This is a genomic window from Streptomyces sp. NPDC002574 (assembly GCF_042889545.1).
Classification (GTDB): Bacteria; Actinomycetota; Actinomycetes; order Streptomycetales; family Streptomycetaceae; genus Actinacidiphila.
This window is the reverse complement of record NZ_JBIARB010000007.1, coordinates 503,828-546,403: the sequence shown is the minus strand read 5'-3', so window position 1 is coordinate 546,403 and position 42,576 is coordinate 503,828. Positions and strand designations below refer to the sequence as shown.

Genomic DNA, 42,576 nt, shown 5'->3' with positions numbered 1-42,576 from the left:
GATGCTCCGAGACGGAACCTTCTACGAACCGCGCCTCTCCTAAACAACCGTCGCATGACCAGCTCAGGCTTGCCGAAGGACATAGAGGCACCCCCCCGGCCCATAGCTGCTGAACGACGAGACCAGACGGCGAGCGCGTCATCGTCGTCGGTCTGCGAGGCATCTCCGCCCTCGGATCGGGCAGGACCGCGCCGCCTGAAACGTCTGCTCGACGGGATGGGTGAGTGGTTCACGAGTCGAGAGCGGTACGCAGGCTCGGATTCTGGGCGCGCTCACGGGGCGGCCGTCGCGGTTCATGCAGCGCGTGAGCCGGCCTCTGGGAAACGATCTTGATGTACGCGGGAAACGATCTTCGCTGGTGGGATGAAAACCCCTGATCAGCGCATTTCGTCGGTACCCCACAGATGAAGCGGGCCTCCCCGGTGACGGAAGTCACCGGGGAGGCCCGCTTCTTTGCGTCGATCGCGAGTGGGCGGATCGGATCGGCCGGTCGTTGCCTCTCTCACACCTCGGAGCCCCCTCGATGGCCGGTGCCGGTCGGCGAGGGGGCTTTCTCGTGAAGGCGATCTTCGTGTGTGATGCATCACTCAGGTGGCGGGCGTCAGGTGGCCGATCGGCGTCCACGTGCCGGACGGGTCGCACCAGGTGCCTTCGACGAGGTCGAAGTCGTTGCGGGCGCGGTCCCTCCGCGGGGCAGCCGGGCCTCCGACCCCGCTCCGGAGCCGGGAGATCGTTTTCAGACCGTTGTATCCGGTCCGCTCTCCGGCTTGTCGAAGCAGAGGCCGAGGACGGGTGCGGGCGGGACTTCGGGGCCGGGCGTGCCGTCGTCCCGGCATTGCGGTGACCGGGAGTTCGGGCCCGGATCGGGTGGTGTCATCATGATGCCGACGTCGGACGTGGCCGTCGTGACGGCGTAGAGGGCGGGTCGGATCAGGTGTCGTGTTCGGTGGCCCGGTGCACGGGCAGGCGACCGCGGTTCAGCGCTGCGCGTGCCGACGGGGATCACGTGGTCCCGGCGTCCTTGTTCATCGGCTTATGACGGGTTGCTGCGCCGCCGTACTTCACGGCCGGGCGTGAACCCCCAGGGCGGTGCCCGATCGAACACCCGCTGGTCGATCGCGGGTGAGGCCGCTTCTTCTTCTCATTCCAAGGTCGCAAGCGTTGCCGGGCGTCACGAATGCCCGTCCGAAACAGGAGCCGTCGTGGCACTGAACATACGCAGATCCAGAGCCGCCGTTGTGGCGCTCACCGCGGCGATGGCCGTGGTCTCGCTGGGTCCGGCTTTCCCCGCGGTCGCTGCCGGGTACACGGCCACGGCCGGCCCGTGGAGCACGCCGGTCGCGTTGACCGGGGCGGGCGGCCGGCAGAGTCTCATCGACGTCAAGGTGGCCGGCGACGGTACTGCGTTCGCCCTGTGGCGCGACCAGGCCGCCGACGCCGCCACCTGGGAATTGCGGGTCGCCGTCAAGCCGGCCGAGAGCGGCACGTGGACCCCTGCGCACACGCTGCTGACCGACACCGGAAAGAACGCCGAGGCGCTTCTGGCCGTTACCGCCGACGGGCATGGCGTGGTGACCTGGCGGACCGGCGATGGCACAGACGTCGTCGCTGTTGCCGCCACGTGGGACCCGGCGGCCGGCCAGTGGTCGGACCCGGCGACGCTGGCGACCTGGCACGGGCTGGACATGTCCACACCCCGCCTGGCCGCGGCCGCCGACGGCACTCTCACCGCCGTGTGGGATCAGGGCGACGGTTTGCGGAACTACCAGCTGATGGCTTCCACCCGGGCACCGGGCGCCCAGGCGTGGTCCGCACCCAAGCCGCTGGGCTCCGTCTCCACGGCCTCTGTCCAGGACATCGCGCTCGCGGTGGCCCCCGACGGGGCGGCGACCGCGGGCTGGGAGGAGTACGACCAGTTCACCGGCGAACGCATCATTCGCACCAGTACCCGCCCCTCGGCCAACGGCACTTGGAGCGGTGCCGCGGTCCTGCCCGGTTCCGGCAGCCCGTCCGGCGACGTGCAGGTGACGATGGACGCCAAGGACAGCACCACCGTCATGTGGGGGAACGGCGGGGACCTGAAGTCCACCACCAGGACCTCCCCGACGGGGAGTTGGAGCGCCCCCCAGATCGCGGTGGCCGACATCGAGGACGGCGACAACAGCGGCCCGCTGACCGCCCCCAACGGTGACATCACCTATGTGTGGACCCACTGGAGCGCCGGCGCCGGCACACCGATCGTGCAGGCCGTCACCCGCACCGCCGGCACCCGCACCTGGTCCGCGCCCAAGACGCTGTCCACCGGCTACGTCGAAGGGCAGGTCTCCGCTTCCATAGGCGCCGACGGGACCGTGCACGTCGTGTGGCCGCAGACGCCGAGCATCAACAACGGCAACGACCACTACCTGCAGTGGGCGGTCCGCGTCAACGGCACGTGGAGCAAGGCCGCCACCCTCGACAGCACCCCGGTCGCCGACGTCCCCGACGACGACGCCCTCACCGGCGAGGTGGCGGCCGGCCCCGATGGCCGGGCCACGGTGGTGTGGCGCAAGGCGACGTACGAGTCTTCCGGCAGGACCTCTCAGATGTGGGCCCAGTCGCAGACCCTGCTGGCAAAGCCGCAGATCACCGCGAAGGCCGCCGTGAGCGGGACGGCCCGTGCCGGCTCCAGGCTGACCTGCTCCGCTGCCTGGAGCGGGTACCACGCGACCGCCGCCTGGTCCTGGCTGCGTGACGGCAAGGTCGTCTCCGGTGCCACCGGAAAGACCTGGACTCTGACCTCCGCCGACTACCAGCACAAGGTGGCGTGCCGGATCACGGTCGGCAACGGCGCCGGCTCGGTCAACTCGACCTCCCCCGCCCTCGCCGTCACGGTCGGCCCTGCCCTGAAGGCCACGGCCGTCCCGTCCGTCAGGGGCACGGCCAAGGTCGGCTACAAGCTGACTGCGGTCCACGGCACTTGGTCACCGGCCGCCACTTCCTACTCCTACCGGTGGAAGCGCAACGGCGCGTCCATCAGCGGCGCGACCAAGTCCACCTACGTCGCGGCGAAGGCCGACAGGGGCAAGAAGATCACCGTGACGGTCATCGCGCACCGCACCGGCTGGACCAGCGGTTCGGCCACCACGAGGCCCGTCACCGTGCGTTGATCACCGGCCGGCGGGCCGGTCCTGGCGGCCGGGGAGCATGGCCAGGGCCTTGGAGCGCTGGGCGACGAGGTCGTCGTAGGTGCCGTCGCGCTCGGACCAGCGGTGCATGAGGACGCCCTTCACGAGGATTTCGCGGGGGGTGGGCTCTTGCGAGAGCAGTTGCATGACCTCGGTGGCGAATTCTCCGAGCGGCAGCGCGTGCGGGTTCACCTCTTCCTGGCCCGCCGTGGCGACGGCCGGGGGAACGAGCTCCACGACGCCGACGCCTGTGCCGTCGAGCTGCGCGCGCAGTGCCTCGGAGTAGGCGTGCACGGCGGCCTTCGAGGCGGCGTAGCTCGGCATGGGCGGGAACGGCAGGAAGGCGATGCCGGAGGTGACGGTGACGAAGGTGCCGGCGCCCCGCCGGAGCAGGTGCGGGGTGAAGGCGTCGACGACCCGGACGGTCCCGAGCAGGTTGGTGTCGATCGTCGTCTCCGCCGCCTCGAAGTGGGCGGGGTCGCGCAGGTCCTCCAGGAGCATGACGCCCGACATCGTCACCACGGTGTCCAGCCCGGGGTGGCGGGCGAGTGCCGCGTCACGGAGGGACGCGACGGAGGAACTGTCGGTGACGTCGACACCGAACGTGCCGAAGCCTTCTCCGGCGAGTTCCGCGAGGGCCTGCGGGCTGCGGCCGGCGACGGCCACGGTGCTGCCCGCGGCGGCGAATCGGCGGGCCAGCTCCCGCCCGATTCCCGAGGTGCCGCCGACGACGAGGACGGTGCGGTCGGAGAGATCCATGGCTTCTTCCCTTCAGGTCGGAGCGCCGTCGGCGTGCGAACCCGCGGCGCGGACGGTGCCACCGAAGTCTCGGCGGCGTCCGCGCGATGCGGGAGGGCCCCCGTCTTCCCTGGTCCTGCCAGGGCCCCCGCTGCGGCGGGTGCACCGCATTACGGTGGCGGTATGGGCCGTATGAGGGACGAGGAATCCAACCGGCTGGGCGGCTACCTCCGGGCCCGGCGTGAGCTGGTCTCCCCGGCGCAGGCGGGAATCCCGCCGGGCGGCAACCGCCGCGTGCCGGGCCTGCGCCGCGAGGAGGTCGCGCTGCTCGCCGGCATCAGCCCCGACTACTACCTGCGCCTGGAACGCGGCCGGGACAAGAACCCCTCGCCGCAGGTCCTCGAAGCACTCGCGCGCGTCCTGCAGCTGGACGACATCGAGCGGACGTACCTGCTCGGCCTCTCGGCGGCACGCCCGAAGGCGCCGCGCCGCCGGCGGCCCGAGCACGTGCCGCAGAGGGTGCACGAGCTGCTGGCGCACCTGCAGATCCCCGCGTTCGTCGAAGGGCGCGCGTTCGACGTCCTGGCCTCCAACCCCATGGCGGTCGCGCTCTCCCCGCGCCTGCGGCCCGGCGAGAACCGGCTGCGGTCCCTCCTCCTCGACCCCGAGGAGCAGGCCTTCCAGCAGGACTGGACAAGAGCCACCGCCGATTTCGTGGCCGCCCTGCGCACCACCATCGGGGACGACACCGACGACCCCCGGTTCGTCGAACTCGTCGGAGAGCTCGCCCTGTCCAGTCAGCGGTTCCGCACGCTGTGGGCCCGTCACGACGTCCGCGGCCTGGACGGCGGCACGACCACGGTGAACCACCCCGTCGTCGGTGAACTCCGCCTCCACCGCGACAAACTCGCCATCGACGACGTCATCCTCGTCGTCTACTACCCCGACAAGGGCAGCGACAGCGACGAGAGACTGCGGCTCCTCGCCGCGCTCCCACCCGCCGAGTCGGCCGACTCCGCCGGCACGTCACCCGACAGCGACGTGCCGGGTACCGGACAGCGGGCGGACGCCGCGCTCAGGCCACCACCCCGTCGATCGCCACCCGCAGGTGGCGGGGGCCGCGCAGGACCGGGTTGAAGCGGTAGGGGGGCGGGTCCTCCAGCAGGCGGGGGTTGCGGACGCGGCGGAACAGCTCGGTGAGGGCGATCTGGGCCTCCATGCGGGCCAGCGGGGCGCCGAAGCAGTAGTGGATGCCCGTGTAGAAGCCGAGGTGCTCGTTGTCCTCGCGGTCGGGGACGAAGCGGTCGGGGTCCTCGAAGCGCCGCGGGTCGCGGTTGGCCGCGGCGAGCATCAACCACACCGGGGCGCCCTTGGGGATCGTGGTGCCGGCGATGTCGATGTCGTCGAGGGCGGTGGCGATCGGGGCGAACTGGACGGGGGGCTCGTACCGCAGCACCTCCTCGACCAGCGGGACGATCAGGTCCGGTTCGTTGCGCAGACGTTCGAGCGCGTCGGGATGGCGCAGCAGGGTGAGCGTGGCGTTGCTGATCAGGTTGACCGTGGTCTCGTGGCCGGCGATCAGCAGCAGGACGGCGGTGGACACCAGGTCCGCCGGTGACATGGCGCCGCCGGGGCCGATGTCACGGGCCATGGAGGAGAGCATGGCGCCGTCGGGGTGGCGGCGCTTCTCCTCGATGAGCTGCCCCAGGTAGGCGCCGAGTTCGGCGCGAGCCTGCTGGGCGGCCCGCCGGCGCTCGGCGGCGTCCTCGCCGGGCCGCGGGTCGAGACCGGAGGCCGTGGTGTCGGCCCAGCCGTGGAAGCGGGGTTCGTCCTCGCGCGGTACGCCGAGGATCCGGCAGATGGCGGTGACGGGCAGGGGGTAGGAGAACTCGTCGACGACGTCGATCTCCTCCTTGCCCTCCAGGTCGTCGAGCAGACCGCTGACGATGCGGGTGAGTTCGCCGCGCATGTCGTACAGGAACCGGGGGTTGTGCGGGGGGCCGAACGGCTTCATCGCCGCGGAGCGCAGCCGGTCGTGCCGGGGCGGGTCGAGGTGGAGGAAGCTCGGCGGGAGCGCGGTGCCCTCCTCCTCGTCGGGCAGGCCGCCGCCGGCTCCCGGGGCGCGGTTGCGCCCGTCGTTGCTCAGCCGGGGGTCGTTGGCCAGGCTCCGTACCTCGTGGTACGTGCTGACCAGGTAACTTCCGTCGTCCTGGGCGGCGACGGGGGTCGCGCGCAGCTCCTCGTAGAGGGGGTACGGGTCGGCGCGGTTGGCGTAGTCGGTGATCTGCAGGGACATGGTGCCGAGCGGCATGGCGTTCTCCTGGGGTCCGGACGGTCCGGGGCCGGTGCTCAGGCCCGCGGGGCGACGAACTCGACACGCCGCTCGTCGGGCGAGTGGCCGGTCAGGGTGACCGTGGCGCTGTGGCTGGGCAGGCCGGGCGGCGGGAAGCCGGGATCGACGGGCTCCTGTCCCTCCGTGCGGCGGTCGACCGAGCGGTACGGCGGGGGGAAGGGCGCGGCGGCCTCGATCTGCTCCTCGTAGAAGCCGAGCCAGCGACCGCCGTTGAAGGAGACGGCGGCGATGACCCGGCCGCGGTAGCCGTACACGGCGACGAACCGGTCGTCGGCGAGGGCCCCCTGGGCGATGACCATCCGGTCGCCGAGCGTCGGCACGCCCGCGGACTTGATGTTGACGCCGAACGCGCAGGACCAGAACCTGGGCAGCCACAGGTGGGGGCGGCGGTCGGGTCCGGCGGAGACCATGTTGTGCGCCGCGATCCCGGCCTGCTCCACGGCGTTGCCCCAGTGCTCCAGCGACAGGAACTGGTAGCCGAAGAGCGGGTGCGGGCTGCGCGCCACGTCGCCGGCGGCGTAGATGTCGTCGATGACGATGCCGTTGACGTCGAAGACCCTGCATCCCGCGTCGCAGGCGATGCCGCGAGGTCCCGCGGCGACCCCGGAGCCGGCGAGCCATTCGGTGTTGCGGGTGGCGCCGAGGGAGATCAACGCGACGTCCACGTCCACCGACGAGCCGTCGGACAGATGGGCCCGCCGCAGCCGGCCCGCCAGGTCGCCCTCCAGGCCGGTGACGGTGACACCGCAGCGCAGGTCGACCCCGTTCCGCCGGTGCAACCGGGTCGCGACCGAGGCGACCACCCCGCCGAGCGCGCCCACCAAGGGGGCCGGGCCGCGCTCGGCGACCGTGACCTCCAGCCCCAGTTCCCGGCAGGCGGAGGCGACTTCGGAGCCCGCGAAGCCGGCGCCGACCACGAGGACGCGCCGGGGACGTGCGGCGAGCTTGCGGTACAGCCGCGCGGCGTCGTCCCGGGTGCGCAGCAGGAACACCCCGTCGAGGGCGGCCTGGTCCGGGTGGAACCAGGGCCGCGACCGGGCCCCGGTGGCGATCAGCAGCCGGTCGTACGCGAGGTCCTCCCCGCTGTCGAGGCGCACCCGCCCGGCCTCCCGGTCCAGGCCGGCGGCGGTGACGCCCAGCCGCCACGTGGCGTCGACGTCGCGGCGCCGGGGCAGCGCGGTCCCCTCGGCGCGCACGCGGCCGAGCAGCACCTGCTTGGACAGCGGCGGCCGGTCGTAGGGCTCGTACCGCTCGTCGCCCACGATCGTCAGCGACCCGGTGAAGCCCTCGGCGCGCAGCGTCTCGGCCGCGCGCAGTCCCGCCAGGGAGGCGCCGACGACGACGATGCGGCCCTTGCGGCGCAGCGCGGCGGTCTCCGTCTCAGCCGACACGGACCTCGACCCCCTTCGTCGGCTCGTCGGAGTAGTCGGTGAGGATCGCCTGGACGGGGCAGGCGGCCGCGGCCCGTTCGACCTGCTCGCGTTGCGTGGCGTCGAACTCCGGGGTGGACAGCAGGGCTTCCTCGCCGTGCAGGACGAAGACGTCGGGGGCGAGGAACGCGCACTGCGCGAATCCCTGGCAGCGGTTGAGATCGACGACGAGCCTCATCTGGACATCCACTCCTCGCGTGGGCCGCGTGGGCCGCGTGGACCCCGCTGTCGCGGGGGCCACCGGTCGTGGGTCCAGGATTTCCCCGGGTCCGGGCACCGGCAACGCGGGAGGGGCCGTCGGCGGGACGCGGACCGGCCGCCCGGCGGCCGCGCCGTCGCCGGCGGACAGGGTCAGATCATGGAGAGGTACTGCTCCACCGCGGCCACCTTGAACGGGCCCTTCACGTCGACGAGGCCGCCGGGGACGCCGTCCTGCGGCTTCAGGATGTAGCTCTGGGTGGCGCTCGGCCGCCACGGGTCGGAGAAGTCCAGCGCCGGGCCCATGCCGGGGTCGAACCCGGTCAGCTTGCGGTGCGCGGCGATGATGCCCTCCCGGCTGAGGTCCTTGTCGGCGCAGGCCTCCTTCAGGTCCTGGACGGCGACCGCCATGGTGTTGTGGCCGTTCTCCACGCCCTGGTCCAGCGGCTGGCCGGGGTACTGCTTCTGGTAGTCCTCGACCAGCTTCTCGATCTGGGGGGCGTGGTCGGTCAGCGCGGGGGTCGGGGCGACCAGGTGCAGCATGCTGAGCACCGCCGGCGCCGCGGGGCTCTTGAGCATCTGCGGGTGGAAACCTGCGGCACTGGACAGGAACGGGACCAGCAGGCCCTGCGCGGCGGCGCTCCCGACCGCCGAGGCGGTCTGCTCGGGGCTCGCGGTGATCAGGACGGCCTTGACGCCCGCGTCGGCCAGGTCGTGCACCTGCGCGCTCACGTCGTCCTGCTCTTCGGAGATCTCGCGGGAGACGAGCTTCAGCCGCTTCTCGTGGGCGACGAACTTCGCCCCGCGCAGGGCGTTGTGCCCGTAGTCGCCCTTCAGGTAGATGTAGCCGACCTTGTCCCCGTGCTTCAGGTCGTACGTGCTCGTCGCCCAGTCCAGGCCGTTGATCATGTCGATGTCGTAGGTGGCGCTGATGGTCTGCAGGGTGGGCTGGCCCAGGAGCGTCGAGGAGTAGCCCAGCGCCATCGTCATGATCTCGTCCGTCCCGATGTCGGACATCAGGGCGTTGATGATGGACGAGCCGAGCAGTCCGGGCATCGCCGCGATGGACGGCTCCATGTTCATGTACTGCACGACGGCCTTGTCCACGCTGTAGCCGTGGTCGCGGACGAGCAGCTTGAGCCTGCGGCCGCACACGCCGCCCGAGGCGTTCACCTGGTCCACGTACAGCCGCTCGGCCTGCAGCACCGAGCGGCCCAGCGGGGCGTACGGGCCGGACAGGTCGGTGAGGACGCCGAGCTGGATGGCATTCGGGGTGATACCGGGACCGATGGTCATCCCGGCCTTGTCGACCGGACCGTCGTCGGGTTTCGACGCGGCCTCCAGGCTGCCGCAGCCGGCCAGCAGGGTGACGAGTGCTGCCGCGAGGGCAACGGCGGAACCGAGGGGTTTCCGGGTCACGGGAGGTGCTCCTTGAGGGGGACGGGCGTCGGCGCCGACGCCGCCGGGAGAGCTCGGGACGAGCCGCTCGACCGGAGCCTCCATGGGAAGAGATCCCCGGCGGCCGGGCGAGGGTCGGGACCGTTTCTGGTCGCGGTTCCCAACCGCGGGGGTGCCGCACTGTGCAGCGCCACCGCGGAGACCGGTCACCGGCGGGCCGGGCGCGGTGCGCCGGCCGGGCCGCCCGGGGTCGACAGCGTGTTCGGAGACCTGCGGAGATCCCTGGTGACCTGCGGAGATCCCCGTCGGAATGGGTAAGGGTTGCGTCGGTTGCCTTCCGGGCCCGGTCGTGTGACGGGTAGAAACGCGTGAGGCCCCCGGACTGCCGCTCCCAGGGCACCGGGAGGAGGACCGGATGACCGCCCCTGCGCCGACGCGCCCCGTCCCGGCCGCGGACGGGCACGAGCACGCCGACCTGCTGCGGGTGGCGGCGCGCGAGGTCCGCAAACGCGTTGTGCCGCTGGCGGACCGGATCGTGGACCGGATACGCGAGCGGCACCCGGCCTACCGGGAGGCGGGGCTCGTACCGCCCGGGTTCCGGGAGGAGGCGGGCGGCGCCGTCGCCGCGGTGCTGGACTCCCTCGCCGATCCGGGGCACTCCACGGTGTCCGCCGAGTACCAGTCGTGGGTGGGCGAGCGCAGGGCCTGGCAGGACTTCCCGCTGCGGTCGATGATCGGCGCCTACCGCACCGGCGGCGACGAGCTGTGGCTGTCCCTGGTGCGTGCCGGTGAGGACCGCCGGCCGGACGGCACGAAGCTGATGGCCCGCGCCGCGGCGGAGGTCTGGGACCTGTTCGAACGGGACAGCCGGCTGATGGCGGACGCCTACGGGCGGGCCCGCGCCGAGGCGACCCATCACCGCCAGCGCGGGCGCCGGGCGCTGGAGGCGCTCCTGGCCGGCCGGGTGGGCCCGCAGGACGTCGCGGAGACCGCGCGGGCGCTGGACCTCCCGGAGACCGGCCGTTTCGCGGTCGCCGTCGTGCGCAACACCTCGCGCCGCCCGCGGCCGGGACCGGCGCGCAGCGGCACCCCCGCCGGGGTCCGGGTGCGCCGCACCTTCCCGCTGGGCGGCGAGGTGCTCCTGGCCGAGCTGGGCGACCTGCCGATCGGCGACTTCGCGACGGCGCTCGGCGTGCCGGACGGGGCGCGGGCCGGCCTGAGCCCCCAGGTGGCGCGGCTCGCCGACGCCGGGCACGCCCGGGACCTCGCCGAACTGGCCCTGCGCACCTGCACCCGTGACGGGGAGGTGGCGCTCCTCGACCGGCGCTGGCCCGCGGCACTGCTCGCCCGCCGTCCCGAGGTGGCGGCCGAGGTCGCCTCCGGCGTGCTGGGCGGGCTGCGGGCGGTGGACCCCGGCGAGCGGACCCTCCTGCTGGAGACCCTGGAGACCTGGCTGGACTCCGACGGCTCCGTGGAGCGGGCCGCGGCCGCCCTGTTCTGCCACGCGAACACCCTGCGGCGGCGGTTGCACCGGCTGGAGCAGCTCACCGGCCGCTCGCCGTCCCGGCCGCACGACGTCGTCCACCTGGCGCTCGCCCTGGACGCCGAGCGCATCGCCCCGGCCTCCGGGCGGCAGGCCCGATGAGCGTCCGCACCGAGGACGCGGCCACCGCCCGGGACGAGGCCGCCGCCAGCGCACTGCTGCGGGAGGCGGCGCAGCGCATGCGGGGACGGGTGGACGAGCTGGCGGCCAGAGTCACGGAGCGGCTGCGCACCGAGGTCCCCGGGTTCATGGACCACGCCGACAATCCCGACTGCTCGCCCGAGGGCTTCGCGACGATCATCAGGATGCACCTGGACCGGCTGGTCGACCCGGGCTGCGACGTCGCCGCCGCCCTGCACATGGGCATGGTGGGCCGTCGGCAGGCCGCGCTGGGGATGCCGCCGGAACTGCTGCAGCACGTCCTGTCCGTGGGCGGCGCGGTGCTGTGGCAGGAGCTCGTGGACACCGTCGCCGCGCACGACCCCGGCCGGCTGACCCTCATGGTCCGCGTCGCCCCGCGGATGTGGGGGTTCCGGGAACGCAATGCCGCGATCCTGGCCGAGGCCTATCGCGAGACGCCGGACGACGACACGGTCGCCGGCGGTCCGCCGGCCGCGACGCTGCTGGTGGCGCTCCTGGACGGCCGGTCGGACGCCATGGCCGTGCGCGCCGCGGCGCAGGCCCTCGGTGTCCCCGCGGACGGCCGCTTCGCGGTCGCCGCGACCACGGCCAGGACCGCGGTCCGCGCGGCGGTTCCCGCGGCCGTGTCCGGCACCGGCAGCCGGCTGCTGCGGGTGCCGCGGGACGGGGCGGGCGAGTTCCTCGTCGTGCTGCTGGGGGACCGGCCGCCGGAGGCGTTCGCGTCGTACCTGCGGACGGTGCCGGGGCTGCGGGCGGGGGTCGGGCCGGTGGTGGCGGGGCTGTCGGAGCTGCACCGCTCCCGGGTGCTGGCCGAACTGGCCCTGCCCGCCTGCGCGGCCGACGGGGAGGTGGCGCTCTGGGAGGAGCGCATCCCGGACGCACTGGTCGCCTCGGACCGGCTGTTCGCCGGGGAACTGGCCGGCCGGGTGCTCGGGCCGCTGCGGGACCTGCCGGAGGAGGAACGGGACTCCCTGCTGGGCACGTTCGCGGCCTGGATGGACTGCGACGGATCGCCGCGCGCCGCCGCGGAGCGCATGGACTGCCACCGCAACACCGTCCTCAACCGGCTGCGCCGCCTGGAACTGCTCACGGGCCGGCGGCTCACCCACCCCCGGGACCTGGTGGACCTGACGCTGGCCCTGGACGTCCTGCGCACGGACGCCGCCTGAGCGGCGCCCGGTGGGTGATAGGTTCTCACTTCGCTGTGCGGGTATAGCTCACGAGTGGCCCCGGTGACGTGACGGACGGAAGGCGGCGGACCATGGCGGACCCGAGAACGACGACCCCGCGGGAGCGGTACCGCAGCCAGGTCCGCGCGGAGATCAAGGAACGCGCCTGGGAGCAGATCGCCGCGGCGGGGGCCTCGGCGCTCTCCCTCAACGCGATCGCCAAGCAGATGGGCATGAGCGGCCCGGCCCTCTACCGCTACTTCGCCGGCCGCGACGACCTGATCACCGAGCTGATCCGGGACGCCTACCGCAGCCTCGCCGACGCCTTCACGGCCGCCGCCAGGGCGGAGCCCGGGCTCCCCGGCCCGGCGCACGCCCTGCGCGGCTGGGCCCTGGAGGACCCGCAGCGCTACTTCCTCGTGTACGGCACGCCCGTGCCGGGCTACCAGGCGCCCGACGACATCACCGGGATCGCCCGGGAGATCATGGCGACGCTGCTCGACGCCTGCGCGGAACCGCCCGCCGGACCGTCCTCGGGCTCCCCTGCCCCCGCCGCCTCCGCCCTGGAGGAGCACCTGGCCGCCCACCGCGACTGGGCCGGCGGCCACCCCGCCCCGGCGGCGGGCCTGCGCCGGGCGCTCGCGGTGTGGACACGGCTGCACGGCGTGCTCTCCCTGGAACTCGCCGGCCACTTCACCGGCATGGGCTTCGATCCCGCGGTGCTGTTCGCGGCGGAGCTGGAGAGCGTACGGGCGCTGTGACGGGCCCGGCTGCGGCACTCAGGTGAAGCGCCGCGCCACCGGGAACCCGGCGGCGCGGCGGCCCGTTGTAGGCGATGGGCAAAGGAATCGTCAAGGGGCGCGGCCCGCGCCGGATTGAGCAGGGAGATCCCATGGGTGTCAGCCTTTCCAAGGGCGGCAATGTCTCGCTGACCAAGGAGGCGCCGGGACTGACCGCAGTCACCGTCGGTCTCGGCTGGGACGTGCGCACGACCACCGGCACCGACTTCGACCTCGACGCGAGCGCGCTGCTGGTCAACGCGGACAGCAAGGTCGTCTCCGACAAGCACTTCATCTTCTTCAACAACCTCAAGAGCCCCGAGGGTTCGGTGGAGCACACCGGCGACAACCTCACGGGTGAGGGCGAGGGCGACGACGAGCAGGTCAAGGTGAACCTGGCGACCGTCCCCGCCGAGGTCGAGAAGATCGTCTTCCCGGTGTCGATCTACGACGCCGAGAGCCGCCAGCAGTCCTTCGGCCAGGTCCGCAACGCGTTCATCCGCGTGGTGAACCAGGCCGACAACAACGAGCTCGCTCGCTACGACCTCTCGGAGGACGCCTCCACCGAGACCGCGATGGTCTTCGGCGAGCTGTACCGCAACGGTGCGGAGTGGAAGTTCCGCGCCGTCGGCCAGGGGTACGCCTCCGGCCTGCGCGGCATCGCACAGGACTTCGGCGTCAACCTCTGACGCCGCGCGCCCTCGCGGGCGCACGTACGGACGAAGGGCCGCGTGGCTTCTGCCGCGCGGCCCTTCGCCGTGTCGGGGGTACCGCGGCTCGGGGGTGCCGCGGCCGGTCTCCGTGCCGCGGTCGGGCGGCGATGCGGTCAGGCGGCGATGCGGGCGGCCAGTTCCTTGGCCTTGGCGCCGGCCTGCTCGTGGGCGGTGGCCTTGGAGGCGTCGGAGAGGTCGATCAGGCCGGACATCGCGGGCACGACGCGGGCAAGGGTCAGCTCCGGGACGATGAAGTGCAGGTCCTTGATGCCGAGGCCGGCCGTGAGCACCTTCTCCATGTAGTTGGTGACGAACTCGAAGTCGGCGCGCGGGGTGCCCGGGCCGTAACCGCCGCCGCGGCTGGCGACGACCACCACCGGGGTGTCGGCCGCGGACGGGTGCTCGCCCGCGGTGCGGCCCAGGATGATCACCTGGTCCAGCCAGGCCTTCAGGGTCGACGGGATTGTGTAGTTGTACATCGGCGCGCTGATCAGCACGGCGTCGGCGCGCTCCAGTTCGTCGGCGAGCTCGTTGCGGACCGGGTGCTCGGCGCCCGCGGTGTAGGAGGCGGCGTCGATGTGCGGCACGGGCTCGGCGGAGAGGTCGCGGTAGATCACCTCGCCGCCGGGGTGCTGGGCCTCCCACTCCTTGCGGAAGGTGGCGGCGACGTCGCGGGAGGTGGAGCCCTCGGCGGGCCAGATGGACGAGTCGATGTGCAGCAGCGTGGGCATGGGGGTGCTCGCTTCCTTTTACTTCGCTTTGAATGAAAGATTCGCAGCTATAGCTTCGTGTGGAGCTATAGCTATCACAGGAGCTTACTTTTCCGCAGCTGCTAGTGACAAGGGCGGTATCGTGGGGGCATGGCACAGGGGATCGAGCAGGCGGACCATCCGCCGGAGCAGTGCGCGCGCGTCGACAGCGGGCTGACGCGCGTCTTCGGGCTCCTCGGCAAGCGCTGGACCGGCCTGGTCGTGGCGGTCCTCACCCAGCGGCCGGCCTACTTCGCGGAACTGCGCAGGGCCATCCCCGGCATCAGCGAGCGCATGCTCTCCGACCGGCTCACGGAGCTGGCCGAGGCCGGGCTAGTGGTCCGCGAGGTGGATTCCGGGCCTCCGCTGCGGGTCAGCTACCGGCTGACCGAGGCGGGCGAGGCCCTCGGCCCGGCCCTGGGCGAACTCGGCCGCTGGGCCGAGAACCACCTGCCCGGCGAGTCCCCCTGCAGCGAGCTCGGTTCCGGCGCCTGCTGATCGCGGCCGCCCCGGTTCGGGGCAGGCCGGCGGCAGGCTCAGGAGGGCAGCGGCAACTCGAACCAGACGACCTTGCCGACGGCCTTGCGGCTGGTGCCCCAGCGCCGTGAGAGGTTGCTCACCAGGGCGAGCCCGCGGCCCTCTTCGTCGTCGGCGTCCGCACGCCGCAGCTGCGGCAGGTTGTGGTCGTCGTCGCTCACCTCGACCAGCAGCTTGCCGACCCGCATCAACCGCAACGACACCTCGTGCGACGCGGCCCGCAGAGCGTTGGTCACCAGCTCGCTGACCAGCAGCTCCGTCAGCTCGGCGAGCCCCTCCAGCCCCCACTCCGCCAACTGCGCACGGGTCAGCGCCCGCGCCCTGCGGACGTCGGAGGGGTCCATCGACAGCTGCCACTCGGCGACGTCCTGCGACGGGATGCCCTGGAAGTTGGCGACCAGCAGCGCCACGTCGTCGCGCCGGTCGTCGGAGTGCACCCGGCTGAGGATCTGCTCGCAGACGTCCTCCGGCGTCTGCTGCGGCTCGATGACGTTGGCGCAGAGCGCTGCCAGGCCGGCGTCTATGCCCTGCCCGCGCACCTCCACCAGGCCGTCCGTGCACAGCACCAGCCAACTGCCGTCCGGGACCGGGATCTCCACCGTCTCGAAGGGCACCCCGCCCACACCGATGGGGGCGCCCTTGGGGATCTGCAGCAGCTCGCTGCGGCCGTCGTGCCGGGACAGCACCGGCGGGATGTGACCGGCGTTGGCGAGGGTCAGGGTGCGGTGGATCGGGTCGTAGACCGCGTACACGCAGGTCGCCAGATGCTCGGCGCCGAGGCGGTGGGCGAGGTTGTCCAGGTGGCGCAGCAGCTGGGCGGGCGGCAGGTCGAGGGCGGCCATGGTGATCACCGAGGTCCGGAACTGGCCCATCACGGCGGCCGACAGCAGACCGTGCCCCATCACGTCGCCGACGATCAGCGCGACCCGGCCGCCCGGCAGCTGGATGGCGTCGAACCAGTCGCCGCCCACCTGGGCCTGGCGGTCCCCGGGCATGTACCGGTGGGCGATCCGCACCCCGGGCAGCCGCGGCGGCCGGGTCGGCATCATGCTGCGCTGCAGCGTCGCCGCGGCCCGCGACTCCATCCGGTGCAGCCGGGCGTTGTCCAGGTGGACGGCGCCGCGCGCGGCCACCTCGGAGGCCGTCGCGGCGTCCTTGGCGTCGAAGGGGCGCCGGCCGGGGTGCCGCAGGAAGCACATCCGGCCCAGCACCGTGCCGCGCGCCGTCAGCGGCACCACGATCATCGAGCGCTCCGGCAGCAGCGGCCCGAGCCCCGGCACCCCCAGGTCCAGGGCGATGTCCTGGGCGATCGCGGGGTCTATCACCGGGACGACCAGGGGGTCCCCGATCCGCGGGGTGCTGTCGGCGGGCAGCGGGATCAGCTCGCCCTCCGGCAGGGCGGCGGCCCACGAGCCGGGGGTGGCCGCGGTGTGCGCGACCGCCACCCGGCGGGCGATGATCGTGTCCCCGGCCCGGTCGTCCTTGGGCAGCTCCGTGTCGGAGAACAACTGGTCCACGACGAGCACCGCCGCAAAGTCGGCGAACCGCGGCACGGTCACCGCGCACAGCTCCCGCGCCGTCGTCTCCAGGTCGAGGGTGGAACCGACCTTGGCACCCGTCTCGCGGAGCAGCGCCAGTTGCTCGTCCAGCACGTGTCCGGGCGCGGGTGCCGGGGCGAGCGACGGCGGCGTCGTCCCGTCGCCGCGCGGGCCGGGGAGCAGCTCGCGGTACGCCGGGCGAGTCGTCCGGGCCGTACGGCCGGTGCCGGGGTTGGCGGGCGCCGCCCGCACCGCGCCCGCCTCGTACTCCTCGGGCAGGACGGGCAGCGGCAGCGCGCCGTCGACCTCCACCGCCGGATATCCGAGCGGGACGATCTGCTGCATGATCCGCTCCAGCCGGCCCGCGCTCACCCGGGGCAGCACCGAGCCGAGCCGGCCGGCCAGCAGCCCGGCGTGCCCGGGATCGGGGACCGGGGCGAGACGGGCGGCGATCCGGACGCCGCCGCGTAACGCGGAGCTGTCGGCGGTGTACGGCAGGAGGCGGTCGCCGAGCGCCAGCCGCGGGCCGGTGTCGCGCAGCGGGCGGGCGTTGGCGGCGATCAGCAGCAGGCTGCGGCCGGCCGGCTCCATGATCCGGTACGACCACCACATCACGTCCTTGACGGCGCCGTCGCGGTCGGTGGCGGGCACGCTGCCCGCCCACGCGGGCTCCGTGAGGTCGTCCAGCAGCTCCAGCACGTCCTGCCCGGTGGCCGTGGACCGGCCGGGCGGTGCCGCCGGTCCGGACGGTCCGGCCGCGCCCGGGGCATGCGGCAGCAGACCGGTCGACGGGCGGCCGAAAACGCCCTCCCAGCGGTGCCCGAAGAGTTCTTCGGCACCGCGGTTCCAGTACGAGATGTCCCCGTCGGGGTCGACGCACACGACGGCGAGGCGCAGCAGGGCGGAGACGCCCGTGGCCGCGAGCGCGGTGGTGGTGGAGGTGGCAGGGAGCCTGGTCATCTCATCCAACGTCGGGTACCTGCGGTTCGGCTGCGGTTCGGCGCGGAAGGCTGAAGGGGCAATCAGGGTCGGTTCGTTCGTGTTCAGGCAAGCATGAAACAACGGACGCGGTCCGGTAAATGGCTAGATTGCCCCCAGGAGTGACCAACCGGGCATGGCCCGAAGGGGTGGAGAGGCGCGTGGAGCAGGTGCAGCAGGTGGAGCACAGAATTCCGCACATCCCGGGATTCGCGAGGTGGCCGCACGACGGCGCGCCCCGGCAGGAGGGCCGGGCCCTGCGCCAGAGGGTGCCGCGGGAGTCGCACGCCGAGCTCGCGCCCGAGGACGGCCGCCAGGGAGCCGTGGAATCGGTGCTCGCCTCCGGCGAGGGGCGCATCCCCGGGCTCGTGCCGCTGCGGGTGGGGCGGATGGCCGCGAGCCCCTTCGCGTTCCTGCGCGGCTCGGCCGGGCTCATGGCCGGCGACCTGGCCGGCACCCCGGTCACCGGCATCGGCACCCAGATCTGCGGCGACGCCCATGCCGCCAACTTCGGCCTGTACGGCGACCACCGCGGCCGCCTGGTCATGGACATCAACGACTTCGACGAGACCGTGCACGGCCCCTGGGAGTGGGACGTCAAACGGCTCGCCGTCTCCCTGGTGCTCGCCGGACGCGAGGCCGGCGCGGACGAGGACATCTGCCGCGGCGCGGCCTTCGACGCGGTCGGCGCGTACCGGCGCACCATGCGGCTGCTGGCGAAACTGCCGGTGATGGAGGGCTGGCACGCCATCGCCGACGAGGAGCTGGTGACCCACGCCGACGCCCGTGACCTGGCCGGCACGCTGCGCCGTGTCGGCGAGAAGGCGCGGCGCAACACCAGCGCCAAGTTCGCCGCCCGGGCCACCGAGCCGGACGGGGGCGGCGGACGGCGCTTCGTCGACGCGCCGCCGGTGCTGCGCCGGGTGCCCGACGCGGAGGCGACGGCCGTCGCGGGCGCCCTGTCGGTCGAGGGCTATCTGGCCACGGTCGGCGAGGACCGGTGGCCGCTGCTGTCCCGGTACGCCGTGCACGACGTGGCGTTCCGCGTGGTCGGGACGGGGAGCGTGGGCACCCGCTCGTACGTGGTGCTGCTCCTGGACCACCACGGGGAGCCGCTGGTGCTCCAGGTGAAGGAGGCGCGGCCGTCGGCGCTCGTGCCGCACCTGGCGCGGGCCGGCTTCGGGGCGCCCGTGGCCGGGCACGAGGGGCGGCGTGTGGTGCTGGGGCAGAAGCGGATGCAGGTCGTCAGCGACAGCCTGCTGGGGTGGGCGGACGTCGAGGGGCGGCCGTACCAGGTGCGGCAGTTCCGCAACCGCAAGGGCAGTGTCGACCCCGCGTCGCTGCGGGCCGGGCTGATCGACGACTACGCGCGGATGACCGGGGCGCTGCTGGCCCGTGCGCACGCGCACAATGCCGACCCGCGGCTGATCGCGGCCTACTGCGGCAAGGGGGAGCAGCTGGACGAGGCAGTGGCGTCTTTCGCGGTCGCGTACGCGGACCGGACGGAGGCCGACCACGCGGAGCTGCTGGCGGCGGTACGGGCGGGGCGGATCGAGGCGGAGACGGGGATCTGAGGCCGCGGGCCGAGGTGGCTGGTGCGGGGGCGGTGCAGGTGCGCTCGTGCGGCGCTTGTGGGGCGGCCTGGGGGGCGGCCTGGGGGGCGGTCGGGGAGCGTTCCGGGGGCACGGGCCCGCAGGGATACCGGCGGGGCGGTGGGGCGCGATTGCGTGCGCGGGGCGCGCGCCGGAGCGCACGGGAGCGCGCTGAGGGGGCGGGCGGGGCGTGAGCAGGCTCACGGACCTTGTGACCGGCACCCGTTCGGCCTCGTAGGCTGGACCGGTGAAGAAAACCTCCGGCACTGAAGCGACCGCCGCCGCCTCCTCCGATCCGCAGGACCGGCTGGCACAGGCCGTGCGGGCCGCCGAGCGCGCACTGATCGAGTTCGAGATCGCGGTGGAGACCTTCCGGGTGGAGGTCGAGAACTTCTCCCGGCTGCACCACCAGAAACTCGGACCCATGTACGCCCGGCTCGACGAGCTCGACGCGCTGATCGCCGAGGCGGTCGCGGCCAAGAGCGGCGACCGGGACGACATCCGCCGCGCCTGGGAGGCCCGGGCCCTGGTGATGCCCATGCCGGGGGTCGAGGAACTGTTCGGGGGGCTGCTCGGCTCCGACGGCGTCCGTCCCAGCGAGGACCCCAGCCCGCCGCGCCGGGTCCGGCCCGGCAAGGAGGCTCAGCGCCTCTACCGCGAGCTGGCCCGCAAGGCGCACCCGGACCTGGCGCAGGACGAGGCGGAGCAGGAGCGCCGCAGCGAGTTCATCGCCCGGGTCAACGAGGCGTACGCGTACGCCGACGAGGAGCGACTGCGCGAACTGGCGGCCGAGTGGGAGGCCGGTCCGGTGCCGGAGGAGGAGCAGCCCAGCGAGGGCGAGGTCCTCTACGCGCGGCTGGAGTGGCTGGCGCAGCGCAAGGAGCAGCTCGCCGCCTCGGCGGCGGAGCTGGAGGAGAGCGCGATCGCGCAGATGATGAAGCTCTCCCCGGACGATCCGGACAGCCTGCTGAACGAGATCGCCGAGAGCCTGCTCAACCAGGTCGCCAACCGTGAGGCGCGGCTCGCGGAGCTCGTCAGGTCCGAGAAGGGCCCCGCGTAGCGTCCGGGGTACGGTCGGACCGCACGCCCTATCGAAGGAGTCCTTTCCATGTTCAACGCCCAGCTGCCCGCGGTGGACCCCGCCCAGGTGCCGGCCGACGGCTACCTGCTGGACGTCCGGGAGCACGACGAGTGGAACGCCGGGCACGCCGAGCGCGCGGTGCACATCCCCATGGGTGAGGTCGTGGCCCGCCTCGCGGAGCTGCCGGAGGACCGCCGCGTGCACGTGGTGTGCCGGGTCGGCGGCCGTTCGGCGCAGGTCGCGCAGTACCTGCTCGCGCAGGGGATCGACGCGGTGAACGTCGACGGCGGCATGCTCGGCTGGGAGGCCGCGGGCCGTCCGCTGGTGGCGGACGGCGGCGACCAGGCGTTCGTGCTCTGAGCCTGCGGCCGGGTCTCCCCGGCCGCGAGGTCAGGCGTCGAAGTCCACCTCCACCGAAGCGGTGACCGGGTGCGACTGGCAGGCCAGTACGTAGCCCGCCTCGATCTCCTCGGGCTCCAGCGCGAAGTTGCGGTCCATCCGCACCTCTCCGGAGACCAGCCGGGACCGGCACGTCCCGCACACCCCGCCCTTGCAGGCGTACGGGGCGTCGGCCCGGTTGCGCAGCACGGTCTCCAGCACCGACTCACCGCCCTGCGAGGGCCAGCTGCCGGCACGCCCGTCGAGGGTCGCCCGCACGGTGGCGCCCTCATGGACACCGGCGACCGCGGCGGCCACCGGTGCGGCGTCCACGTGGAAGATCTCCTCGTGGATGCGGCCGCGGGCCACCCCGAGGCCGCGCAGCGCCCGCTCGGCGCCCTGCACCAGCCCGTAGGGCCCGCACAGGAACCAGCCGTCGATCCGCTCGACCGGCAGCAGCGCCGGCAGCAGACCGGTCAGCCGCTCCTCGTCGAGCCGGCCGGACGGCAGCCCCGCCTGCTGCTCCTCGCGGGAGAGCACGGTGACCAGCTGGAAACGGTCCGGGTAACGGTCCTTCAGGTCCGCGACCTCTTCGAGGAACATCGTGGACGCCGCGGTCCGGTCGCTGCGTATCAGGCAGAACCGGGCCTCCCGCTGCCGGGCCAGCAGGGTGGAGACGATCGACAGCACGGGGGTGATCCCGCTGCCGCCGACGACCGCCGCGAAGTGCCCCGGGCGCGGATGGAGGACGAAGCGCCCGGCCGGACTCATCGCCTCCAGCAGGTCGCCCACCGCCAGTTCCTTGTGGGCGAAGGTCGAGAACTCGCCCTCCTCCACCAGCCGCACGCCCACCCGCAAGGTGCGCGGTGCGGTTCCGTGCGGCGCCGGGTCGCACAGCGAGTACGTCCGCCGGATCTCGCGGCCGTCGGCCCTGAGGCGCAGCGCGATGTGCTGGCCGGGGGTGTAGCGGTAGATCTCGCCCAGTTCCTCGGGCACTTCGAGGGTGACGGCCACCGCGTCGTCCGTGAGCCGGTCGACCTCCGCCACCCGCAGCGGGTGGAAGGCGCCTTGCGCCCCGGGGACGGGTGCCATCTACAGCTCCTTGAAGTGGTCGAACGGCTCGCGACAGCTCTCGCAGCGGCGCAGCGCCTTGCACGAGGTGGAGGAGAAGCGGTTGAGCAGGACGGTGTCGAGGGAGCCGCAGTGCGGGCAGCGCACCGTGAGCTCCAGGGGTATCGGGCCGCCGCCGGGCGCGGTCGTGCGCGGGGGAGCGATGCCGTACTCGGTGAGCTTGCGGCGGCCCTCGTCGGTGATCGCGTCGGTGGACCAGGGCGGTGAGAGCACCGTGCGGACCGACACCTCGGTCATGCCGCGCTCGCGCAGCACCTGCGTCACGTCCGCGGCCATGGTGTCCAGGGCGGGACAGGCGGTGTAGGTGGGCGTGAGCTCGACCTCGACGCTGACCGGGCCGGTGAGGTGCACGTCCCGCAGGATGCCGAGGTCCTCCAGGGTGAGGACGGGCAGCTCCGGGTCGGGGACGGCGCCGACGGCGGCGCGCAGCTCCGCCTCCAGTGCGCTGAGGCCGGCGGTCACCATGTCGCCCCCGGGTGTGCGCGGTGGAGGTGCTGCATCTCCGCGAGCATCCGGCCGAACGGCTCGGTGTGGATGCCCTGCCGGCCGGCGCCGGCGGACCAGGGCGTCACGCTGGGGCCCTCGGGGAGGGTCAGCGTGGCGCGCCCGAGGACGTCGGTGAGCGCGGCGAGCCACGGTTCGCGCAGCTCCGGGAGGGAGACCGGCAGACCCTCGACGGGCTGGAACATCTCGCCTGTGCAGCGCCACAGGGTGTCCAGGGCGCGCTGCATCCGTGCGTGGCTCTCGTCGGTGCCGTCGCCGAGGCGCAGGGTCCACTGGACGGCGTGGTCGCGGTGGTAGGCGACCTCCTTGACGGCCTTGCCGGCGAGCGCGGCCAGGTCGGCCACCTCGGGGCCGCCCTGGGCGCGGGCCAGTTCGCCGTACATCAGCTCCTGGTAGACGGAGAAGTAGAGCTGGCGGGCGATGGTGTGGGCGAAGTCGCCGTTGGGCTGCTCGACGAGCTGGAGGTTGCGGAACTCCCGCTCCTCGCGCAGATAGGCGAGTTCGTCCTCGTCACCGGCGAGGGAGAGCAGGACGCGGGCCTGGCCCAGCAGATCGAGGGCGATGTTGGCGAGGGCGACCTCTTCCTCCAGGACGGGGGCGTGCCCCGCCCACTCCCCCAGGCGCTGGGCGAGTACCAGCGCGTCGTCCCCCAGTGCGATCGCGGCCTTCACAGGTGCTGCACCCCCTCGGGGATCTCGTAGAAGGTCGGGTGCCGGTAGGGCTTGTCGGCGGACGGGGCGAAGAAGGGGTCCTTCTCGTCGGGCGAGGAGGCGGTGATCTCGGTGGACGGGACCACCCAGATGGACACGCCCTCGCTGCGCCGGGTGTACAGATCGCGGGCCTGCCGCAGCGCCATGGCGGCGTCCGGGGCGTGCAGGCTGCCGGCGTGGGTGTGGCTCAGTCCGCGTCGGCTGCGGACGAAGACCTCCCACAGCGGCCACTCCTGGGCGCTGGTCGTCATCGCTCTCCCCCTTCGTGCCCGGCCGTACGACCGGCCGCTCGCTGCTTCGCCGCGTGGGCGGCCGCCGCCTCACGGACCCAGGCGCCCTCTTCGTGGGCGGTGCGCCGCTGGGTCAGGCGCTGTTCGTTGCACGGCCCGTTGCCGCGCAGGACTTCCTGAAACTCGGTCCAGTCGATGGCTCCGTAGTCATGGGCGCCGCGCTCCTCGTTCCACCGCAGGTCGGGGTCGGGGAGGGTGAGGCCGAGGATCTCGGCCTGGGGGACGCAGATGTCCACGAAGCGCTGACGCAGCTCGTCGTTGGAGTGCCGCTTGATCTTCCAGATGGTGGACTGCGCGGAGTGGGCGGACTCGCCGTCCGGCGGACCGAACATCATCAGCGAGGGCCACCACCAGCGGTCGACGGCGTCCTGCGCCATGGCGTGCTGCTCGGCGGTGCCCCTGCTGAGGGCGAGCAGCAGCTCGTACCCCTGGCGCTGGTGGAAGGACTCCTCCTTGCAGATGCGGATCATGGCGCGCGCGTACGGGCCGTAGGAGCAGCGGCACAGCGGCACCTGGTTGGTGATCGCGGCGCCGTCCACGAGCCAGCCGATGGCGCCGACGTCGGCCCAGGTCAGCGTGGGGTAGTTGAAGATCGAGGAGTAGCGCTGGCGGCCGGCGTGGAGCTTGTCGAGCAGCTCGTCGCGGCTGACGCCGAGGGTCTCGGTGGCGCTGTAGAGGTAGAGGCCGTGGCCTGCCTCGTCCTGGACCTTGGCCATCAGGATGGCCTTGCGCCGCAGGGAGGGCGCACGGGTGATCCAGTTGGCCTCCGGCTGCATGCCGATGATCTCGGAGTGGGCGTGCTGTGCCATCTGCCGGACCAGCGTGGCCCGGTAGGCGTCCGGCATCCAGTCGCGAGGCTCGATCCTCGCGTCGGCGGCGACCGCCGCGTCGAATGCCGAGAGGAGTCCGGATTCCGTTTCCGCGGTGTCCGTGCTCTCCCCGGCCGTGGCCGCTGTCGTCATGCGAGGCCCCTTCCCTCCCGACCGACCGATCGTTCGGTTCAATGGTCGGGGGTGCCCGAGAGGGTGTCAAGGCCGGGCGGGGCCTGTGGAGAACCCCGCGGGAGGTGGCCCCCGCCTCCGTCGTGGCGCTCGCGCCGCGCTCCCGAGGCGCCGCCGGGAAGCGTCGATCAGCCGACGAAGACCGGGATGGCTGTACCGCCGAGGTGTGGCATGAGTACCGTTCCGTGCTGAGTGGACCCAGCGGTACGCCGGACGCGCCGGACGCGCCGGATGCACTGGATGCACCGGATACGTCGGACACGCAGGGAACACGCGGAACAGGAGCGGGAGCCACCATGGAGCCACCCGAAGGGCCCGGGGGAGCGACCGGGATATTCGCGCTGTCGCGGCCCTCCCGGATCGCGGTCGCGCTGGCGCTGGCCGCGGCGGTGGTCGCGGTGGCCGTGCACCTCCTCATGGTGTTCCTGCACGTCGCCCCGCAGAACACGCTCTCCAAGCAGCACGGCGACCTGGTCGGCGACTACGTCTACCCCGAGTTCGAGCAGAACTGGAAGCTCTTCGCTCCCAACCCGCTCCAGCAGAACATCCACGTCTGGGCGCGCGCCGAGGTCCGCAAGCCCGACGTCACCACGCAGACCACCGGCTGGATCGACCTCACGGCCATGGACATCGTCGCGATCCGGCACAACATCGCCCCGAGCCACACCGAGCAGAACGAGCTCCGCCGGGCCTGGACCTTCTACAGCACCACGCACGGCGACCAGAACAAGCCGATCGGCCTGCGCGGCGACCTCAGCCAGGAGTACCTGCAGCGGATCGTGGAGCGACGGCTCGGCCCCGAGCTGGGCGGCGACGTGGAACGCGTCCAGGTGCGCACCGGTACGACAGCGGTGGCGGCACCGGTGTGGAGCCCCGAGAACATCGACACGCGCACCAGCTACCAGGTGCTCCCGTGGTGGAACGTCACTTCGCGGGACCAGGCCGTCGCCGCGGGGCAGGAGGACGCGTCGTGATCGAGCCCGTGCCCACCCCGGACCACTCCGTCGACTCCCCCGCGCCCACCTCGGCACCCGCGCCCGCTCAGGATCCGTCCGCGGTGCCGTCGCCCTTCACGGGCCTGGCCACCGCGGCCGACCGCGGCCTGACCCGCGCCCTCGTCCGCGTCACCGGCACCGCCATCGGCCCGTACCAGAGCGCCGTGGTCCGGATCGGCATGGCGCTGACCTGGCTGCTGTTCCTCCTCCGCGAGTTCCCGCACCGCCACGAGCTCTACGGACCCGACGGCGTGTGGGGCTACGACCAGGCGAGCCGGCTGATCGCGGACAACCACGCCTTCACCGTCCTGCTGTGGGGCGACGGCAGGGTCTGGTTCGAGTTCGTCTACGCCGCCTCCATCGCCGCGAGCGCCATGCTGCTGCTGGGCTGGCGGACCAGGACCGCGTCGCTGCTGTTCATGGTCGGCGTGCTGTCGCTGCAGAACCGCAGCGTGTTCATGGGCGACGGCGGCGACAACGTCGTCCACCTGATGGCGATCTACCTGGTCTTCACCCGCTGCGGCCAGGTGTGGTCGCTCGACGCCCGCCGGCGCGCGCGGGGCCGGGACGAGCGGGACGGCGACGCCGCCGGGATCGCCCTGTGGGGCGTGCTGGGGATGTTCCTCCTGATCGCCCAGTTGCTCGGCCGCACCGGCCTGACCTGGACGGACGGGATGCTGCCGTGGCTCGGCTGGACCCCGTTCCTGTGGGGCGTCCTGCTGCTGCAGGCCGTGTGGTGGGCGGTGCGCCGCTGGGCGCCCGGCGAGCCCCGCACGCTCCTGGACGTGTTCGCCAACATCACGCACAACGCGGCGATGCTGGTCATCGTCGTCGAGGTGTGTCTGATCTACGCGACCGCCGGCTGGTACAAGATCCAGGGGTCGCGCTGGCAGGACGGCACCGCGCTGTACTACCCGCTCCACCTGGACGACTTCAGCCCGTGGCCGGAGCTGTCGCACGCCATGGCGAGCAGCGGCCTGATGGTCATGGTGATCACGTACGGGACGGTGATCGTCCAGGTCGCCTTCCCGTTCACCCTCTTCAACCGCCGCGTGAAGAACGCCCTGCTCGCGCTGATGATCGTCGAGCACGCCTCGATCGCGTTCCTTCTCGGCCTGCCGTTCTTCTCGATGGCGATGATCGCGGCCGACGCGGTCTTCCTGCCCACGGGTTTCCTGCGCTGGACGGGCGACCGCCTGGGCCGGCCGGCCCGCCGCGGCCCGGCGGGCCGCGCCGGTACCGGCGAGCGCGCCATGGTGCCGGGTCCCGGCCGCGGCCGCGCGGAGCCGGGCGCGGAGCCCGCGCCTACGGACCTGCCGGTGTGACGCCGGCGGCCCCGGAGGCCGGGTCCGGCAGCCAGTGGAACAGGGCCATGCCGACCGTGGTCGCGAGGTTGAAGCTGGAGACCTGGGGGCGCATGGGCACGGCCAGCAGCCGGGTGGCCCGGTCCCGCAGGCCGGGCGAGATCCCGTGCCGCTCCGAGCCGAAGGCCAGCAGCGCGTCGTCGGGGAGGGGCACGCGGCGGATGTCCTCGCCCTCGGGGTCCAGCACGTAGAGCGGGCCCGGGGGCAGTGCGTCGAGGGGCAGGCGCTCCACGGCGGTCGCGTAGTGCAGGCCGGCCCCGGCCCGGACGACGTTCGGGTGCCAGGGGTCCAGGTCGTCGGGGCCGCCGACGGTGACCACGCCGGTGGCGCCGAAGCCGGCCGCGAGACGGATGACGGCGCCGACGTTCCCGAGGTTGCGCGGGTCGTCGAGGACGACGACGGGCGCCCGGCGGGGTTGCCCGGACAGGACGCGCAGATTCGCCTCCCGGTCCGGGCGCGAGGCGAGCGCCGCGATGCCCGTGGGGTGGATCCGGGGCACCAGTTCGCGCAGGGCGGCGGCCGGGACCTCGACGGCCAGGGCTCCGACGGCCGCGGCGACGTCCTCGGCCAGATCGGCCGCCAGGGCCAGGACCGCGGCCTTGTCGGACGTGAGCACGGTGTGGATCCGGGCTCCGAAGCGCAGGGCGTGCTTCAGCGCGTGGAAGCCGTCCAGCAGGACGGCCCCGGGGGCGGCCTCCCGCCATTCCCGGGTGATCCGCCGGGTGTCGTCCGTGCTCATGGCCTCAGCCTAGGGGCAGCGCTCAGACGTCCCGGACCGGCGGATTGGCGGGGGAGAACTCGGGGCTGCCCCAGCGCAGGGTGCTGAGGCCGGGCAGCTCGACGACTTCGGCGACCGTGAAGTCCACTCCGCGCCCGTCCTCGCCGTCCGGGTCGCCGTCCCAGTCGACGCGCGCCGTACCGGTCAGCATGAGGACGCCGCCGGTCTTCCAGTCGGGGAAGAGCAGTCCGGTGGCGGGCCTGGTGGTGATGTTGCCCAGCGTCATGAACATGGAGTTGCCGCTGTAGTCCGGCCAGCGCAGCCGGTTGCCGTCGGTCACCTTCACGAAGCCGGGGTCGCCGCCGCGATGGGAGGCGTCGGCGGCACCGTCGGGGCCGGCCGTCGCGACGAAGAAGGTGTCCGCGGCGCGGATCCGGTCCTGCTGGGCGGCGGTGAGCCCGGTGCCGCGCGTGACCGTGCCGCCGGTCGCCGGGGGCAGCCCCGCGGCCGTCAGCTCGCGGCGCTGGATGTACTTGGGGCAGTTGGCGTACACCTGCTCGGCGCGGATCAGCAGGCCGTCGCCGTCGGGGCGGGCGCTGCCGTTGACCCGCATGCGCCGGCGGGTCTCCGGCTCGACGGCGATGAGCCCGACGCGGGCCGGGCCGCCGAGGGTCGCGGCCAGCGGGTCGTCGGGGTGCGGCCGGGCGGCGACGGTGAGCGTGTGCACGTCGGGGGAGCGCACGAAGCCGGGAGAGCCGGTCAGCAGCGAGGCCCACAAACGTCCCCGCTGGTCTGCGGCGCCGACGACGATCATCCTTCGCTGTTCCAGGAAGGCCGCGGCGACGGCCGGCACGTCGTCACGGATGCCGCGCCCGACGTGGTCGGCGCGGACGAGGACGCCGGCGCGGGCCTGCACGGCCCGTTCGCCGGGGTGGTACGTGCTGGTCGGGGCTGTCGCCATGCCGGGGTCCTTCCTGGGTGGGGCGGGCCGGATCGGGACGTACGCGCGGGCTCTCGGCGCGGTCGCGCGATCGTGCGGTCAGAAGAAGCCGCACGTGGGGGCGGCCTCATGGGGTGCCGGGGCGGTGTCGGCGCCGGAGTCGGTGAAGATCTCCAGCCGGATGCCGTCCGGGTCGGCGAAGAAGATGCCGCCGGACGAGCCGCCCTCCCGGTGGGGGACCACGCCCTCATGGGCGAAGGAGGCGCCGAGCCCGCGCAGGACGTCCTCGGCGGCGCGGACCTCCTCGACCGAACCGACCCGGAAGGACAGGTGGTGCAGGCCCGGCCGGGAGACGGCGAAGTCGCCCTCGCTCTGCTGCCACAGGGTCAGGACGAGGGTGTCGCCCAGGGACAGGAAGGCCCAGCGGCGGTCCCCGTCGGCGCCCTCGGCGGCCTCGAATCCGAAGACCCGCTGGTAGAAGGCGACGGATCGGTCGAGGTCCGTCACGTTGAGGCCGACGTGGCCCGTGCGCAGGGAGGCGGGTGCGGCGGCTGTGGACATGGGGCGGTGGCTCCCTCGGCCGTGGTCGCCCGGCCCGTCCAGGCTAACCGTTCTTTACGAACATAAGGGTTAGCCTGGAAGGAGTCAACCGGTATCAGCCGCCGAAAGGGTTAGAGTGAGGCCATGCCGTCCGTGATCGATCCGCGCCCGCTGCTCGGGGAACCCGTCTCGCTCGACCTGCTCAACACGCGCTGGACGGCCGGCGACGAGGTACGGGACCTGCTCACAGGGCCCGGCGGCCTGACGGTCTGGCTGGAGGCGAACGGGCTGGCGGGGCGCTGCCCGGACGACGCGGCGGCACTGGAGGCCGCGCTCGCCGCTCGTGAGGCGCTCGCGGTGGCGGTGCGCGATCCCGGGGCGCCGTCGCCCGCGGCGCTGGACGGGCTGAACGCCGTGCTCGCCCACGGGCGGGTCCGGCGCTTCGTCGGCCCGGACGGACGTCCGGCGGAGGAGGTCGAGACCGACTTCCCGGCCTGGCGGGCACCGTGGATCGCCGTCGACGACTACCTGGGGCTGCTGGCCGCCGATCCGCCGCGGATCCGGGCCTGCGCCCACGACCGGTGCATCCTGCATTTCTTCGACACCTCGCAGAACCGCAGGCGCCGCTGGTGCTCCATGGCGGTGTGCGGCAACCGCGCCAAGGCGTCGCGGCACCACGCGCGCACAAAGGAGCCCCGTCCGGAGTGACAGGGCTCCCCCGGACGGGGCGGTGGTACGGGCTCGCGGATCAGGCGGGGCGGCGGACCTCGATGACCCGGAAGCGGTTCGCGACGAAGGCGCCGTCGCACAGCGCGGCGTTGGCGGCCGGGTTGCCGCCGGAGCCGTGGAAGTCGGAGAACGCGGCCGTCTGGTTCACGTACACCCCGCCGGTCAGGTTGAGGGAGAGCTGGGCGGCCTCCTCCAGGCAGACCTCCTCGGCCTTCCGCTCCACCTCGGGGGAGGTCGTGTACGCGCCGACCGTCATCGCGCCCTTCTCGCGCACCGTGCGGCGCAGGAGCTCCAGCGCGTCGTCCGTGGAGTCCATGGCCACGGCGAAGGACACCGGGCCGAAGCACTCCGACATGTAGGCGGCCTCGTCGTCCGGCTTGGCGCCGTCCAGCTTGACCATCAGCGGGGTGCGGACCACGGCGCCGGGGAACTCGGGGTGGTCGACCTCGCGCGAGGCGAGGGCGACCTCGCCGAGGGAGGCTGCGGCCTCCAGCCGGGCCTTCACGTCGGGGTTGACCAGGGCGCCGAGCAGGGCGTTGGCGCGGGCGTCGTCGCCGAGCAGGCCGCTCACGGCCGCCGCCAGGTCGGCCGTCACCTCGTCGAAGCTCTTGTGCCCGGCGTCGGTCGCGACGCCGTCACGGGGGATGAGGAAGTTCTGCGGGGTGGTGCACATCTGACCGCTGTAGAGCGACAGCGAGAAGGCCAGGTTGGACAGCAGGCCCTTGTAGTCGTCCGTGGAGTCGATCAGGACGGTGTTGACGCCGGCCTTCTCGGTGTAGACCTGCGCCTGGCGGGCGTTGGCCTCCAGCCAGTCGCCGAAGGCGGTGGAGCCGGTGTAGTCGATGATGCGGATCTCGGGCCGCAGGGCCAGCGTCTTGGCCAGGCCCTCGCCGGGGCGCTCGGCGGCCAGGCACACCAGGTTCGGGTCGAAGCCGGTCTCGGCGAGCACCTCGCGCGCGATGCGCACGGTCAGCGCGAGCGGCAGCACGGCCCGCGGGTGCGGCTTGACCAGGACCGGGTTGCCGGTCGCCAGGGAGGCGAACAGGCCCGGGTAGCCGTTCCAGGTCGGGAAGGTGTTGCAGCCGATCACCAGCGCGACGCCGCGCGGCACCGCGGTGAACTCCTTGCGCAGGACCAGCGGGTCCCGCTTGCCCTGCGGCTTGGTCCACTCGGCCGCGCCCGGGGTGCGCACCTGCTCCGCGTAGGCGTACGCGACGGCTTCCAGGCCGCGGTCCTGGGCGTGGGGGCCACCGGCCTGGAACGCCATCATGAAGGCCTGGCCGGAGGTGTGCATGACCGCGTGGGCCATCTCCGTGGTGCGCGCGTTGATCCGCGCCAGGATCTCCAGGCAGACCAGGGCGCGCGTCTCGGGCCCGGCCTCGCGCCAGGCCGGCATCGCGGCCCGCATCGCGGGGAGCAGCACGTCCACGTCGGGATGCGGGTACTCCGCGCCGAGCTCGATGCCGTACGGGGAGACCTCGCCGCCGGTCCAGCCGTCGGTGCCGGGCTGGTCCAGGTCGAAGCGGGTGCCGTGGAGGGCGTCGAACGCGGCCTTGCCGGTCTCGGCGTCGGCGTATGCCTTGGGGTGCTCGGGGTACGGAGACCAGTACTCGCGAGTACGGATTGCCTCGAGGGCCTTGTCGAGCGTCTCGCGATGCTTTTCGATCAGCGGGACAGCGGTGAGAACGGCAGCCATGGGGGCCAACTCCTCGTCGAGCTGGTGCTACGGGTGGGCAGGGTGCTGGCAACACGGCTAGATTAACCGAATGTTCGGTCGGGACAAGGGGGCCTGCCGAAGCTGTGGACAAGTGGCGAGGAGCAGAGGCGACGATGAGCGCTCTTGACCGATCCAGCACGATCGCCGTTGTCGGCACGGGCACCATGGGCCAGGGAATCGCCCAGGTCGCACTGGTCGCGGGCCACTCGGTACGGCTCTACGACGCCGGGCCGGGCCGCGCTGAGCAGGCCGAGCGGGCCATAGCGGAGCGGCTGGACCGGCTGGTGGAGAAGGGCCGCATGACCGCCGCGGAGCGCGACGCGGCACGCGGCCGGCTGGCCGCCGCGCAGGCGATCGAGGACCTGGCGGGCGTGTCGCTGGTGGTCGAGGCGATCCTGGAGGAGCTCGGCGCCAAGCAGCAGCTCTTCACCGCGCTGGAGAGCGTGGTTCCCGAGGACTGCCTGCTGGCCACCAACACCTCGTCCCTGTCGGTCACCGCCGTGGGCGGCGCCCTGCGCCTGCCGGGCCGCTTCGTGGGCCTGCACTTCTTCAACCCCGCGCCGCTGCTCCCCCTGGTGGAGGTGGTCTCCGGCGCCGCCACCGACGAGGCGGCCGCCCAGGTCGCGTACGACACCGCCGCCGCCTGGGGCAAGACGCCGGTGCGCTGCACCGACACCCCGGGCTTCATCGTCAACCGCGTCGCGCGTCCGTTCTACGCCGAGGCGTTCCGGCTGTACGAGGAGCGGGCCGCGGACCCGGCGACCATCGACGCGGTGCTGCGGGAGAGCGGCGGCTTCCGCATGGGGCCCTTCGAACTGACCGACCTGATCGGCCAGGACGTGAACGAGGCCGTCACACGGTCGGTCTGGGACTCCTTCTTCCAGGACCCGAAGTTCACCCCGTCCCTCGCGCAGCGCCGCCTGGTGGAGTCCGGGCGGCTGGGCCGCAAGGCGGGGCACGGCTGGTACGACCACGCACCGGGCGCGACGCCGCCGGCGCCCCGCACGGCCGGGCCGGAGAAGCCGCCCGCCCGGGTGACCACGCGCATGAGCGCGTCCGGGCCGGCCGGTGTGCTGCCCGAACTGATCGCCGAGGCGGGCATCGAGGTGGTGGCCGGCGACTTCTTCGACCCCTTCGACGCCTACCTGGAGCTGCCCGGGGGCGGGCAGCTCCATCTGGCCACCGGCGCCGCGGCCACGCCGGACCCCACCGTGCGGGACCAGGGCGGCGACTGGGTGCAGTTCGATCTGGCGCTGGACTACCGCGCCGCCACCCGTATCGCCCTCGCCCCGGCCGACACCGCCCGCCCGGAGACGGTGCAGGCCGCGATCGGGCTGTTCCAGGCGCTGGGCAAGCAGGTCAGCGTCATCGACGACACCCCGGGCATGATCGTCGCCCGTACCGTGGCGATGCTCGTGGACTTCGCGGCCGACGCGGTCGCCCGCGGCGTGGCCTCGCCGCAGGACATCGACGCCGCGATGCGGATGGGCGTGAACTACCCGCGCGGGCCGCTGGCGTGGGGGGACGAGCTGGGCCCGGCGTGGGTCGTGGAGGTGCTGCGCAATCTGCACGAGGCCTTTCCCGGCGGCCGTTACGCCCCGTCCCGCCTGCTGAACCGCCGCGCGGCGGCCGAGAGGGGACTGCTCTCATCATGACCATGGCACAGCGCGGCACCCCCGCCCCGAAGCGGGACACCTACACCCCGGACTCGCTGCTCGCCGTCGCCGTGCAGGTCTTCAACGAGCGCGGCTACGACGGCACGTCCATGGAGCATCTGTCGCAGGCCGCCGGTATCTCCAAGTCCTCCATCTACCACCATGTGCGGGGCAAGGAGGAGCTGCTGCAGCGGGCCGTCGGGCGTGCCCTGGACGGACTGTTCGGCATCCTGGAGGAGCCGGAGGCGCGGCGCGGGCGCGCTGTCGAGCGGCTGGAGTACGTCACGCGGCGCACCACCGAGGTGCTGATGGCGGAGCTGCCCTACGTCACCCTGCTGCTGCGGGTACGCGGCAACACCAAGACCGAGCGCTGGGCCCTGGAGCGACGCAGGGAGTTCGACCACCGGGTCGCCGACCTGCTGAAGTCCGCGGTGGCGGAGGGCGACCTGCGGGTGGACGTGGCGCCGAGGCTCGCCACCCGGCTGCTCTTCGGAATGATCAACTCCCTGGTCGAGTGGTACCGGCCGCACGTGCCCGGCGCCGGGGGCGCGGAGGGCGCGGCGGCTCCGACGGAAGCGGCGGAGCAGGAGGACGCGGCGGTCGTGGACGCCGTGGTGCGGCTGGCGTTCGACGGGCTGCGGATACCTTGACGTTGGTCTAGTCCAACCCTCACGCTCAGGGCCATGTCATTCATGGTCGCAGTCCGTGTGTGCGCGCCGCTGACCGCCGTCCTGCTGCTCGCGGGGTGCGGGGGCGGAGGTGACGGGAAGGCTGCCGCCGAGGCCACGCCGCCGGAGGATTTCGGGTGCCTCACCGCGGCCCAGGCGAAGGCCGGGAGCACGTCCTACGACGACACCGAGGGAAACCCGGTGGACGCCTGGCTCGGGGGCAAGGGCGACGCCGCCGTGCTGCTGATGCACCAGTCGGACGGCGACCTGTGCCAGTGGATGCCGCAGGCGGACCTGCTCGTCGAGGACGGCTACCGGGTCCTGGTCGTCGACTCCAACGGGAGCGAGGTCCCGGAGGTCGTCGGCGGGGTGAAGCTGCTGCGCGCCAAGGGCGCACGGCACGTACTGCTCATGGGCGCGTCCAAGGGCGGCACGGGCGTCCTGGCGGGAGCCGTGGAGGTGAGCCCGCCGGTGGACGCCGTGGTCTCGCTGTCCGCCCCCGAGTACTACGGGGTGACGGACGCCGGTTCGGCGGTGCCGCGCCTGACGGCGCCGGTGCTCTACATGGCCGCGGCCGGTGACACCGAGTTCGCCGAGGCGGGCAAGGCGCTGCACAAGGCGACGAAGAAGGCCCCCGAGAACCGGCTGGAGATCGTCAACGGTCCCATGCACGGGGTGGGCATGCTCAGCGACGACGCCAACTGGGCCACCGTCACGGACTTTCTCGCGAAGTACGCGGGCGGGGGCGGCGGCGCCGGCTAGTCGGTCAGCACGCGGTCGGTCTCCTCGAAGACCAGCAGGGTGCGGCTGCTGAGGACCTCCGGCACCGCCTGGATCCGGGTGAGCACCAACTCCCGCAGGCTGCGGTTGTCCGGGGTGTGCACCAGCATCAGCACGTCGAAGTCCCCGCTGACCAGGGCGATGTGCGCCACCCCCGGCAGCTCCATCAACTTCTCCCGCACGGTGCGCCAGGAGTTCTGGACGATCTTCAAGGTGATGTACGCGGACGCTCCCTGGCCTGCCCGCTCGTGGTCGACGCGGGCGGTGAAGCCGCGGATGACGCCGTCCTCGATGAGCCGGTTGATGCGGGCGTACGCGTTCGCCCGCGACACGTGGACCCGCTCGGCGACCGACCGTATCGACGCCCGGCCGTCCTCCTGCAGGTAGCGCAGGATCGCGCGGTCGATCGCGTCCAGCGGCCGGACCGCCGCGGCGGGGTCGGCCGCCGCGGCCGCCGCGGCCGGCTGGCCTTCGGGGGAGGTCCCCCGAGAAATTTGGGAATCCGTCACGCCCCCGAGCCTCCCTAGCATGGACGTACTGGCTCCATCTCAGGCTGTGCAGAACCGTTTGTCCACAGGCGGAACACACCTGTAGCCAAAATGCCTCCGGCGACCGAACAATCGGTAGGGGAAGCGATACCCGCTGCCCCGATACGAACACGCCCACGAGGAGGTGCTCGCGATGACCGTCCTGGACCAGCCTGTCTGGCACCCCCGCACCGATCCGGCGCCGCTGCTGCCCGATGCCGAGCCGTACCGGCTGCTCGGCACCCCGGCGGCCGGCGCCCTCGATGCAGGACTCCTGACCTCGATGTACGGACAGCTGGTGCGCGGCCGCCGGTACAACCGGCAGGCCACCGCGCTGACGAAGCAGGGCCGGCTCGCCGTGTACCCCTCCAGCACCGGTCAGGAGGCCTGCGAGGTCGCCGCCGCGCTCGCCCTGGAGCCGCGGGACTGGCTGTTCCCCAGCTATCGCGACACCCTCGCCGCCGTCGCCCGCGGCGTCGACCCCGTCGAGGCGCTGACGCTGCTGCGCGGCGACTGGCACACCGGCTACGACCCGCACGAGCACCGCGTCGCCCCCCTCAGCACCCCGCTGGCCACCCAGCTGCCGCACGCGGTCGGTCTCGCGCACGCCGCCCGCCTCAAGGGTGACGACGTGGTGGCGCTCGCCATGGTCGGTGACGGCGGCACCAGCGAGGGCGACTTCCACGAGGCGCTCAACTTCGCCGCCGTCTGGCGCGCGCCCGTGGTCTTCTTCGTGCAGAACAACGGCTTCGCCATCTCGGTGCCCCTCGCCAAGCAGACGGCCGCGCCCTCGCTGGCGCACAAGGCCGTCGGATACGGGATGCCCGGCCGCCTCGTGGACGGAAACGACATAGCCGCGGTGCACTCCGTGCTCACCGAGGCCGTCGCCCGCGCCCGTGAGGGCGGCGGACCCACCCTGGTGGAGGCCGTCACCTACCGCATCGACGCCCACACCAACGCCGACGACGCCACGCGCTACCGCGAGGACGCCGAGGTCGAGGCCTGGCGCGAGCACGACCCGATCGCCGTGATGGAGCGCGCGCTGCGCTCCCGCGACCTGCTCGACGACGCGCTGACCGCCCAGGCCGAGAAGGACGCCGAGGCCATGGCCGCCGATCTGCGCGAGCGCATGAACCAGGATCCGGTCCTGGACCCGATGGATCTGTTCGCCCACGTCTACGCCGAGCCCACCCCGCAGTTGCGGGAGCAGGCCGCGATGCTGCAGGCCGAGCTGGAGGCCGAGGCCCACTCATGAGCACCGCAACCACCACCCCGGTCGCCGCCGCGCGCAAGCCCGCGACCATGGCGCAGGCCCTCAACCGGGCCCTGCGCGACGCCCTCGCCGACGACCCGGACGTCCATCTCTTCGGCGAGGACATCGGCACCCTCGGCGGCGTCTTCCGCATCACCGACGGCCTCGCCGCGGAGTTCGGCGACACCCGCTGCACCGACACCCCGCTCGCCGAGGCCGGCATCCTCGGCACGGCCGTCGGGATGGCGATGTACGGCATGCGCCCCGTCGTCGAGATGCAGTTCGACGCGTTCGCCTACCCCGCGTTCGAGCAACTGGTCAGCCACGTGGCCCGGATGCGCAACCGGACGCGCGGCACGATGCCGCTGCCGATCACCATCCGCGTGCCCTTCGGCGGCGGCATCGGCGGCGTCGAGCACCACAGCGACTCCTCCGAGGCGTACTACACCCACACCCCCGGTCTGCACGTCGTCACCCCGGCCACCGTCGCCGACGCCTACGGGCTGCTGCGCGCCTCGATAGCCTCCGACGACCCGGTGATCTTCCTGGAGCCCAAGCGGCTGTACTGGTCCAAGGCCGACTGGACGGCGGAGGCACCGGAGGAGGTCGCGCCGATCGGCAAGGCGGTGGTCCGGCGTCCCGGCCGCTCGGCGACGCTCATCACCTACGGCCCCTCGGTGCCGGTCTGCATGGAGGCCGCGGAGGCCGCCGTGCAGGAGGGCTGGGACCTGGAGGTCGTGGACCTGCGCAGCCTGGTGCCCTTCGACGACGAGACGGTGACGGCGTCGGTGCGACGCACCGGGCGCGCGGTGGTGGTCCAGGAGGCCTCCGGCTTCGGCGGCATCGGCGCGGAGATCGCCGCCCGGGTCACCGAGCGGTGCTTCCACTACCTGGAGGCCCCGGTCCTGCGGGTCGCCGGCTTCGACATCCCGTATCCGCCGCCGATGCTGGAGCGGCACCACCTGCCCGGTGTCGACCGCATCCTCGACACGGTCGGCCGGCTGCAGTGGGAGGGGGCGTGATGGCCGTCGTCCGCGAGTTCGCGCTGCCCGATCTCGGGGAGGGCCTGACCGAGGCCGAGATCGTGCGGTGGATGGTGCAGGTCGGTGACGTCGTCGCCATCGACCAGCCGGTGGTCGAGGTGGAGACGGCCAAGGCCGTGGTGGAGGTGCCGTGCCCCTACGGGGGAGTCGTCACCGCCCGCTTCGGCGAGGAGGGCGAGACCCTCGACGTCGGACGCCCGCTGATCACCGTCGCGGTGGAGTCCCATGAGGAGGCCGTCCCCGTCGGCGCCGACGGAGCCTCCCCCAACGGGGATTCCGGCTCGGGCAACGTCCTGGTCGGGTACGGGACGAGCGGCCCCGCGGCCCGGCGTCGCCGGGTCCGCCAGGCCTTCGCGCCCGCGGCCCCGCAGACCGTCACGGCGACCGTCCCCCGGTCCGCCCCGGCTCCGGCTGTCGCGCCCGCCCCCGCCGCGAGCCTCGTGGCGGACGACCGGGTGACCGGGCCGGTGGCGGTCATCTCGCCGCTGGTGCGGCGCATCGCCCGCGAGCACGGGCTCGACCTGCGCGCGCTGAAGGGGACCGGCCCCGACGGGCTGATCCTGCGGGCGGACGTCGAGCGCGCCATCACGGCGGCCGCCGAGCCGGTGACCGCGACTGCCGCCGCCGCGACGCCGGCCGCCGAGGGCACCCGCATCCCGCTCAGGGGCATCCGGGGAGCCGTCGCCGAGAAGCTCAGCCGCAGCCGCCGGGAGATCCCGGACGCCACGTGCTGGGTGGACGCCGACGCCACCGAACTGCTCGCGGCGCGGGCCGCGATGAACGCGGCGGGCGGTCCCAAGGTGTCCGTCCTCGCCGTGCTGGCGCGGATCTGCACCGCCGCGCTCGCCCGTCACCCCGACCTCAACGCCACGGTGGACACCGAGCGCGGCGAGATCGTCCGGCTGCCCGCGGTGCACCTGGGCTTCGCCGCCCAGACCGACCGCGGACTGGTCGTCCCCGTCGTCCGGGACGCGCAGGCGCGCAGCACGGAGGAGCTCTCGGCGGAGATCGCCCGGCTCACCGAGGCCGCGCGAACCGGCCGTCTGACCCCGGCCGAACTGACCGGCGGCACCTTCACGCTCAACAACTACGGCGTCTTCGGCGTCGACGGCTCCACGCCGATCATCAACCACCCCGAGGCCGCGATGCTGGGAGTCGGCCGCATAGCGCCCAAGCCGTGGGTACATCAGGGGGAGCTGGCGGTGCGTCAGGTCGTGCAGCTGTCGTTCACCTTCGACCACCGGGTGTGCGACGGCGGCACCGCCGGCGGATTCCTGCGCTACGTCGCCGACTGCGTGGAGCAGCCTGCGGTCCTGCTGCGGGGGGTGTGAGCGGCTCGCGTGGGGCCATACTCCGGGCATGACTTCGCAGCCGGGTGCGGCCGTACCCCATGACGAGCCCTTCGACGCGGTCGTCCTCGCCGGGGGTGCCGCACGGCGCCTCGGCGGGGCCGACAAGCCCGGACTGCCGGTCGCGGGAAGGGCGTTGATCGACCGGGTTCTGGACGCGTGCGCCGGCGCGGGTACGACGGTCGTCGTCGGCCCGCGCCGGGCGACCGCCCGCCCGGTCGTCTGGGCCCGTGAGGAACCCCCCGGCGGCGGCCCGCTGCCCGCGCTCGCGGCGGGACTGGGCGGGGGTGTGACCGCCGACGTGGTGCTGGTGCTCGCCGCCGACCTGCCCTTCCTGTCCCCCGCGACGGTACGGGCGCTGCTCGCGGCGCTCGGCGGGCCGGACGGCGGGCAGGGCCACGACGGTGTCGTCCTCACCGACCCGGACGGCCGCGACCAGCCGCTGGCGGCGGCCTACCGCGCGGAGCCGCTGCGACGGGAGATCGCCCTCCTCGCCGCCGAGCACGGCGGCCTGTCCGGTCTGCCGCTGCGTCTGCTCACCGCGGAACTGCGGCTGCTGAGGCTGGCCGACCCCACCGGACGGGCCTCCTTCGACTGCGACACCTGGGACGACCTCTCCACAGCGAGGGCCCGTATCAGGGAGCATGGGACCGTGCTGGATGAATGGATTGCCACTGTCAAGGCGGAACTGGGCATCGACCTCGACGTCGACACCGGTGTGCTGCTGGATCTCGCGCGCGACGCCGCGCACGGCGTGGCGCGCCCCGCGGCGCCCCTGACCACCTTCCTGGTCGGCTACGCGGCCGCCGCGGCCGGTGGCGGGGAGCAGGCCGTCGCCGAGGCGGCCCGGCGCGCGGCCGACCTGGCCGAACGCTGGGCGAAGGAGGCGGACACCGGGGAAGCGGAGGCATGAGCGTTCCAGGCGCGCCCGGCGGGGCCCGCGGTCTGGACGGCCGGGACGGCCGGGACACCGCGCCACCGGTCGACCTCGCGGCTGCCGAGGCGGCGGTCGACGACGAACTGGAGCAGGCCCTCGCCCTCGCCAACGCGCGCCGCGGCCCCCTCCGGTACGCCGCGGCGAGCCCGCGCACGGACGGCACCGCCCCGGCGCCCCACGCCCCCCAGGACACCGACATCCCGCATCCCCCGCATCGCCCGCACCCTCCTCGCGCCCATGACGACACCTCCTGGCCCGAGGCCCGCCGTATCGCGGCTGCCGCGGGCTCGCCGCTCCGGCGCGAACTCAGGCCGCTCGCCCAGGCCCTGGGCTGCGCACTCGCCGAGCCGCTGGTGGCGCTGACCGACCTGCCGTCCTTCGACACCTCCGCGATGGACGGCTGGGCCGTCGCGGGACCGGGCCCCTGGCGGCCCGAGGGCCGGGTGCTCGCCGGTGAACGGGCCCTCGCCGCGCTGCCGGACGGCCACGCGACCGGCATCGCCACCGGCGCCCTGCTCCCGGCCGGTACGACCGCCGTGCTGCGCAGCGAGTACAGCCGCCTCGGCCCGGACGGCCTGCTGCACGCCACCCGGGGCGGCCCCGGACCCGGGCAGGACGTGCGTCCGCGGGGCCAGGAGTGCCGCAGCGGCGACGAGTTGCTGGCCACCGGCGCCCTCGTCACGCCCGCCGTGCTGGGCCTGGCCGCCGCGGCGGGCTACGACCAACTGCAGGTGACGGTCCGCCCGACCGTCGAGATCCTGGTCATCGGCGACGAGTTGCTGGACCGCGGCGTGCCCGGTTCCGGCCGGGTGCGGGACGCGCTGGGCCCGTTGCTGCCCGCCTGGCTCGCCGCGCTGGGTGCCGACGTCGTCACGTCCCGCCGGTTGAAGGACGACGCCGACCTGCTGTGCGAGGCCGTCACGGGGTCCGGCGCCGATCTGGTGGTGACCACCGGTGGCACGGCGGGCGGCCCGGTCGACTTCGTGCACCCCGTGCTCGCGCGCATCGGCGCGCGGCTGCTCGTGGACGGTGTCGCCGTACGGCCGGGCCATCCCATGCTGCTCGCCGAACTGCTCGGTGATGGAGGCTACTTGGTGGGCCTTCCGGGCAATCCCCTGGCGGCCGTCTCCGGGGTGCTCACGCTGATCGTGCCCCTGGTGCGCAGGCTCGCGGGCCGGCCGGCGCCGGTGCCCTCGGCGGTCCGCCTCACCGGCGACGTCCCCGGCCACCCCAGGGACACCCGGCTGGTGCCGGTGATCCTGGACGAGGAGTCGCGGGCGGTCCCGCTGCGCTTCAGCGGGCCGGCCATGCTGCGCGGCATCGCCACCGCCGACGGGATGGCCGTGATCCCGCCCGGCGGGGCCGCCAAGGGCGACACCACCGCCGTGCTGGAGACCGGCTGGGGGCGCCTGTGACCGCGGGGCCCGGCGGTCCCGGCGGTCCCGGCGACCCGGCGGGACCGGGTGGTCCGGGCCGCCGGCCCTGGCCCGCCCGGCGCGGACGCCACGACGTCCGGGGCGGCCAGGACGGGGCGCAGTTCCTCCGGCTGCCGCACACCGCCCCCCGCAGCCCGATGCGGCAGGTCGGCCGGCGTCTCGCGTACGCGCTGGCCTGCCTGTTCGCCACCGTCGGCATCGTCTGGGCCGACCGCGGGGGGTACCACGACAACGCGGGCGGCACGATGTCGTTCCTCGACTGCCTGTACTACGCCACCGTCACCCTCTCCACCACCGGCTACGGCGACATCGTCCCCTACAGCGCGGGCGCCCGGCTGACCAATGTGCTGCTGGTGACGCCGCTGCGCGTGCTCTTCCTGATCATCCTGGTCGGCACCACGCTCGAAGTGCTCACCGAGCGCACCCGCGAGCAGTACCGCCAACAGCGCTGGAGGTCCTCGGTGCGCGACCACACCGTCATCGTCGGATACGGCACGAAGGGCCGGTCCGCCGCCAGGACGCTGACCGGCCACGGCGTGCCCGCCAAGAACATCGTGGTCGTCGACCCCGAACCCAAGGCGGTGGACGCCGCGGTGGCCGCCGGCTTCGTCGGCGTGACGGGCGACGCCACGCGCAACAGCGTCCTGATGCGGGCGGAGATCCAGCGCGCCAAGGAGCTCATCATCGCCGCGCAGCGCGACGACACCGCCGTCCTGGTCGCCCTGACGGCGCGCCAGCTCAATCCGCGGATCACCATCGTCGCCTCCGTTCGCGAGGAGGAGAACGCCCCGCTGCTGCGGCAGTCGGGGGCGAACGCCGTCGTCACCAGTTCCGGGGCGGCGGGGCGGCTGCTCGGGATGTCGATGCTGAGCCCCAGCGCGGGCGAGGTGATGGAGGAGCTGATCACCTACGGCAGCGGCCTGGACCTCATCGAGCGTCCCGTCACCAAGGCCGAGGCCGGGCGCGCGCCGCGGGAGATCGGCGACCTGGTGGTGGCCGTCAAGCGCGGCCACCGGCTGCTGGACCACGACGACTCCGAGGCGGCCGTGCTCCAGCTGACCGACCGGGTCATCGTCATCCACAGGGTGGACCGGAGGGACCCGATTCCGCCCGGGCAGAGGTAGCGTCGGCTCCATGCATGCGATCACGATCCCCGAACCCGGCGGCCCGGACGCGCTCGTCTGGGCCGAGGTCCCCGATCCCGTACCGGCCGAGGGCGAGGTGCTGGTCGAGGTGGCGGCCAGCGCCGTCAACCGGGCCGACCTGCTGCAACGGCAGGGCTTCTACGACCCGCCGCCCGGCGCGTCCCCATACCCCGGCCTGGAGTGCTCGGGGCGGGTCGCCGCGCTCGGCCCCGGCGTCACCGGATGGTCCGTGGGCGACGAGGTCTGCGCCCTGCTGGCCGGCGGCGGCTACGCGGAGAAGGTCGCCGTGCCGGTCGGCCAGTTGCTGCCCGTCCCCAAGGGGGTGTCGCTCGTGGACGCGGCCGCCCTGCCGGAGGTGGTGTGCACGGTGTGGTCGAACGTCTTCATGGTGGCCCATCTGCGCCCGGGCGAGACGCTGCTCGTGCACGGCGGTTCCAGCGGTATCGGCACCATGGCGATCCAGCTGGCCAAGGCCGTGGGTGCGAAGGTCGCCGTCACGGCCGGCAGCGCGGCCAAGCTGGAGCGCTGCCGTGAGCTCGGCGCCGACCTCGGGATCGACTACCACGACCAGGACTTCGTGCCGGCGGTGCGGGACGTGTTCGGCGGCGCGGACGTCATCCTCGACATCATCGGCGCCAAGTACCTGGACCGGAACATCGACGC

At 73.4% G+C, this 42,576-nt stretch carries 40 protein-coding genes (1 of these 40 running past the window's edge); 23 read left to right on the top strand and 17 right to left on the bottom strand.

Going from position 1 to position 42,576, the window contains the following annotated elements; all coding sequences use genetic code 11:
• Positions 1-1,202: 1,202 nt before the first annotated feature.
• Positions 1,203-3,149: a hypothetical protein gene (locus tag ACFYXS_RS20060; protein WP_389249841.1), complete on the top strand. Its 1,947-nt coding sequence runs from the start codon at positions 1,203-1,205 to the stop codon at positions 3,147-3,149.
• Here ACFYXS_RS20060 and ACFYXS_RS20055 read toward each other — a convergent pair whose 3' ends face one another.
• Positions 3,150-3,926 carry an SDR family oxidoreductase gene (locus ACFYXS_RS20055; RefSeq protein ID WP_389249839.1) on the bottom strand — a complete coding sequence of 259 codons (777 nt, stop codon included), beginning with the start codon at positions 3,924-3,926 and terminating at the stop codon, positions 3,150-3,152.
• A 171-nt stretch (positions 3,927-4,097) separates the two neighbouring features.
• On the opposite strand from ACFYXS_RS20055, the gene ACFYXS_RS20050 reads away from it, so the two are divergent.
• A complete protein-coding gene (locus tag ACFYXS_RS20050) occupies positions 4,098-5,042 on the top strand; it encodes a helix-turn-helix transcriptional regulator (RefSeq protein ID WP_389249898.1) in 945 nt (314 codons plus the stop codon).
• Here ACFYXS_RS20050 and ACFYXS_RS20045 read toward each other — a convergent pair.
• The 4 genes from ACFYXS_RS20045 to ACFYXS_RS20030 form a co-directional block, all read right to left on the bottom strand.
• Positions 4,981-6,216 (bottom strand): cytochrome P450, encoded by a 1,236-nt coding sequence (locus ACFYXS_RS20045; protein WP_389249837.1) that lies wholly within the window; start codon positions 6,214-6,216, stop codon positions 4,981-4,983. The genes ACFYXS_RS20050 and ACFYXS_RS20045 overlap by 62 nt on opposite strands.
• Positions 6,217-6,254: 38 nt before the next feature.
• Entirely contained in the window at positions 6,255-7,649 is a 1,395-nt protein-coding gene (locus ACFYXS_RS20040; protein WP_389249835.1) for an NAD(P)/FAD-dependent oxidoreductase, read from the bottom strand.
• Entirely contained in the window at positions 7,639-7,866 is a 228-nt protein-coding gene (locus ACFYXS_RS20035) for a ferredoxin (RefSeq protein WP_389249832.1), read from the bottom strand. Before ACFYXS_RS20035 ends, ACFYXS_RS20040 begins: the two co-directional genes overlap by 11 nt.
• Positions 7,867-8,039: 173 nt before the next feature.
• Positions 8,040-9,305: an ABC transporter substrate-binding protein gene (locus tag ACFYXS_RS20030; RefSeq protein ID WP_389249830.1), complete on the bottom strand. Its 1,266-nt coding sequence runs from the start codon at positions 9,303-9,305 to the stop codon at positions 8,040-8,042.
• A gap of 394 nt (positions 9,306-9,699) precedes the next feature.
• Here ACFYXS_RS20030 and ACFYXS_RS20025 point away from each other — a divergent pair, with 394 nt between their 5' ends.
• From ACFYXS_RS20025 to ACFYXS_RS20010, 4 genes are all read left to right on the top strand, one after another.
• Complete coding sequence (locus tag ACFYXS_RS20025; RefSeq protein WP_389249828.1) at positions 9,700-10,929, top strand: PucR family transcriptional regulator; 1,230 nt, start codon at positions 9,700-9,702, stop codon at positions 10,927-10,929.
• Entirely contained in the window at positions 10,926-12,137 is a 1,212-nt protein-coding gene (locus ACFYXS_RS20020) for a helix-turn-helix domain-containing protein (RefSeq protein ID WP_389249826.1), read from the top strand. Before ACFYXS_RS20025 ends, ACFYXS_RS20020 begins: the two co-directional genes overlap by 4 nt.
• A gap of 92 nt (positions 12,138-12,229) precedes the next feature.
• A complete protein-coding gene (locus ACFYXS_RS20015; RefSeq protein WP_389249824.1) occupies positions 12,230-12,898 on the top strand; it encodes a TetR/AcrR family transcriptional regulator in 669 nt (222 codons plus the stop codon).
• A 131-nt stretch (positions 12,899-13,029) separates the two neighbouring features.
• On the top strand, positions 13,030-13,605 hold the full coding sequence (locus tag ACFYXS_RS20010) for a TerD family protein (RefSeq protein WP_389249822.1): 576 nt from the start codon (positions 13,030-13,032) through the stop codon (positions 13,603-13,605).
• A 137-nt stretch (positions 13,606-13,742) separates the two neighbouring features.
• On the opposite strand, the gene ACFYXS_RS20005 is transcribed toward ACFYXS_RS20010, so the two are convergent.
• Positions 13,743-14,360, bottom strand: a complete 618-nt coding sequence (locus ACFYXS_RS20005) for an FMN-dependent NADH-azoreductase (RefSeq protein WP_389249820.1) — start codon at positions 14,358-14,360, stop codon at positions 13,743-13,745.
• A 129-nt stretch (positions 14,361-14,489) separates the two neighbouring features.
• Between ACFYXS_RS20005 and ACFYXS_RS20000 the strand changes: the two genes are divergently transcribed.
• The gene (locus tag ACFYXS_RS20000; RefSeq protein WP_389249818.1) at positions 14,490-14,876 is read left to right on the top strand and encodes a winged helix-turn-helix transcriptional regulator; all 387 of its coding nucleotides are present in this window, start codon (positions 14,490-14,492) and stop codon (positions 14,874-14,876) included.
• A gap of 38 nt (positions 14,877-14,914) precedes the next feature.
• Here the strand turns inward: ACFYXS_RS20000 and ACFYXS_RS19995 are convergent, their stop codons facing one another.
• Positions 14,915-17,413 carry a SpoIIE family protein phosphatase gene (locus ACFYXS_RS19995; protein ID WP_389249816.1) on the bottom strand — a complete coding sequence of 833 codons (2,499 nt, stop codon included), beginning with the start codon at positions 17,411-17,413 and terminating at the stop codon, positions 14,915-14,917.
• A 197-nt stretch (positions 17,414-17,610) separates the two neighbouring features.
• On the opposite strand from ACFYXS_RS19995, the gene ACFYXS_RS19990 reads away from it, so the two are divergent.
• From ACFYXS_RS19990 to ACFYXS_RS19980, 3 genes are all read left to right on the top strand, one after another.
• Positions 17,611-19,005: a DUF2252 domain-containing protein gene (locus tag ACFYXS_RS19990; protein ID WP_389249896.1), complete on the top strand. Its 1,395-nt coding sequence runs from the start codon at positions 17,611-17,613 to the stop codon at positions 19,003-19,005.
• Between the two features lie 265 nt (positions 19,006-19,270).
• Positions 19,271-20,083 (top strand): hypothetical protein, encoded by an 813-nt coding sequence (locus ACFYXS_RS19985; protein WP_389249814.1) that lies wholly within the window; start codon positions 19,271-19,273, stop codon positions 20,081-20,083.
• Positions 20,084-20,131: 48 nt separating this feature from the next.
• Positions 20,132-20,464 (top strand): rhodanese-like domain-containing protein, encoded by a 333-nt coding sequence (locus tag ACFYXS_RS19980; protein ID WP_389249812.1) that lies wholly within the window; start codon positions 20,132-20,134, stop codon positions 20,462-20,464.
• A 30-nt stretch (positions 20,465-20,494) separates the two neighbouring features.
• Here the strand turns inward: ACFYXS_RS19980 and ACFYXS_RS19975 are convergent, their stop codons facing one another.
• Genes ACFYXS_RS19975 through paaA form a run of 5 tightly spaced genes read right to left on the bottom strand, consistent with a single transcriptional unit; the run spans position 20,495 to position 24,079 of the window.
• Entirely contained in the window at positions 20,495-21,574 is a 1,080-nt protein-coding gene (locus tag ACFYXS_RS19975) for a 2Fe-2S iron-sulfur cluster-binding protein (RefSeq protein WP_389249810.1), read from the bottom strand.
• Positions 21,575-22,078, bottom strand: a complete 504-nt coding sequence (paaD, locus tag ACFYXS_RS19970; RefSeq protein WP_389249808.1) for a 1,2-phenylacetyl-CoA epoxidase subunit PaaD — start codon at positions 22,076-22,078, stop codon at positions 21,575-21,577.
• Entirely contained in the window at positions 22,072-22,788 is a 717-nt protein-coding gene (gene paaC / locus ACFYXS_RS19965) for a 1,2-phenylacetyl-CoA epoxidase subunit PaaC (RefSeq protein WP_389249807.1), read from the bottom strand. Before paaC ends, paaD begins: the two co-directional genes overlap by 7 nt.
• Positions 22,785-23,078, bottom strand: a complete 294-nt coding sequence (gene paaB, locus ACFYXS_RS19960) for a 1,2-phenylacetyl-CoA epoxidase subunit PaaB (protein ID WP_319663289.1) — start codon at positions 23,076-23,078, stop codon at positions 22,785-22,787. The genes paaC and paaB overlap by 4 nt, the downstream gene beginning before the upstream one ends.
• On the bottom strand, positions 23,075-24,079 hold the full coding sequence (paaA, locus tag ACFYXS_RS19955; protein ID WP_389249805.1) for a 1,2-phenylacetyl-CoA epoxidase subunit PaaA: 1,005 nt from the start codon (positions 24,077-24,079) through the stop codon (positions 23,075-23,077). The genes paaB and paaA overlap by 4 nt, the downstream gene beginning before the upstream one ends.
• A gap of 335 nt (positions 24,080-24,414) precedes the next feature.
• Here paaA and ACFYXS_RS19950 point away from each other — a divergent pair, with 335 nt between their 5' ends.
• Entirely contained in the window at positions 24,415-25,092 is a 678-nt protein-coding gene (locus tag ACFYXS_RS19950; protein WP_389249803.1) for a DUF5819 family protein, read from the top strand.
• Positions 25,089-26,438, top strand: a complete 1,350-nt coding sequence (locus ACFYXS_RS19945) for an HTTM domain-containing protein (protein WP_389249801.1) — start codon at positions 25,089-25,091, stop codon at positions 26,436-26,438. The genes ACFYXS_RS19950 and ACFYXS_RS19945 overlap by 4 nt, the downstream gene beginning before the upstream one ends.
• Here ACFYXS_RS19945 and ACFYXS_RS19940 read toward each other — a convergent pair.
• The 3 genes from ACFYXS_RS19940 to ACFYXS_RS19930 all read right to left on the bottom strand — a co-directional run bounded on the left by ACFYXS_RS19940 (position 26,419) and on the right by ACFYXS_RS19930 (position 28,696).
• Positions 26,419-27,216 carry a TrmH family RNA methyltransferase gene (locus ACFYXS_RS19940; RefSeq protein ID WP_389249799.1) on the bottom strand — a complete coding sequence of 266 codons (798 nt, stop codon included), beginning with the start codon at positions 27,214-27,216 and terminating at the stop codon, positions 26,419-26,421. The genes ACFYXS_RS19945 and ACFYXS_RS19940 overlap by 20 nt on opposite strands.
• 22 nt (positions 27,217-27,238) lie before the next feature.
• A complete protein-coding gene (locus ACFYXS_RS19935) occupies positions 27,239-28,156 on the bottom strand; it encodes a pyridoxamine 5'-phosphate oxidase family protein (RefSeq protein ID WP_389249797.1) in 918 nt (305 codons plus the stop codon).
• Between the two features lie 78 nt (positions 28,157-28,234).
• Entirely contained in the window at positions 28,235-28,696 is a 462-nt protein-coding gene (locus tag ACFYXS_RS19930) for a VOC family protein (protein WP_389249795.1), read from the bottom strand.
• 123 nt (positions 28,697-28,819) lie between these two features.
• Here ACFYXS_RS19930 and ACFYXS_RS19925 point away from each other — a divergent pair, with 123 nt between their 5' ends.
• Complete coding sequence (locus ACFYXS_RS19925; RefSeq protein WP_389249793.1) at positions 28,820-29,383, top strand: CGNR zinc finger domain-containing protein; 564 nt, start codon at positions 28,820-28,822, stop codon at positions 29,381-29,383.
• Between the two features lie 40 nt (positions 29,384-29,423).
• On the opposite strand, the gene paaN is transcribed toward ACFYXS_RS19925, so the two are convergent.
• A complete protein-coding gene (paaN, locus tag ACFYXS_RS19920) occupies positions 29,424-31,100 on the bottom strand; it encodes a phenylacetic acid degradation protein PaaN (RefSeq protein ID WP_389249791.1) in 1,677 nt (558 codons plus the stop codon).
• 134 nt (positions 31,101-31,234) lie between these two features.
• Between paaN and ACFYXS_RS19915 the strand changes: the two genes are divergently transcribed.
• The 3 genes from ACFYXS_RS19915 to ACFYXS_RS19905 are packed head-to-tail and all read left to right on the top strand — an operon-like array spanning position 31,235 to position 34,206.
• Positions 31,235-32,776, top strand: a complete 1,542-nt coding sequence (locus ACFYXS_RS19915) for a 3-hydroxyacyl-CoA dehydrogenase (protein ID WP_389249789.1) — start codon at positions 31,235-31,237, stop codon at positions 32,774-32,776.
• Entirely contained in the window at positions 32,773-33,426 is a 654-nt protein-coding gene (locus ACFYXS_RS19910) for a TetR/AcrR family transcriptional regulator (protein ID WP_389249786.1), read from the top strand. Before ACFYXS_RS19915 ends, ACFYXS_RS19910 begins: the two co-directional genes overlap by 4 nt.
• A 42-nt stretch (positions 33,427-33,468) precedes the next feature.
• Complete coding sequence (locus ACFYXS_RS19905; RefSeq protein WP_389249784.1) at positions 33,469-34,206, top strand: alpha/beta hydrolase family protein; 738 nt, start codon at positions 33,469-33,471, stop codon at positions 34,204-34,206.
• Here ACFYXS_RS19905 and ACFYXS_RS19900 read toward each other — a convergent pair.
• Positions 34,203-34,754 carry an Lrp/AsnC family transcriptional regulator gene (locus tag ACFYXS_RS19900; RefSeq protein WP_389249782.1) on the bottom strand — a complete coding sequence of 184 codons (552 nt, stop codon included), beginning with the start codon at positions 34,752-34,754 and terminating at the stop codon, positions 34,203-34,205. The two genes, ACFYXS_RS19905 and ACFYXS_RS19900, sit on opposite strands and share 4 nt — an antisense overlap.
• A 151-nt stretch (positions 34,755-34,905) precedes the next feature.
• Between ACFYXS_RS19900 and pdhA the strand changes: the two genes are divergently transcribed.
• The 7 genes from pdhA to ACFYXS_RS19865 form a co-directional block, all read left to right on the top strand.
• Complete coding sequence (gene pdhA / locus ACFYXS_RS19895; RefSeq protein WP_389249780.1) at positions 34,906-36,006, top strand: pyruvate dehydrogenase (acetyl-transferring) E1 component subunit alpha; 1,101 nt, start codon at positions 34,906-34,908, stop codon at positions 36,004-36,006.
• The gene (locus ACFYXS_RS19890; protein ID WP_389249778.1) at positions 36,003-37,025 is read left to right on the top strand and encodes an alpha-ketoacid dehydrogenase subunit beta; all 1,023 of its coding nucleotides are present in this window, start codon (positions 36,003-36,005) and stop codon (positions 37,023-37,025) included. The genes pdhA and ACFYXS_RS19890 overlap by 4 nt, the downstream gene beginning before the upstream one ends.
• Positions 37,025-38,377: a dihydrolipoamide acetyltransferase family protein gene (locus ACFYXS_RS19885; protein WP_389249776.1), complete on the top strand. Its 1,353-nt coding sequence runs from the start codon at positions 37,025-37,027 to the stop codon at positions 38,375-38,377. The genes ACFYXS_RS19890 and ACFYXS_RS19885 overlap by 1 nt, the downstream gene beginning before the upstream one ends.
• Positions 38,378-38,405: 28 nt before the next feature.
• Entirely contained in the window at positions 38,406-39,308 is a 903-nt protein-coding gene (locus ACFYXS_RS19880; RefSeq protein ID WP_389249774.1) for an NTP transferase domain-containing protein, read from the top strand.
• Positions 39,305-40,747: a molybdopterin molybdotransferase MoeA gene (locus ACFYXS_RS19875; RefSeq protein ID WP_389249772.1), complete on the top strand. Its 1,443-nt coding sequence runs from the start codon at positions 39,305-39,307 to the stop codon at positions 40,745-40,747. The genes ACFYXS_RS19880 and ACFYXS_RS19875 overlap by 4 nt, the downstream gene beginning before the upstream one ends.
• Before the next feature lie 131 nt (positions 40,748-40,878).
• The gene (locus tag ACFYXS_RS19870; protein WP_389249894.1) at positions 40,879-41,892 is read left to right on the top strand and encodes a potassium channel family protein; all 1,014 of its coding nucleotides are present in this window, start codon (positions 40,879-40,881) and stop codon (positions 41,890-41,892) included.
• A 10-nt stretch (positions 41,893-41,902) separates the two neighbouring features.
• A protein-coding gene (locus ACFYXS_RS19865) for an NAD(P)H-quinone oxidoreductase (protein ID WP_389249770.1) crosses the window boundary here: on the top strand, positions 41,903-42,576 show its 5' portion. It continues 298 nt past the right edge of the window; 674 of the gene's 972 nt are visible here — the first part of the coding sequence; it begins with the start codon at positions 41,903-41,905; the stop codon falls past the right edge of the window.

Coding starts and splice junctions, on each gene's coding strand:
- ACFYXS_RS20055 (WP_389249839.1), bottom strand. CDS start 3,926: ATGGATCTCTCCGACCGCACCGTCCTCGTCGTCGGCGGCACCTCGGGA.
- ACFYXS_RS20050 (WP_389249898.1), top strand. CDS start 4,098: ATGAGGGACGAGGAATCCAACCGGCTGGGCGGCTACCTCCGGGCCCGG.
- ACFYXS_RS20045 (WP_389249837.1), bottom strand. CDS start 6,216: ATGCCGCTCGGCACCATGTCCCTGCAGATCACCGACTACGCCAACCGC.
- ACFYXS_RS20035 (WP_389249832.1), bottom strand. CDS start 7,866: ATGAGGCTCGTCGTCGATCTCAACCGCTGCCAGGGATTCGCGCAGTGC.
- ACFYXS_RS20025 (WP_389249828.1), top strand. CDS start 9,700: ATGACCGCCCCTGCGCCGACGCGCCCCGTCCCGGCCGCGGACGGGCAC.
- ACFYXS_RS20020 (WP_389249826.1), top strand. CDS start 10,926: ATGAGCGTCCGCACCGAGGACGCGGCCACCGCCCGGGACGAGGCCGCC.
- ACFYXS_RS20015 (WP_389249824.1), top strand. CDS start 12,230: ATGGCGGACCCGAGAACGACGACCCCGCGGGAGCGGTACCGCAGCCAG.
- ACFYXS_RS20010 (WP_389249822.1), top strand. CDS start 13,030: ATGGGTGTCAGCCTTTCCAAGGGCGGCAATGTCTCGCTGACCAAGGAG.
- ACFYXS_RS20005 (WP_389249820.1), bottom strand. CDS start 14,360: ATGCCCACGCTGCTGCACATCGACTCGTCCATCTGGCCCGCCGAGGGC.
- ACFYXS_RS20000 (WP_389249818.1), top strand. CDS start 14,490: ATGGCACAGGGGATCGAGCAGGCGGACCATCCGCCGGAGCAGTGCGCG.
- ACFYXS_RS19995 (WP_389249816.1), bottom strand. CDS start 17,413: ATGACCAGGCTCCCTGCCACCTCCACCACCACCGCGCTCGCGGCCACG.
- ACFYXS_RS19980 (WP_389249812.1), top strand. CDS start 20,132: ATGTTCAACGCCCAGCTGCCCGCGGTGGACCCCGCCCAGGTGCCGGCC.
- ACFYXS_RS19975 (WP_389249810.1), bottom strand. CDS start 21,574: ATGGCACCCGTCCCCGGGGCGCAAGGCGCCTTCCACCCGCTGCGGGTG.
- paaD (WP_389249808.1), bottom strand. CDS start 22,078: ATGGTGACCGCCGGCCTCAGCGCACTGGAGGCGGAGCTGCGCGCCGCC.
- paaB (WP_319663289.1), bottom strand. CDS start 23,078: ATGACGACCAGCGCCCAGGAGTGGCCGCTGTGGGAGGTCTTCGTCCGC.
- paaA (WP_389249805.1), bottom strand. CDS start 24,079: ATGACGACAGCGGCCACGGCCGGGGAGAGCACGGACACCGCGGAAACG.
- ACFYXS_RS19950 (WP_389249803.1), top strand. CDS start 24,415: ATGGAGCCACCCGAAGGGCCCGGGGGAGCGACCGGGATATTCGCGCTG.
- ACFYXS_RS19940 (WP_389249799.1), bottom strand. CDS start 27,216: ATGAGCACGGACGACACCCGGCGGATCACCCGGGAATGGCGGGAGGCC.
- ACFYXS_RS19935 (WP_389249797.1), bottom strand. CDS start 28,156: ATGGCGACAGCCCCGACCAGCACGTACCACCCCGGCGAACGGGCCGTG.
- ACFYXS_RS19930 (WP_389249795.1), bottom strand. CDS start 28,696: ATGTCCACAGCCGCCGCACCCGCCTCCCTGCGCACGGGCCACGTCGGC.
- ACFYXS_RS19925 (WP_389249793.1), top strand. CDS start 28,820: ATGCCGTCCGTGATCGATCCGCGCCCGCTGCTCGGGGAACCCGTCTCG.
- paaN (WP_389249791.1), bottom strand. CDS start 31,100: ATGGCTGCCGTTCTCACCGCTGTCCCGCTGATCGAAAAGCATCGCGAG.
- ACFYXS_RS19915 (WP_389249789.1), top strand. CDS start 31,235: ATGAGCGCTCTTGACCGATCCAGCACGATCGCCGTTGTCGGCACGGGC.
- ACFYXS_RS19910 (WP_389249786.1), top strand. CDS start 32,773: ATGACCATGGCACAGCGCGGCACCCCCGCCCCGAAGCGGGACACCTAC.
- ACFYXS_RS19905 (WP_389249784.1), top strand. CDS start 33,469: ATGGTCGCAGTCCGTGTGTGCGCGCCGCTGACCGCCGTCCTGCTGCTC.
- ACFYXS_RS19900 (WP_389249782.1), bottom strand. CDS start 34,754: ATGCTAGGGAGGCTCGGGGGCGTGACGGATTCCCAAATTTCTCGGGGG.
- pdhA (WP_389249780.1), top strand. CDS start 34,906: ATGACCGTCCTGGACCAGCCTGTCTGGCACCCCCGCACCGATCCGGCG.
- ACFYXS_RS19890 (WP_389249778.1), top strand. CDS start 36,003: ATGAGCACCGCAACCACCACCCCGGTCGCCGCCGCGCGCAAGCCCGCG.
- ACFYXS_RS19885 (WP_389249776.1), top strand. CDS start 37,025: ATGGCCGTCGTCCGCGAGTTCGCGCTGCCCGATCTCGGGGAGGGCCTG.
- ACFYXS_RS19880 (WP_389249774.1), top strand. CDS start 38,406: ATGACTTCGCAGCCGGGTGCGGCCGTACCCCATGACGAGCCCTTCGAC.
- ACFYXS_RS19875 (WP_389249772.1), top strand. CDS start 39,305: ATGAGCGTTCCAGGCGCGCCCGGCGGGGCCCGCGGTCTGGACGGCCGG.